The sequence below is a fragment of the Acidovorax sp. genome, assembly GCF_046294525.1.
In the GTDB taxonomy this organism is placed as follows: Bacteria; Pseudomonadota; Gammaproteobacteria; order Burkholderiales; family Burkholderiaceae_C; genus Acidovorax.
In genome coordinates, this window is the sequence record NZ_JBKBKQ010000017.1 from 54,587 (window position 1) to 106,783 (window position 52,197).

A 52,197-nucleotide genomic window follows, 5' to 3' on the forward strand; every position below is an offset into this window, starting at 1 on the left:
GCATTGGCTCTGGGTCGGGGAAAGTGCAATGCCAAGCCCGGTCAAAAAGGCCAGCTCATCGGCCACACCCAGCCGCGCCGCATTGCCGCCAGCAGTGTGGCCAAGCGCATTGCGGAAGAGCTGAACACGCCGCTGGGTGATGTGGTGGGCTACAAGGTGCGGTTTCAGGACCGCTTGAGCCGCGATGCCTCCGTCAAGCTCATGACCGACGGCATTTTGCTGGCCGAAACGCAGACCGACCCGCTGCTCAAGGCCTACGACACCATCATCATCGACGAGGCGCACGAGCGCAGCCTCAACATCGATTTTCTGCTGGGCTACATCCGCCAGATCCTGCCGCGCCGTCCGGACCTCAAAGTCATCGTCACGTCGGCCACCATCGATGCGGACCGATTTGCCAAACATTTCGAATCCGCCAAAGGCCCCGCGCCCATCATTTACGTGTCGGGCCGCACCTTTCCGGTGGAGCAGCGATACCGCCCGTTTGAAGAGACGCGCGACTACGGGCTGAACGAGGCCATTGCCGACGGCGTTGACGAGCTGTGGGCCGGTAACGCGGCGGGCGACATCCTGGTTTTTTTGCCCGGCGAGCGCGAGATCCGCGAGGCCGCTGACCACCTGCGCAATCACCTGTCGCACCAGCCGGTGATGCGCAACGCCGAGGTGCTGCCGCTGTTTGCCCGGCTGAGCCAGGCCGAGCAGGACCGCATCTTTGACGGCCACACGGGCCGCCGCATCGTGCTAGCGACCAACGTGGCCGAAACCTCGCTCACGGTGCCGGGCATTCGTTACGTCATTGACGCAGGTACGGCGCGCGTCAAGCGCTACAGCTTCCGCAGCAAGGTCGAGCAGCTTCTGGTCGAGCCCGTCAGCCAGGCCGCCGCCAACCAGCGCTCCGGCCGCTGCGGCCGCGTGGCCAACGGCATCAGCATCCGACTGTATGACGAGGCAGACTTCAACAGCCGCCCGCGCTTTACCGACCCCGAAATTTTGCGCAGTTCGCTAGCAGGCGTCATCCTGCGCATGAAGTCGCTGCACCTGGGCGATGTGGCGCAGTTCCCGTTCATCGAGGCGCCTTCGGGCCGTGCCATTGCCGACGGCTACCAGCTGCTGGCCGAGCTGGGCGCCGTGGACGATGCCAACGAGCTGACCCCCATGGGCGTGGAGCTGTCGCGCCTGCCGCTGGACCCGCGCGTGGGCCGCATGATCACCGAGGCGCGTGACCGCAAGGCGCTGGACGAGGTGCTCATCATCGCCAGCGCCCTGAGCGTGCAGGATGTGCGCGACCGCCCGCTGGAGGCGCAGCAGCAGGCCGACCAGGCCCACGCCAAGTTCGACGATGACAAGAGCGAGTTCAGCGGGTACCTGAAGCTGTGGAAGTGGATCAACGAGGCCCGGGGCGGCGCCCCCAGCCTTCCGTCGGCCCGTGCGCAGAAGGCCATGGCGGCGCAAAAGTCGCCTTCGCAGGCCTACCTGCCGGTGGATCGGCGCGGCGGGGCGCCAGCCCCTTCGCCAACGGTGCCAGCGGTACCTGCCGCCACCCACAAGCTCAGCAACCGCCAGTACGAGCAGCTGCTGCGCCAGAACTTCATCAGCATCCGCCGCCTGCGCGAGTGGCGCGACATCCACACCCAGCTGCTCACGGTGGTGACCGAGCACAAATGGCAGATCAACACCCAGCCCGCCAGCTACGAGCAACTGCACCTGTCCATGCTGGCCGGGCTGCTGGGCAACGTAGGCTGCAAGAGCGACGAGGAAGACTGGTACCTGGGCGCGCGCGGCATCAAGTTCTACAAGCATCCGGGCGCGCATCTGAACAAGAAACCCGGCCGCTGGATCATCGCGTCGGAACTGGTCGAGACCACGCGCTTGTTTGGCCGTGGCATCGCTGCGATTGAGCCGCAGTGGCTGGAGCAGATCGGCGGCCATTTGCTCAAAAAACAGCTGCTGGACCCGCACTGGGAGAAGAAGTCCGCCGAGGTGGTGGCGCTGGAGCGCGCCACGCTGTACGGCATCGTGGTCTACAACAACCGCCGCGTGAACTTTGGCAAGGTGGACCCGCACGCTGCGCGCGAGGTGTTCATCCGCGAAGCCCTGGTGGGTGGCAACTGGGAGACGCGCCTGCCGTTTCTGGCGGCCAACCAGAAGATGATCGCCAAGGTGGAAGAGCTGGAGCACAAGTCCCGCCGCCAGGACGTGCTGGTGGACGATGAGCTGATTTACGCCTTCTACGACCAGCAGCTGCCGCCCGAAGTGTGCAGCGGCCACAGCTTTGAGGCGTGGTACCGGGACGAATCCAAGAAGCAGCCCGATCTGCTCAAACTCACCCGCGAGGAGCTGATGCGCCATGAGGCTGCAGGCATCACCACCAACGCCTTTCCCAAGACCGTGCGCCTCGGCGGCGTGGACTGTGCTGCCAGCTACCTGCACGAGCCCGGCGATGCGCGCGACGGCATCACCGTGACCATCCCGCTCTTTGTGCTCAACCAGGTGAGCGAAGAGCGCTGCGAATGGCTGGTGCCCGGCATGCTCAAGGACAAGATCCAGGCCCTGCTCAAAAGCCTGCCGCAGCGCCCGCGCAGCCGCTTTGTGCCGCTGCCCGAATCGGCTGCGCGCCTGGCCGAGCTGCTGGGCGCGCCCGAGCGCTTTGGTACCGGCAGCCTGACCGATGTGCTGCTCAAGCAAGTGCGCGATGAGACATCGCTGGACGTGAAGCGCGCCGACTTCAAGCTCGACATGCTCAGCCCGCACCTGTTCATGAACTTCCGCGTGGTGGACGAACATGGCCGCCAGCTGGGCCATGGCCGCAACCTGGGCGCGCTTAAGGCCGAGTGGGGCGCCAAGGCGCGGGGCGCCTTCCAGGCGCTGGCGGGGCTCAAGTTGGGTGGTGGCGAGGCTGAGAAAGAAAAATCTGAGCCATATATGCTTCCAGCGCTTGATGGTAAAGCGCCAGCAGCTATCAAAACAGGAGTAAGGGGCCATGCACCCGCCTCGGCGAAACCTTCAAACACCACGCCATCCGCCCCCGCGGGCCAGCGCTACACGGCCTGGACGTTCGGCGAGTTGCCCGAACTCATGGAGATCAAGAAGGCCGGCCAGACGCTGATCGGCTTTCCCGCGCTCATCGACGGTGGCGACGCCGTCACCATCGAAGTTTTCGACGAGCCCGAGGTGGCCGCCGCCAAGCACCGCGCCGGCCTGCGCCGCCTGTTTGCGCTGCAAATCAAGGATGCGCTGAAGTATCTGGAAAAGAACATTCCCGATCTTCAGAAAATGGCCGTGGCCTACATGCCCCTGGGCACGCAGGAAGAGCTGCGCACCCAGATCATCGACGTGGCGCTGGACCGCGCCTTTCTGCTCGACCCGCTGCCCACCGACGAAGTCGCCTTCAAGCGCCGTGTGGAGGAGGGCAGGGGCCGCCTCACGCTGATTGCCAACGAGGTCGCTCGCCTGGCCGCCACCATTCTTACCGAATACGCAGCTGCCGCCCGCAAGATCAAGGACACCAAAAACGCGCCCGAGGCCACGGCCGACGCGTTGCAGCAACTGCAACGCCTGGTGCCCAAGAACTTCATTGCCGTGGCGCCGTGGGCGCAACTGGCGCACTACGCCCGCTACCTCAAAGCCATCACCTTGCGGCTGGACAAATACCGGGCAGACCCCGCGCGCGACGCCGCCAAGCTGGGCGAGCTGCGCCCGCAAGAGCAACGCTACTGGCGCTTGGTGGCCGAGCGCAAGGGTGCCGTGGATGCGCGCATGCAAGAGCTTCGCTGGCTGCTGGAGGAACTGCGTGTGAGCTTTTTCGCGCAAGAGTTGCGCACGCCCCAGCCGGTGAGCGTGAAGCGGCTGGACAAGCTGTGGGCGCAGGTCAATAGCTAAGCATTTACGAAGCGGAAAAGCACATGAGCGAGTTTTTAGAAATCGGCGGAAAGAGCTACCCGGTGGCGCACTCGCCGAAAGGGGTGACCCTGCTGACGGGCGGTGAGCTGTTTCTTGCGGACGTCCGGGACGAAGAATTTCCGCAAGAAATCCACTGGGTGGACGGCAACCTGCACCTGTACCACTGCGCGTTCCGAAAACTGCCATCGCCGCTGCAAGTGAAGGGCGACCTGGTGGTCTGCGATTGCCCTGGTCTGGAGCTGCCGGCCGACCTGGAAGTCACCGGGAATCTTTCGCTTTCCGACAGCAGAATGCGGAGCGAAAACCTGCCCGCCGGACTGGCCGTGGGCGAGTCTTTGTACATGGCGAACTGCGGGTTCCGCAAGCTGCCCAGCGATCTGAAAGTCGGCCGGAGCATCATTGCAGACGAAAGCGGTTTGCAGGAGCTTCCCCATGGGCTCTCGCTTCCCGGGTCGTTGATTGTCAGCGGCACCGCTATTGCTCGGTTGCCTGAACGGCTGCGCATTGGCAGCGCGTTAGTGCTGAAGGACTGCCCCATCTCGGAACTGCCCGACGATCTGTGCGTTGGGGACAGTCTGGACTTGAGCGGCACTGCGGTCAGTCGGCTGCCGGATGAGCTCACGCTCCAGGCAGACCTTTTCCTCGAAGGCTCGCAGGTTGAGCAATTGCCCGACAGGCTCTCGGTGAACTACTTGAGCATCACCAAAACACGTATTCGTGAGATACCTCCTACCACCCGCGTGACTGTAAGCTTGTTTGCGAATTTCACCCAGGTACGCAGCCTGCCGGATTCGCTGTCGCAGCTCACAGAACTTGCCTTGGTGGGCAGCGCGGTGGAGCGCCTGCCAGAGAACTTACAGATTGACGGAGACCTGTTCTTGGCGGACAGCGCCCTGCGGGTCCTTCCGCGCAAGCTTTCCGTGCGCGGCACCATTTACCTTGGCGGGACGAGCGTACCGAAGGACGGTGTGCCCCAGGATAGCCGGACCGGCGCGGACCTCACGGTGGACTGGGATTGGCGCCCTTGAGACCTTTGGCAGGTACGCGTGGTGCAGGCGATCCTTGGCACAAGCGGCCTTCACCTCTCGTCTCGCAAGCGTTGGGACCTCGCAAAAGAGTGGTAGTCGGCTTTCTGCGCCGCTGCAAAGCTGTGCGCTTTTGCATCGCAGATGTGGGTCAGGCATGCATCCCACAGAGCTTTTGGGACGTTCCGACCAACGAACCCAGAGCTGCTTGCGAGCACGTTTCAATCCCGAGTCCAGATCTTGACCGAAACGTACATCGCATAGCCCAAAGCGACCACCATCCACACTACAAAAAACAGATTGGCCCAGTACTGGCCTGAATGTTCTGCCAAGGTGTAGATCTGATTGGCGCAGCCTTTTCCGACACAGGGGATTTCACCCAGCACCACAGCGCGCACGGCTGCAAACAGCAAGTACGCGGCTATGCCACTGATAAGCAGGAAACCCACCGGTCCGACAGGTGGTTTGGTGAATTCATCGTTTTCATCGCGCAGGCCCTGGTTCAACAGTTTCTGACCATAGCGATACCACACGTATCCAACGAGGAGCATGAGCGCGTAATAAAGGAGAGTCAGCATGGTGAGGACTTTGGCCGTGCACGCAAATGCGCGGTGCGGCGATGGTAGCCGAGGCATTGTCGGGCAACGGACTTTGCGGCGGCGCGGCGCGCGGCGGGTCTAAAAGATTCTGTGCAAGGTGTGTGGTGAGAACGCTCGGGCGGACGCGTATCGCCGCCCATCTCCTACAGCGGCGAAGCGCCGCGTGGTCAACGCTACGGTTTTCATCAGGAGTTTGACTTATGCGCAAGATGATTTTGATGGCCGTTGCGGGATACCTTTGGAAAAAGTACCAGGCCAAGAGGGCTGCTGGCAGTAGCACTCTGTCCCGTCAGCGGTAAACAGTCGAGCGCCCACTCATTCTTCTATCACCTCGCCAAGGTCGCTGCAATCTGCCTAGACGCCGGCCTGCGCCAGTTCGCGCCGAGCCTTGACCTGCGGCAACACGGTACGCGGTAACAACAGTGCCTTGCCGAGTCGGTTCTACCTTTCGACGATGCGCAGGCCGCCGGGGTCGTCTTCTGCTATCAAGATGCGGAGATAGCCGTCACCTGGGTGACCGCGCACCGGGCCTTTCCCCTTGCTTGCGTTGCAGGCGGGCTCTAGGCTGGAGGGCACAAGGAGACTCTCTGCCCCATGCGCCCTCACTACAAGTTCTGGCCCCAGCGCCTGCCCAAGTCCATCACCTTGCCCGCCACCTCGCTGTGGGACAACCTGGCCATCAGCGCGCGCCGCTACCCGGACAAGGCGGCACTCGTCTTTTTTGGCAGCACGCTGAGCTACCGGCAACTGATGGAGGGCGCCGAGCGCCTGGCCGCGCGGTTGGTGCAGTTGGGGGTGCAGCGGGGCGACCGGGTGGTGCTGTGCATGCAAAACTGCCCGCAGCTGGTGATGGCGCACTTTGCCTTCCTGCGGGCCAATGCCGTGGTGGTGCCGGTCAACCCCATGAACCGGGCTGAGGAACTGAAGCACTACATCACCGACCCCGACACCAAGGTGGCGATCACCACGGGTGACCTGGCGCCCGAGCTGGCCAAGGCCAGCAATGCGCTGCCCGCTGCCCAGCGGCTGGCGCACCTGATCGTGACGCAGTTCTCCGACGCGTTTGACGTGCAGGTGGAGGGTGCGGATGCGCCGCCCGACGCGTGGCGCGACTGGCTGGGCACGCGGCACGCGCTGCCTGCGCTGGAGGGCGGCGAGGCGCACGACTGGACCAGTGCGGTCGCCTGCACCGATGCGCCGCCTGCGCTGCAGGTGGGGCCGGGCGACCTGGCGCTGCTGCCCTACACCAGCGGCACGACCGGGCTGCCCAAGGGCTGCATGCACTTGCACAAAAGCATCATGCACAACGCGGCGGCGGGGGCGTTGTGGGGCAGCGGGTCGGTGGACAACGTGACGCTGGCGGTGGTGCCCATGTTCCACATCACCGGCATGGTGAGTGTGATGCACACGGCCATCTATTGCGCGGCCACGCTGGTGATCATGCCGCGCTGGGACCGCGACCTGGCCGGGCGCCTCATCTCGCGCTACGGCGTCACCACCTGGACCAACATCCCCACCATGGTCATCGACCTGCTGGGCAGCCCCCACTTTGCAAGCTACGACCTGTCGAGCCTGGCGTACATCGGCGGGGGCGGCGCGGCCATGCCGCAGGCGGTGGCGCAGCGGTTGCTGGAGCAGTACGGCCTGCGCTACTCCGAAGGCTATGGCCTGACCGAGACGGCCGCACCGTCGCATTCCAACCCCCCGGACCACCCCAAACAGCAGTGCCTGGGCATCCCGTTCATGAGCACCGACGCGCGCGTGGTGGACCCGGACACACTGCAGGAGGTGCCGGTGGGAGAGCAGGGCGAAATCATCATCCACGGGCCCGAGGTGTTTGAGGGCTACTGGAAGCGGCCGGACGCTACGGAGGCGGCGTTCATCGAATTCGAGGGCAAGCGCTTCTTCCGCTCTGGCGACCTGGGACGCATGGATGAGGACGGCTATTTCTTTCTGACCGACCGGCTCAAGCGCATGATCAATGCGAGCGGGTTCAAGGTGTGGCCGGCCGAGGTGGAGGCGCTGATGTTCCGCCACCCCGCCATCCAGGAGGCCTGCATCATTGCCGCCAAGGACAGCTACCGGGGCGAGACGGTGAAGGCCGTGGTGGTGCTGCGTGCCACGCACAAGGACAACACGAGCGAGCAGGACATCATCGACTGGTGCCGCGAGAACATGGCGGTGTACAAGGTGCCGCGCATCGTGCAGTTAGTGGACGCGCTGCCCAAGAGCGGCAGCGGCAAGGTGATGTGGCGGGCGCTGCAGGAGGCCGAGGGCCAGGGTAGCTAGGGATCCTCTGCACGAATCACCGCGCCGTGTGCATCTGCGAGCTAAGGCTATTGCTGCGTTTTGCGCCTTGCCGCCCATCCCGACCCGCAGCGCACACTTCCCGCTCGATTCGTGCAGAAGATCCCCAGAAGAACCTGGGCGGCTGAGCAGGGCGGTCAGAGCCGCTCAGGCGCTGACGAGCTCTCCCAGGTCCCGCTCCAGCAGCGCCGGGTCGCCCAGCTGCAGCTCGATGAGGCGGCGCAGGTGGGTGACGCTGTCCAGGTCGATGCCGCGGCAAAGCAGGCCGGTGTGCAGGCCTTCCACGTGGGCCACTTCGGTGGACATGGCGATGTGGTTGCCGGTGTCCGCAAGCGGGATGGTGATCTGGCAGAGCATGCCGGTCTCCAGCTCGGCCTGGGCGGGCGCCATGATGAGGGCGCCCTTGAGCGAGAGGTCGATCACATGCACGCTGAACGCGTCGGTGGCCGTGGTCAGCAGGGCCGGGGCGTCGAACCCTACGCGGACGAAGTGGCGGCGTTCGTGGGGCATCGCTGTCTCCTTGGGGGAAGCGGGGGTCCGCAGATGCTACTCCAACGGGCGGGGGGCCGCGTGCTCCGAATCCCTTTGGTGGTTTTTGCAAGCATTCGTTACCATGGGCTTTCCGTCACCTGAGGGGGTCTGTGTTGAATCCTGGCGCGTACCGGTGGGGTGCCTTGGGCTCTGGCAGCCTGCGCTGCTCGGCTTGCCGTTCCCTTGTGCTGGCCGTTCTCTGCGCTGGTGCGATGGCGCAAGCGGCCCCGCGCGAGCTGCGGGTGGGCGTGTACTCCAACGAACCCAAGATCTTTGTGGACGCCCAAGGCAAGCCGTCCGGAATTTTTGTGGACCTGCTGCAACTGGTGGCAGAGCGCGAGCAGTGGACCCTCAAATATGTGCCCTGCCAATGGCAGGACTGCCTGGACGCCGTGCGCGCCGGGCACCTGGACTTGATGCCAGACGTGGCCCGCAACCCCGAGCGGGAAGGGCTGTACGACTTCCACACCCTGCCGGTAATGCACAGCTGGTCGCAGGTCTACCGTGCACCGGGCGCCGACATCCATTCGCTGTTTGACCTGCAGGGCAAGCGGGTGGCGGTGCTGCGCGGTTCGGTGCAAAGAGCCACCTTCCAGCAGATGGTGGACAGCTTCGGCATCCAGACCTCGCTGGTGAGCGCGCCCAGCCTCGTGGAAGCCTTTGCGATGGTGCAGCGCGGCGACGCCGACGCGGCAATTGCCAACCACCTGTTTGGCAACTTCCAGTCCGCGCGCTATGGGGTGGCGGACACGGGCATTGTGTTCCAGCCTGCCACGCTCTACTTTGTGACGGGCCTGGGGCGCAACCCAGAGGTGCTGGCCGCCATCGACCGCTCGGTCAAGGACTGGCGCAGCGGCGCAGACCCGGCCTATGCGCGCGTGCTGCGGCACTGGGGCGGGCAGGAACCAGAGGGGCGCATGGCACCCATGGTGTGGTGGGTGCTGGGCGGACTGGCGGCCTTCAGCCTGCTCGCGCTGTTGATGGTGGTGCTGTTGCGGCGACAGGTGCAGGAGCGCACACGCCACCTTCAGGCCAGCGAACACAAGCTGGCCACCATCCTCGACAGCGTGGGTGCGTTCATCTACATCAAGGGCCGCGACTACCGCTACCAATATGCCAACCGCCAGGCGCTGACACTGCTCGGTCGCACCGGGCACGAGGTGGTGGGGCAGGAGGATGCAGCCTTTTTTGATGCTGCCACGGCCGCGCAGCTGCGCGCTAACGACCGCCGTGTGATCGAGGACGGCGAAACCCTGGAGGCCGAGGAGGTGAACACGCCGCAAGGCGGCGGCGAGACCCGGGCCTATCTGTCCGTCAAAATCCCGCTGCGCCACGCCGATGGCCGGATCCACGCGCTGTGCGGCATCTCCACGGACATCACCGAGCGGCGGCGCTCTGAAGAGTCCCTCCAGATCGCCGCCACGGTGTTCGAGTCCTTCGAGGGCATGATCGTGACCGGACCCGACCAGCGCATCCTGAAGGCCAACCAGGCGTTCGCACGGCTGACGGGGTATTCGGTGGACGAGCTGGTGGGCAAGACCGCCCGGCATCTCTTTTCTGACCGGCACGACGAAGCGTTCTACTCCGCGCTGCAAAGCACGCTGCGCACGCAGGGCGTGTGGCAGGGGGAGGCATGGAACCGGCGCAAGGATGGTCAGGAGTACCCCGCATGGGTCACCATCACCGCGGTGCGCTCGCCAGACGGTGACATCACCCACTACGTGGGCACGCAGACCGACATCTCCAGCCGCAAGGCGGCCGAAGAGGAAATTCGCCTGCTGGCGTTCTACGACCCGCTGACCGGCTTGCCAAACCGCCGGCTGATGACCGACCGGCTGCAGCACAGCCTGGCTACCACCGCGCGGTCCGGCGCAGGCGGGGCGCTGCTGTTTGTGGATTTGGACAACTTCAAGGACCTGAACGACACACAGGGCCATGAGGTCGGCGACCAGTTGCTGCGCCAGGTGGCTGCCCGCCTGAGCGGCTGCGTGCGTACGGGCGACACGGTGGCGCGGCTGGGCGGGGACGAATTTGTGCTGCTGCTGGAGGGCCTTAGCCCCCACGCTCACGAGGCGGCCGCGCAGGCCGAAGGCGTGGGCCGCACCGTGTTGCAGGCGCTGGGCCAAAGCTACCTGCTGGACGGCCACGCGCACCATAGCTCGTGCAGCATTGGCGTGGCGCTGTATGCCGACGCGTTGGGCTCGGTGGACGAGCTGCTCAAGCGCGGCGACCTGGCCATGTACCAGGCCAAGGGCGCGGGTCGCAACACGCTGCGGTTTTTTGACCCGCGCACACAGGCGGCCGTGGCGGCCCGCACGGCGCTGGAGGCCGGCCTGCGCGATGCGCTGCACAGCGGCCAGTTCCTGCTGCACTACCAGGTACAGATCAGCCAGCACCAGGGCATCGTGGGGGCCGAGGCGCTGGTGCGCTGGCAGCACCCGCAGCGCGGCCTGGTGTCGCCGGCCGAATTCATCCCGGTGGCCGAGGCCTCGGGCCTTATCGTGCCGCTGGGCGCATGGATCTTGCGCACCGCCTGCCAGCAACTGGTGGAATGGGCGCAGGACCCGCTGACCGCGCACTGGACGCTGGCCGTTAACGTGAGCGCGCGGCAGTTCCGCCACCCGCACTTTGTGGACGAGGTGCTGGGCCTGCTGGAGGAAACCGGCGCCAATCCGCGCCGCCTGAAGCTGGAGCTGACCGAAACCCTGCTGCTGGACGACGTGGAAGACACCATCGAGCGCATGACCACGCTGCGCGCGCTGGGCCTGGGCTTTTCGCTGGACGACTTTGGCACCGGCTATTCGTCGCTGGCCTACCTCAAGCGCCTGCCGCTTACCCAGCTCAAGATCGACCAGGGCTTTGTGCGTGAACTGCTCACCGATGCCAACGACGCCACCATCGCGCGCACCATCGTCACGCTGGCGCAAAGCCTGGACCTGGGCGTGATCGCCGAAGGGGTGGAAACCGAAGCCCAGCGCGACATGCTGGCCAGCCTGGGCTGCCACTTCTGGCAGGGCTACCTGTTTGGCCGCCCTGGCCCGGCCAGCGCACTGCGGCAAGCGGCCGAGGTCGCCGCGCAAAACTGACCGCTCCGAATCGGCCGACCACTCATGTTTTTATAGCTGCCAGCGCTTTATGGCTAAGCGCTAGAGCCCGATTTTTATCAAAAATCTAGAAGCGCCACTGCGTGAGAGTGGCCGCCGGGCACAAGCTGCGCACGCCCTGCGCCGCCGGCAGCGATGGCCTACACTTTGCGGCTTCGTCGCCCCCCTGCGGCCACCCGCTCCGTTCATGATCATCACCAGCCTGCTCGACACCGACCTGTACAAGTTCACCATGATGCAGGTGGTGCTGCACCAGTTTCCGGGGGCGCAGGTGGAATACAAGTTCAAGTGCCGCAACCCCGGCGTGCAGCTGGCCCCGTTTGCCAACGAGATTCGCGACGAGATCCGGTCGCTGTGCAGCCTTCATTTCCAGGACGCCGAACTGGCCTACCTGCGGTCCCTGCGCTTCATCAAGAGCGACTTTGTGGACTTTCTGGGGCTGTTCAAGCTCAACGAGAAATACATCACCGTCACGCCCCAGCCCGATGGCGAGCTGGACATCGCCATTCGCGGGCCCTGGCTGCACACCATCCTGTTCGAGATTCCGGTGCTGGCCATCGTGAATGAGGTCTACTTCCGCAACACGCAGAAGGTGCCCGACTTTCCCGAAGGCCGCCGCCGGCTGGACACCAAGATCGCGCAGCTGCAGGGCGAGGGGCTGGCCGACCTCAAGATTGCCGACTACGGCACGCGCCGCCGTTTCAGCCGCGCCTGGCATGAAGAAGTCCTGCGCGTGCTGGTGGCGCGCCTGGGCACCGGCGACCGGCGCCCGGGTTCGCCCGCTGGGCCGGGCCAGTTTGCCGGCACCAGCAACGTGCTGTATGCGATGAAGCTGGGCGTGACCCCGCTGGGCACCATGGCGCATGAGTATCTGCAGGCCTGCCAGGCGCTGGGCCCGCGCCTGCGCGACAGCCAGGTGTTCGGCTTTGAAATGTGGGCCAAGGAATACCGCGGCGACCTGGGCATTGCGCTGTCGGACGTGTACGGCATGAGCGCCTTTTTGCGGGATTTCGACCTGTACTTCTGCAAGCTGTTTGACGGCGCACGCCACGACAGCGGGGACCCCTTCGCCTGGGGCGAGCGCCTGCTGGACCACTACCGCAAGAACCGCGTGGACCCGCTGACCAAGACGCTCATCTTCAGCGACGCGCTTACCGTGCCGCGCACCATCGAGCTGTACCAGCAGTTCCGCGGGCGCTGCCAGCTGGCCTTTGGCATTGGCACCAACCTGACCAACGACCTGGGCAGCCCGCCCGCGCATGAGCCGCTGCAGGTGGTCATCAAGATGACGCGCTGCAACGACCAGCCCGTGGCCAAGCTGTCGGACACGCCCGGCAAAGGCATGTGCGATGACGAGAAATACCTGGCTTACCTGCGCCAGGTGTTCGACATCCCCAGCACGGCGTAACGCTCACTGCGCCCCTGTGCGCCACCCGGCGCGCTGCCGCAGGCGGGCCGCCGTGCCACCGGGCAACCGCGCTTTCAACAGCTCCCGCATCCACACCCTGCTATCCACACCCTTGCCATGACCCAGCCCCGCATTCTTGTTGCCCGCGCCATCTTCCCGGACATCGTGGACCGCCTGCGCCAGCACTTTGAGGTGCAGGACAACCCCGACGACGTGGTCTGGACGCCCGGCGAGCTGGCCGCGCGCTTGGCCAACAAACATGGCGTGCTGACCACCGGCAGCCAGCGCATCGACGCAGCCCTGCTGGCGGCTGCGCCCCAGCTGCGCATTGCAGCCAACATGGCCGTGGGCTACAACAACTTTGACGTGGACGCCATGGCGGCCGCAGGCGTGCAGGGCACCAACACACCCGACGTGCTGACCGAAACCACGGCCGACTTCGGCTTCGCCTTGCTGATGGCCACGGCCCGCCGCATGGCCGAGAGCGAGCATTTCCTGCGTGCCGGAAAGTGGACGAAGTGGAGCTACGACATGTTTGCCGGCAGCGACGTGCACGGCAGCACACTGGGCATCATCGGCATGGGTCGCATCGGCCAGGGCATTGCCCGGCGCGGCGCGCACGGCTTTGGCATGAAGGTGGTCTATCACAACCGGTCGCGCCTGCCCGCCGCACTGGAGGCCGAGTGCAAGGCCAGCTATGTCGGCAAGGAAGAGCTGCTGCGCACGGCCGACCACGTGGTGCTGGTGGTGCCCTACACCGCCGAATCGCACCACACCATCGGCGCGGCCGAGCTGGCGCTGATGAAGCCCACGGCCACGCTGGTCAACATTGCGCGCGGCGGCATTGTGGATGATGCCGCGCTGGCCGCCGCTCTGCGCGCAGGGCGCATTGCGGCGGCGGGACTGGACGTGTTTGAAGGTGAACCCAGCGTGCACCCCGACCTGCTGGCCGTGCCCAACGTGGTGCTCACTCCGCACATTGCCAGCGCCACTGTGCCCACGCGCCGCGCCATGGCCAACCTGGCGGCCGACAACCTCATTGCATTTTTTGATGGGCGCGGGCCGCTCACGCCCGTCAACACGCCGCTGCCGGCCGCCGCCGCAGCGCGTGCGTTGGCGCACTGACGGCTGGCTGTGAGGAAAATTTTTAATCAAATTGGCTGCTAGCGCTTATCCAGTAAGCGCTAGCAGCTATCAAAAATATAGTATCTGACCTTGACTTCTGAGACCCTTGTATTGCTGGCGGCGCTTGCCCTGGTAGTGGTATTGCTCGTCCTGGTGTTGCTGCGCCGCCCGCGCGTGGACCTGCCTGCCGAGTGGCTGGCGCGCCTGCAGGCGCTGGAGGCCACGGCGCAGGCCACACGCTTGGCGGTCGCCCGCAACGACGGCGCCATGGACGCCCTGGCCCAGCAACTGTCGGGCTTTACGCAGGCCACGCAGCACCAACTGGAGGCGCTGCGCAGCGCGGTGGACGAGCGCCTGGCGCAGGCCGTGGGCGAATCGCGCACGGGCCGGGCGGAGCTGTTGGCCGCGTTTGGCGCGTTCGAGGGCCGGCTGGAGCAGCGGCTGGCCCAGGGCCAAGCCGAGGCGGCGCTGGCGCGCAAGGAGCTGTCAGACACACTGGCCGGTTTTCGCACGGAACTCACCGCCACCACCGGTGCGCTGGCGGGCGAAAGCGTCAAGTCGCGCGAAGCCATGGCCGAGAGCGCGGCGCTGTTTGAAAAGCGCATCCAGGAGCGCTTTGAGGCGCTGCAGGCTGCCACGCGCGGCACGCTGGATTCGCTCAAGGGCGACATCCACACGCAGCTGGGCGCCATGTCCTCTGCGCTCAAGGACCAGCTCGAAGCCAACGGCAGCCAAATCAGGAACCAGTTTGCCGTGCTGCAAGACGCCGTGTCGCAGCAGCTGGCCGGCATGGTGCAGGGCAGCCAGCACAACGCCGAGCAGCTGCGCACCGCGCTCAACGAGCGCCTGGGCGCCATCCAGGCCGACAACGCCACCAAGCTGGAGGAAATGCGCCGCACGGTGGACGAAAAACTGCACGCCACGTTGGAGCAGCGCCTGGGCGAATCCTTCAAGCTGGTCAGTGACCGGCTGGAGCAGGTGCACAAGGGCCTGGGCGAGATGCAGACCCTGGCCGGCAGCGTGGGTGACTTGAAGCGCGTGATGACCAACGTGAAGACGCGCGGCACCTGGGGGGAGATGCAGCTGGGCGCCATCATCGACAACGTGCTCACGCCCGAGCAGTTTGCGCGCAACGTCAAGACCGTTCCGGGCAGCGACGAGCTGGTGGAGTTTGCCATCCGCCTGCCGGGCAGGAGCGACGAGCACCCGGTGTGGCTGCCCATCGATTCCAAGTACCCGGTGGAGCAGTACCAGCGCCTGCTGGACGCGCAGGACGCGGCGGACAAGGCGGCCGTGTTGTCAGCGGGCAATGCGTTCGAGGCGTCCATCCGGCTGGAGGCGAAAAAGATCTTCGCCAAGTACGTGTCGCCCCCGTACACCACCGACTTTGCCGTGCTCTACCTGCCCACTGAAGGTTTGTTTGCCGAAGTGATGCGCCGCCCCGGTTTGGTGGAAGCCGTGCAGAACGAGTGCCGCGTGATGATCACCGGCCCGGCCAACCTGGCTGCCATGCTGAACAGCCTGCAGATGGGCTTCAAGACCCTGGCCATTGAAAAGCGCTCGTCCGAGGTGTGGAGCCTGCTTGGCGTGGTGAAAACCGAGTTCGCCAAGTTTGGCGACGTGGTGGAGGCGACCAAAAAGTCCATCGACGCCGCCGCCCGCAAGTTTGACGAGGTGGGCGTGCGCACGCGCGCCATCCAGCGCCGCCTGCGCGATGTACAAGAGCTGCCCGCACCAGGCACTGCGGCCAACCCAGCCCTGCCGGGCGTGGACGACGCTGCGCTGCCAGGCCCGGACACCGAGGGCGACCTGCCGTGAACTGGGCGCTGGCCCGCTTGATTCTGGGGCAGGTCTGCATCCACGCGTGCATGGCCGGCATGCGCATGGCCGCGCCGCTGCTGGCGCTGCGCGAGGGCTACAGCGCAGCGGCCGTCGGCGTGCTGCTGGCGCTGTTTGCGCTGACACAGGTGTTTTTGGCACTGCCTGCAGGCCGCTACGCCGACCGCCACGGGCTGAAGCGGCCGGTGGGTTATGCGGTGGCGGTGGCGGCAGCGGGCGCGGGGTTGGCGCTCGTGTTTCCGGTGTTTGCCGTGCTGTGCCTGGCGGCGCTGCTGACGGGTGGCGCCACAGGCGCGGCCACCATTGCGCTGCAGCGCCATGTGGGCCGCGCCGCGCACGACGCCACGCAGCTCAAGCAGGTGTTCAGCTGGCTGGCCATCGGGCCGGCGGTGTCCAACTTCATCGGTCCGTTCTGCGCGGGCCTCATGATCGACCACGCCGGGGCCTTGTCGGGCGCTGCGGCGGGCAGCACCGAGGGCTACCGCGCGGCCTTTGCGCTCATGGCCATCCTGCCGCTGCTGACCTGGTTCTGGGTGCGCGACACGGTGGAGCTGCCGCCGGTGATCGCCGCAGCCGGCGGTCCGCCCCAGCGCGCATGGGACCTGATGAACGAGCCGCCGTTCCGCCGCCTGCTCATCGTGAACTGGCTGCTGTCGTCATGCTGGGACGTGCACACCTTCGTCGTGCCGCTGCTGGGACACGAGCGGGGACTGTCGGCCTCGGTCATCGGCTCCATCCTGGGCGCATTTGCCGTCGCCGCGGCCGTCATCCGCGTGCTGATGCCCCTGGTGGCCGAGATGCTGCGCGAGCGCGTGGTGGTAGCTGGCGCCATGGTGGTGACGGCCGTGCTGTTTGGCGTGTACCCGTTTCTCGGCAGCGCGCTGGCCATGGGCGTGTGCTCGGTGCTGCTGGGGTTTGCATTGGGCTCCGTACAGCCCATGGTGATGAGCCTGCTGCACCAGATCACGCCATCACACCGCCACGGCGAGGCGCTGGGCCTGCGGCTCATGGCCATCAACGCGTCCAGCGTGCTCATGCCCATGCTGTTCGGCACGGCTGGAGCGGTCATCGGCGTGGGCGGCCTGTTCTGGGTGGTGGGCGCCACAGTGGGGGCGGGCGCCCGCATGGCCTGGCGCATGGGGCCGGTGTCGCCCGGGGCAGGGGGCCACCCGCACTGATGCAGTCCCTGACGCCGCAGGCAACGGCCCCGTCGTGCCGGATGCTCATTGTGGTGAACAGGGGTAAGCAAATGCTTCAAAAAGGAGTAGATTGGCGCCATTCACAGAGGGGGCAGTCCATGCGCAGCGTTACATCGTGGTTAAGGCCCGTTCGTCGCCTGGCGCTGGTGCCGGTGCTGGGCCTGCTTGCCGCCGCACCGGTGCTTGCCGACGACACACTGGTGCAGCAGGCGCAGGCCCTGGTGCAGCGGGGCGATGCACTGGCGGCTTTTCAGCTGCTGGACGCGCAGGAGGCCGAGCGCGCTGGCGACCCTGCCTTTGACACCGCCATGGGACATGCCGCGTTTGCCGCGGCGCAATACAGCCGAGCGGTCATGGCTTGGGAGCGGGTGGTGGCGACCCAGCCCGACAACCTGGCCGCCCAGGTAGAACTAGCCCGCGCACTGCATGCCGTGGGCGACCGGCGCGGCGTGCAGGCACTGGCCGAGCAGGTGCGCATGCGCGCTATCCCGGTGGATGCGGCGCTCAGCATCGACCAGTTTCTGGTGTCGTACGACCGCATGGGGCATGAAGGCCTTTCGACCTGGAAGGGCCACATCGACTTCACTCTGGCGCGGGATTCCAACGTCAACGTGGGACCGGGGCCGGACGCGCCTGCGCTGTCGCCCCCCGGCACGCCGCCGTGGGCGCTGGCGCCCGGTTCTGCCGAGCAGCGCGCCACCTATGCGGCACTGCTGGGCAATGTCCGTGGGCGGCATGTGCTGGACGCGCGCTGGTCGCTCATCGGCGCTGCCACGGCCGAGGTACGCGGGCATTCCGGCGCGGGCAGGCCCTACGACAGCCAGCAACTGGACGTGAATGCCGGCGTGTCGTACCGCATCGAGCGGCACGAGTGGATGCTGAGCGCGCAGGGCGCCACCTACCGCCAGGACGGCGACACGCTGCGCAACATCGGCGGGCTGCTGGGCGAGTGGATCTACCGGCTCGATGGCTTCCGGCAGTGGGACACCTTCTTGCAGGTGCAAAGCCTGCGCTACCCCGCTCAGGGCCTGCGCAACGCGCGCCGCACGGTGGGGGGCACCTCATACGTGCATGTCATGCGCAATGGCAGCCTATTCTATGCGGGGCTGTACGCGGGGCAGGAATCGCCGAGCGCGAGCGGCGTGGACAACCTGGGCTACGACCTGGCGGGTTTGCGCGGTGGCGTGCAGTGGGCCATCAGCCCGCAGTGGGCGGCGTTCACGCACCTCAATGTGGAAGAGCGCCGCTATGGCGCCACCGATCCATTCTTCGGTGTCACCCGGCGCGACCGCCAGACGCATTGGGTGCTGGGCGTGTCGTGGCTGCCCGCGCCGGGCTGGCGCATCACCCCCCAGTGGGCGCTGACGCACAACGACTCCACGCTTCCCATCACCGACTACGACCGCCGCGTTTTTTCCGTCACGCTGCGGCGCGAGTTCTGAACCAGGCATGACCCCGAGGGAGCGCGCGATGCAGCAGTCCAACTTTCCTTCTTCCCGGCTCGCCGTCTGGATGGCGATGGTGGCCGCCTGGCCGGTGCAGGGCTTTGCGGCCGCGGGTGCCGTGCAGTTCGCCACCGGAGAGGTGCAGCTGCGCCGCGGCTCTGAGGTGTCCGCCGTCGTCCAGGGCGTGGCCGTGGAGAGCGGCGATGTGATCCTGACCGGCTCGGCAGGGCGTGCGCAGATCCGCTTTTCGGACGGCGGCCTGGTGGCGCTGTACCCGGACTCGCAGTTCACCGTCACCCGCTATGCCGATACCGGCAACCCCGCGGAGGAGAACTTTGTCGTCAACCTGCTGCGCGGCGGCATGCGCGCGGTGACAGGCCTCATCGGCAAGCGCAACCCGCAGAACTACAAAGTCATCACGCCCACAGCCGTGGTGGGCATCCGCGGCTCCGCGTTCCTCATCGCATTCAATGCCCAAGGCGAGTTGCTGGTCTCTGGCGAGCAGGATGAGGTCGAGGTATGCACCCAAGCCGGCTGCGTGGGCGTAAAGGCCGGCGAATCGGTGCGCGTGGTGGCCACCGACCAGCTGCCGCTGTACACCCACACCCGCGCTGTGCTCCCCTTGCCGCTGCCGCCCGTGCCCTTCATGGTGGGCGAGCAGCTGACGGCAGGATCGCGCGGAGGGGCTGACTTGACGCCCGTGCCTCCGCCGCCTGCACCCGAGCCCGCCCCAGTGCTAACACCGCCCGCGCCGACGACCCCGACGGTGCCGCCGCCCGCGCCCGGCCCGGTGCCCACCCCCGACCCGCGCGACCCTTTTGTGCCGCCGCCGCCAGCCACCGGGGCGCCGACGCAGCCCCCCGCCACGCGCCCGCCAGCTCCGACGACACCGCCCACCACGGCGCCACCCACCACCGCACCGCCGACGACAACGCCGCCGCCGCCCACGACAAGACCGCCGATCTTTGTGCTGCCCCCTATCGTGCGGCCCATCATCGTGCTGCCGCCGATTGCGATCCCCCCGCCGCCACCGGTCATTCGGTAGAAGGGCGAAGGATGGGCGTGAGGGCGCGGCGCCCGCCCATCGGGGCTCGGGCTTTGCTTACAACTGGTAGAACGACTTGATCAGCTCCCAGGCTTCCTGGGAATCGTCGGTGTAGTGGAACAGCTTGAGGTCCTGGGCGGAGATCGTGCCTTCTTCCACAAGCACCTCGAAGTTGATCAGGCGCTTCCAGTAGTCGGTGCCAAACAGCACGATGGGCACGGGCTTGGCCTTGCCGGTCTGTACCAGCGTGAGCACTTCAAACAGCTCGTCCAGCGTGCCGAAGCCGCCCGGAAAGGCCACCAGTGCCTTTGCGCGCATCATGAAGTGCATCTTGCGCAGCGCAAAGTAGTGGAACTTGAACGACAGCGATGGTGAGATGAAGCGGTTGCCGCTTTGTTCGTGGGGCAGGGCGATGTTCAACCCCACGTTCAGTGCGCCGGCCTCGTGCGCGCCCCGGTTGGCGGCTTCCATGATGCCGGGCCCGCCGCCTGTGCAGACGTAGATGCGGTCGCCAGGCCGCTGGCGCTCGCTGTATTCGGCAACGAGTTTGGCGAACTGGCGGGCCAGGTCGTAGTAGCGCGCATTCCGCACCGCCAGACGCGCCCGCGAAAGCCGCACTTCATCGCCACTGGCTTCGGCGTCTGCCAGCTGTGCTGCTGCCTCGTCGGGCGCAACAAAGCGGGCGCTGCCGTAGACGACAACCGTGTTCTCGATGCCTTGCTCGGCCTGGCCCAGGTCGGGTTTGAGCATCTCGAGTTGAAAGCGGATGCCCCGCGTCTCGCGGCGGAAGAGGAATTCCGGGTCGGCGAACGCCAGGCGGTAGGCATCGGCATGCAGCGGGTTGCCGCTGGCCGAGTGGTTTTGCAGCTCGGCCCAGGCATCGGCCAGGCGGCGTTCGTTCAGTTGGGTGTTGGCATCCATGGGCGAAAATATAGGTAAAAAGTGCCTCTGGCGCTTATCTAGCTTGCGCGAGATGCTATGAAATATGAACTTGTTGCAATGCCCAGCATGGTGAGCGACAGCGAGCCTGCAAGGTGCAGGCCCACGGTACCCAACGCGAGGCCATAGCGCTGCGCCATCAGCATGTCGACCACCTCGGCCGAAAAGCTGGAGAACGTGGTGAGCGCGCCGAGAAACCCGGTGATCAGCGCCAGCCGCCAGACCGGATCGAGTTGCGGCATGGCATGAAAGAACGCCACACACAGCCCCACCAGATAGCCGCCCATCAGGTTGGCGGCCAGGGTGCCCCAGGGCAGCAGCCCCCCGGGGCTCAGCCACAGGCCCAGGCGCCAGCGCAACAGCGCGCCAGCACTGGCTCCAAGGCAAATGGCAAGTACATGCAACATGGCGGCATTGTCTCTCAGGCCCCGGGCCTGCCGGGCCGGGCGATGGCGCAGATGCGGCTCAGCGGGCGGCCATCTGCGTGGGCAGCCAGGTGACGATGCCCGGGAACAAATAGATCAGTGCCACGGCCGCGCACATCAGAAAGAACATGGGCATCGTGACCTTGGCGATCCAGGGCAACTGGCGCCCCGTCATGCCCTGCAGCACGAAGAGGTTGAAACCCACGGGCGGCGTGATCTGCGCCATCTCGACCACCAGCACGATGAAGATGCCGAACCAGATCGGGTCAATACCCGCAGCCTGCACCGTGGGCATGAGCACGCCCATGGTGAGCACCACCATCGATATGCCATCGAGGAAGCAGCCGAGAATGATGAAGAACACTGCCAGCGCCGCAATCAGCTGCGCCTGGTTGAGGCCCAGCGAGGCAATCCATTCGGCCAGGTGCCGCGGCAGGCCGATGTAACCCATCGAGAGCGTGAGGAAGGCGGCGCCTGCCAGGATCAGCGCAATCATGCAGTACAGCCGCGTGGCACCCATCAGCGAGGCCTTGAATGTTGCCCAGTTCATCGAGCCCTGCACCGCAGACAGCACCAGCGAGCCCACCACGCCCACGGCGGCGGCCTCGGTGGCCGTGGCGAAGCCGGAGTAGATGGAGCCCAGCACTGCTGCAATCAGCAGGACCACCGGGATCAGGCTGCGCGACTCCGACAGCTTCTGCATGAAGGTCATGCGCACATCGGCGGCAGGCACCTGATCGGGGTTGCGCAACGCCCACAGCATGATGTAACCCGAGAACAGGCAACCCAGCAGTAGACCGGGCAGTACCCCGGCAATGAAAAGCTGGGAGATGGAAACTTCGGCCGATACGCCGTACACGATCATGATGATGGACGGCGGAATCAGCAGGCCCAGCGTGCTGGCGCCGCCGAGCGTGCCCACGATCATGTTGTCGGGATAGCCGCGCCGTCGCAGTTCGGGCAGCGTCATCTTGCCGATGGTGGCGCAGGTGGCCGCGCTGGAGCCGGACACCGCGGCAAAGATCGTGCAGCCCACCACGTTGGTGTGCAGCAGGCGGCCCGGGAGGGCTTGCACCCAGGGCGCCAGCCCCTTGAACATGTCTTGCGACAGCCGCGTGCGAAACAGGATCTCGCCCATCCAGATGAAAAGGGGCAGGGCGGTGAGCGTCCAGCTGGATGCCGAACCCCAGATGGTTACGGCCATCGCATCGCCCGCCGGGCGCGACGAAAACAGCTGCATGCCGATCCAGGCCACGCCCGACAGCGTGAGCCCGATCCAGACCCCGCTGCCCAGGATCAGGAACAGCGAAAGCACCAGCAGGCCGGTAATGGCAAGGTCACTCATGATCAGGGAGCCGCGGGGCGTTGAATGTGGGGGGCGTTGCGGTGGTACTGCGAGGGCGGTGCGCGCTATGGCTATTCATTGCGCAGCTGCTCGTCGGGGTTCTGGCGCGCGCGACGGCCCAGCAGCTCCATCACGAGCTCGTCCACAAAGGCCAGCGCCAGCACCACGGTGCCCAGGGCCATGGCGATCTGCGGAATCCACAGCGGTGTGGCATCGCTGCCGGTGGAGATGTCGTGGAACTCGTGCGACTGCCAGGCGAGCTTGCAGCTGTAGTAGGCAAACAGCACGGCCAGCAGGGTGGCAATGCCCAGAGCCCACAGCTCGAAACCGCGTCTCCAGCGCCCCCTGAGCGCGTTGAGCAGAAGCGTCACACGGATATGCTCGCCGCGCTTCAAGGTATGGGCCAGCGCCAGGAACCCGGCGGCGGCCATCAGGTAGCCTGCATACGCGTCGGTGCCCGGCACATGAAAGTGCAGCTGGCGGCTGATGATGGACAACAGCACCATGCCCAAGAGGCACACCATGAAAAGTGCTGCCACAGCGGCCGCACCGTCATACACAAAATCGAGCAATCGACGCATGGGGCAGGCGGGCTTTTTACTTGCGGTAGGCGTCGATCAGTGCCTTGCCCTCGGGGCCGGCCTTGTCGAGCCATTCCTTGAGCATGGTGTCGCCTACCTTGGCCATGTCGGCCTTCAGCTGCGCAGGCGGCGCCTCGACCGCCATGCCATTGGCCTTGAGCTTGGCCACGGTGTCGGTGTTGACCTTGGCGCTGTTGGCCCAGCCGCGTGCTTCGGCGTCGGCTCCGGCCTTCAGCAGCGCGTCCTGGCTCGCCTTGTCGAGCGCGTCAAACGCCTTCTTGTTCACCAGCACGGCGTTCTTGGGCAGCCAGGCCTGGGTGTCGTAGTAGAACTTGAGGTGCTCGTACAGCTTGCTGTCCACACCGGTGGCGCCCGAGGTCATGGTCGATTCGACCACGCCCGTGGCCAGGGCCTGCGAGAACTCTGCGGCCTGCACCGTGACGGGCTGGGCGCCCACCAGCTCGGCAATGCGGGCGGTGGCAGGGCTGTAGGCGCGCCACTTGATCCCCTTGAGGTCGGCCGCAGAGGCCAGCGGCTTCTTGGTGTAGATGCCTTGGGGAGGCCACGCCACGGCATACAGCAGCACCATGCCTTGCTCGGCCAGCTTCTTTTCAAGGAAAGGCTTTTGCGCGGCGTAGAGCTTCTTGGAGGCGTCGTAGCTGTCGGCCAGGAAGGGCAGGCCATCCACGCCGAAGAGTTGCCATTCGTTCTGGAAGTTGGCCAGCAGGATCTCGCCCATCTGCGCCTGCCCGCCCTGCACGGCGCGCTTGATTTCAGGGGCCTTGAACAGAGCGGCGTTGGCGTGTACCGTGATCTTGAGCTTGCCGCCGGTGGCCTTGTCCACGTCGTTGGCCAGCTGCACCATGTTCTCGGTGTGGAAGTTGGTGGCGGGGTAGGCGGCGGCCAGGTCCCACTTGGTCTGCGCAAAGGCCGAGGTGGCGGACAAGCCGGCGGCCAGGGCCAGACTGACTGCGGTGACGGGGAAGATTCGACGCTTCATGGATATTGCTCCGCAAAGATGGATGTAACAAATCACTGTATCGGAAGCCGGTCAAATTGCGATAGGTGTTTTGCCTAAACGCTGACAAATTGCCAACAAATTGCCATCGACTTGCCTACAATGCCCCATGCATATCCCGTGCCAATAGCGCAACCGACAGGCCGCATCCGCCATGAAACCTGAAGCCAAGCCGATCGCCGGAACCAAGGCCAAACACAAGCCCGACTCCGGGCCCATCGTGTCGTCGGCCCACCTGGTGTCGGCGCAGAGCGCGGAGATGAGCGAATTTGAATTCGGCCTCATCGTCGCGGGCAACGCGTTCCACCGCTGGGTGGTGCACTGCATGGCGGCGGCAGGGCTCAAGGATCTGACGCCGCTCGATGTGCTGGTGCTGCACCATGTGACACATCGCGCGCGCGACAAACGCCTGGCGGACATCTGCTTCATCATGAATGTGGAAGACACGCACCTGGTGAACTACGCGCTCAAGAAGCTGCAGAACCTGGGCGTCGTGGCCTCGCAAAAGAACGGCAAGGAAGTGACCTACGCCGCCACCGACACCGGCCGCGCCTACGTCCAGCGCTACCGCGAGATCCGCGAGAGCTGCCTCATCGACGCGCTGAACGCCGACGATGCGTTGAACCGCGATATCGGAGAGCTGGCCCGTTTGCTGCGTGTGCTCTCGGGCATGTACGACCAGGCAGCGCGCTCGGCGGCGTCGCTGTGAACCGGCGGTCCTTTCGGTCTTTTGGCAGATGAAATTTGAATAAAAAGCCGCTGCAGCGCTTATATTTAAAGCGCTAACAGCTATCAATAGAGTAGCAAAAACATGTCCACCCAAACCCATTCCATGTCCCGCTGGCAGTTCTGGATCGACCGGGGCGGCACCTTTACCGATGTGGTGGGCAAACGCCCGGATGGCACCCTGGTCACGCACAAGCTGCTGTCGGAGAACCCCGAGCAGTACAAGGACGCGGCGGTGGCTGGCATTCGCCACTTGCTGGGCCTCAAGCCCGGCGAGCCGGTCACGCCGGATCTGGTCGAGTGCGTGAAGATGGGCACGACCGTCGCCACCAACGCGCTGCTCGAGCGCAAGGGCGAGCCCACGTTGCTCATTTCCACCAAGGGCTTCAAGGACGCGCTGCGCATTGCGTACCAGAATCGCCCGCGCCTGTTCGACCGCCACATCGTGCTGCCTGAGCTGCTGTACGAGCGCGTGATCGAAGCGCAGGAACGCATCGGCGCGCAAGGCGAAGTGATCGAGCCGCTGGATGAAGCGCACCTGAAGGAACGCCTGTGGGCGGCCTACGACGCGGGCCTGCGCAGCGCGGCCATCGTGTTCATGCATGGCTATCGCTACACCGCGCACGAAGAAGCCGCCGCCCGCATCGCACGCGAAATGGGCTTCACGCAGGTGAGCGCATCGCACGCCACCAGCCCCATGATGAAGCTGGTGAGCCGGGGCGACACCACCGTGGTGGATGCGTACCTGTCGCCCATCCTTCGCCGCTATGTGGACCAGGTGGCGAGCGAAATGCCGGGCGTGAAGCTGTTCTTCATGCAGTCGTCGGGCGGCCTCACGGACGCGCAGGTGTTCCAGGGCAAGGACGCGATCTTGAGCGGCCCCGCAGGCGGCATCGTCGGCATGGCCCGCACCGCCGGTTTGGCAGGTCACGACAAGGTCATCGGCTTTGACATGGGCGGCACCAGCACCGACGTGAGCCACTATGCGGGCGAGTTCGAGCGCGAGTTTGAGACGCAGGTGGCGGGCGTGCGCATGCGCGCGCCCATGATGAGCATCCACACCGTGGCGGCCGGTGGCGGCTCCATTCTCGGCTTTGACGGTGCGCGCTTTCGCGTAGGCCCCGAGAGCGCGGGCGCCAACCCCGGCCCCGCCAGCTACCGCCGCGGCGGCCCGCTGGCCGTGACGGATGCGAACGTGATGGTGGGCAAGATCCAGCCCGCGCACTTTCCCAAGGTGTTTGGCCATGCGGCCAATGAGGCGCTGGACGGCGACGCGGTGGCGCAGAAGTTTGGCGAACTTGCCACGCAGACGGGCCGCAGCGGGGAGGACGTGGCCCACGGCTTTATCCAGATCGCCGTGCAGCAGATGGCCAACGCGATCAAGAAAATCAGCGTGGCTCGCGGGTATGACGTGACGCGCTACACCCTGCAGTGTTTTGGCGGCGCGGGCGGCCAGCACGCGTGTTTGGTGGCCGATGCTTTAGGCATGACGCGCGTGTTTGTTCACCCGCTGGCCGGTGTGCTCAGTGCCTACGGCATGGGCCTGGCGGACCAGAACGTGATCCGCGAACAGGCCGTGGAAACCAAGCTGGTGCCTGATGCGCTGGCTGGTATCGAAGCCACTCTGGAGCAATTGGCCACCACCGCACGCACCGAGCTGGAGCGCCAGCAGGTGGGCGCGGGCACAGCCGTGGTGCACCGCCGCGTGCATGTGCGCTACGAGGGCAGCGACTCGGCGCTGATCGTTCCGTTTGGTTCGCAGGCCGAAATCACCGCCGCGTTCGAGAACGCTTACCGCCAGCGTTTTGCTTTCCTCATGCAGGGCAAGGGGCTGGTGGTGGAAGCCGTGTCGGTCGAAGCGGTGGTGCCCGGCGATGCACCCGTGGAGCCGCGCCACGCACTGCAGCCCGTCCGCGAGGTACCGCGCCGCAGCACCGTGCGCATGTACACCGGCGGCATCGACGGCGTGGCGGCATGGCACGACGCCGCCCTGGTGGTGCGCGAGGATCTGCGCCCCGGCGATGTGATCCCCGGCCCGGCCATCATTGCCGAGAAGAACGCTACAACAATAGTCGAGCCCGGCTGGGAGGCGCAGCTGACCGAGCTGGACCACCTGCTGCTTAACCGCCGCGTGGCGCGCGCCGTGCAGCATGCCGTGGGCACCACGGTGGACCCGGTGTTGCTGGAGGTGTTCAACAACCTGTTCATGAACATCGCCGAGCAGATGGGTCTGCAGCTGCAGAACACAGCGTATTCGGTGAACATCAAGGAGCGGTTGGACTTCAGCTGCGCGCTGTTCGACGCCGAGGGCAACCTGATTGCCAACGCGCCCCACATGCCCGTGCACCTGGGCTCGATGGGCGAGAGCATCAAGACCGTGATCCGCGAGAACAGCGGCAAGATGCAGCCCGGCGACGTGTTTGTGCTCAACGACCCTTACCACGGTGGCACGCATTTGCCCGACATCACCGTCATCACGCCGGTCTACATTGCCGATGAAGCGACACCCACGTTCTATGTGGGCAGCCGGGGCCACCATGCCGACGTGGGCGGCACCACGCCGGGTTCCATGCCACCGTTCTCCACGCGCATCGAGGAAGAGGGCGTGCAGATCAACAACGTGAAGCTGGTGGAGCGCGGCGTGCTGCGTGAGGCCGAGATGATTGCGCTGCTCTCAAGCGGCGAATACCCCAGCCGCAACCCGCAGCAGAACATGGCCGACCTGCGCGCGCAGATCGCAGCGAACGAGAAGGGCCAGCAGGAGCTGCGCCGCATGGTGGCCGAGTTTGGGCTGGACGTGGTGCAGGCCTACATGCGCCACGTGCAGGACAACGCGGAAGAGTCCGTGCGCCGTGTTATCACGCGGCTGAAGGACGGCGCGTTCACCCTGCCGCTGGACAACGGCGCACAGATCAGCGTGGCCGTGAAGGTGGATGCAGCGAGCCGCAGCGCCACCATCGACTTCACCGGCACCAGCCCGCAGCAGACCAACAATTTCAACGCGCCCACGGCGGTGTGCATGGCGGCGGTGCTGTATGTGTTCCGCACGCTGGTGGATGACGACATTCCGCTGAACGCCGGGTGCCTCAAGCCGCTGAACGTGATCATCCCGCCCGGCAGCATGCTCAACCCCAACCCTCCGGCGTCGGTGGTGGCGGGCAACGTGGAGACCTCCACCTGCATCACCAACGCGCTGTACGGCGCGCTGGGCCTGATGGCGGCGGGACAGTGCACCATGAACAACTTCACCTTTGGCAGCACGCGCTACCAGTACTACGAGACCATCTCGGGTGGCAGCGGCGCGGGCGGGGTGTGGGATGCCAATGGGCAACTGGCGGGCGGGTTTGACGGCACCAGCGTCGTGCAATGCCACATGACCAACTCGCGCCTCACGGACCCCGAGGTGCTGGAGTTCCGCTTCCCCGTGCGGTTGGAAGGCTACGAGATCCGCAAGGGCTCGGGCGGCGCCGGGCAGTGGAAGGGCGGTGATGGCGGCATCCGCCGTGTGCGCTTCCTGGAGCCGATGACGGCCAGCATCCTGTCGAACGGCCGCCACCATGGCGCGTTTGGCATGGCGGGTGGTCAGCCGGGTGCTGTGGGCATCAACAAGGTGGTGCGCAGCGATGGCCGGGTGGAGCTGCTGGACCACATCGGCCAGGCCGAAATGCAGCCGGGTGATGTGTTTGAAATCCACACGCCGGGGGGCGGTGGTTTCGGCGCTACGGGTTAAAAATGCAAGCCGAAATGGCTGTTAGCGCTTCCTGGGTAAGCGCTAACAGCTATCAAAACAGGAGTTGTTGACTCGACCGGGTCACGCACCACCCGGTGCCTGGGGCGTTTCACGTGCGGCGTCGGGTGGCGTCGTGAAGGCCGTTCCGGGAGCGGGGGGCTCTGCTTTGGGCTGGCTCAGGCTGGGTGGCACATCCTGGCCCATCTGCCGCGCACGGAACAGCGCCGCGCGCATCAGGAAGATCGACATGATCGGCACCGTGATGGCCACGAACACGGCGATCAGCAAGGCATGCAGCGCAATGCTGCGGTCTGCTACGGTGAAGTAAAGCACCGTGCCATGCATGATGAGCCAACAGCCTAGCGTGGCAATGATCGCGGGCGCATGCACACGCTCGAAAAAAGTGGGCAGGCGCAGCAGGCCGCTGGAGCCCAGCAGTGCGAGGCTGGCGCCCCCCAGCACCAGCACGGCCACGATGATCTCCAGCCACAGGGGCAGCACAGCGGCGACATCGGTTTCGGTCATTCGATCACCTCGCCGCGTAGCAGAAACTTGGCCATGGCCATGGCACCCACAAAGCTGAACAGGGCCAGCAGCAGGGCGGCCTCGAAGTAGTTCTTGCTGCTGTAGAGCAGGCCCAGCACCAGCATCATGAGCATGCCGCTCAGGTACATGCAGTCCAGCGCCAGAACCCGGTCTTGCGCGGAGGGGCCGCGCAGCAGGCGGATCAGTGCGCAGCCCATGGCCAAGGCCAGCATGAAGAGGGCGATGGGCAGCGCCCAGTCGAGCACGGGGGTCATTCAAAAATCTCCATCAGCGGGCGCTCGTAGCGCTCCTTGACGTGGGCGGCGATGGCTGCAGGGTCGTCGACCTCCAGCACATGCAGCAGCAGCATGCTGCGGTCCAGCGCCAACTCGGCCCAGGCGGTGCCGGGCGTAATGCACACCACCATGGCCAGCACGGCCAGGCCGTTGGGGTCCCGCAGGTCCAGCGGAATGTGAACAAAACCGGGCGGGTGGTGCCGACGGCCCGGCGCCAGCAGCAACCGCGCCACGGTGAGGTTCGACAACACGGTGTCTTTGGCCACCGTGAAGCCCAATTTCACCACCGCACCCGGCTTGCGAATGCGCACCGGCAAGGGGCGAAGTCCGGCGGTGACCAGAGGGATGGCCAAACCCAGCAGCGCACCCAGCACGATGTGCCCGGGGCTCAGCGTGCGGTTGAGCACCAGCCACAGGCCCAGAAGTGCCAGGGACAGCAGGGGGGCCGGCACCGCCCGCTGCAGCGGGCGCCGCCGCCGAGGGGCGCTGGGCAAGGTTTGGCTGCCTTGCTCCGCAGTGGAAGGGTTGTGGCCCATGGAATCGCTGAGGGGCTTGTTCATGGCGTGGGCCCCTTGGGTGCTGTTGCCGGGTCGCGCGGCGGAGTGGGGACGGGCGCAGCCGACATGATGGCGCGCACATAGGTGGCGGGTGCGTGCAGCGCATCGGCGGTAGCCTGGGTGTAGCGCATCACCGCACCAGCCTGCCACACCAAGGCAGCGCAGCCCACCAGCAGCAGCGCAATGGGAAAGCCCTCCAGCACCAGCAGCCGGGGTGATGCCCGCCCCTGGACTGACCAGAAGTGGCGGATGCCCGAACGCGTGAGTGCGATGAGCGCCAGCAGGCCGGACACGACCAGCAGCGCTACCAACGACCAGCCTGCGGCGCCCAGCGGGTACCCATGGGACGCACCCAGGCCCAGCGGATTGAGCAACGCGTGGACCATGGCGAACTTGCCCACGAAACCGGGCAGCGGTGGCAGGCCTGCAATCACCAGCGTGCACGCCATGAAGGCCAGGCCCAGGAAGGCCGCAGCGGCCGGAATCACCTGGCCGATCAGGGCCTGCTCCTTGTCGTCCAGGTTCATGCCTTCGGTGGGCACCAGATCGGCCGAGAGGAATGGCGCGTCATCGGTCTGCTCATAGGGCGCTAGGTTGGCGCCGTCGTTGCGCCAGCGATCGATCAGGTCACTCAGCAGGAACAGTGCGCTCACGGCCAGCGTGGAGCCCAGCATGTAGTACAGCAGGCCGGCGGTGAGCAGGTTGTGCCCAAAGCCCACGGCCGCCAACAGCGTGCCCGACGAAAGAATGGCGCTGAACCCCGCCAGATGCCCCAGCCGCTGTGACCCCAGCATGCCCACAGCACCAAACGCCATGGTCAACATGCCGCCGCCGATCAGCCACTGGCTGCCGAACAAGGCCGACTCACCGGCCTCGGCACCGAACAGCAGGGTCCACAACCGCAGCACGCTGTACATGCCCACTTTGGTCATCAGTGCAAACAGGGCACCGACGGGGGCCGTGGCTGCGCTGTAGGCGGGAACCAGCCAGAAGTTGAGCGGCCATACGGCAGCCTTGATGAGGAAGGCCACGGCCAGGATGGCGGCGGCCGCGTGCAGCAGCCCGCGGTCTGCCGGGGCGATCTCGGCCATGCTTTGGGCCAGATCGGCCATGTTCAGCGTGCCGGTGATGCCATACAGCATCGACACACCGATCAGGAACAGCGACGAGGCTGCCAGATTGATGGCGATGTAGTGCAGCCCCGCTGAAACGCGCTGCCGCCCCGATCCGTGCAGCAGCAGCCCGTAGGAGGCGGCCAGCATGATCTCGAAGAACACGAACAGGTTGAACAGGTCGGCCGTGAGAAAGGCGCCTGCCAGACCCATCAGCTGGAATTGGAACAGCGGGTGAAAGTGCACTCCTGCCCGGTGCCAGCGCGCAGCGGAAAACAGCACCGTGGCCAGCGCAATGGTGCTGGTGAGCACCAGCATCATGGCCGACAGCCGGTCGATGGCGAGCACGATGCCGTACGGAGCGGGCCAGTTGCCAGGCAAGTAAACCCCCAGGCTGGTCTGGACGCTGGGGTCCTTGGCCTGCACCAGCAGCAGCACGGCCACCACGAGGCCAAGGAACGTGGCCGCGATGTTGAGCGCTGCCTTAGTGCGCTGGCGTTCTTCGCGCAGCAGCAGCATGAGTCCGGCGGTCACCATCGGCAAAGCGATGGGCGCAAGGATCAGGTGCGGCATGAGCAGCGCCGTGACGGACGCGGTGAAGCTCGTCTCCATCATGGCATCTCCTGCGCATCTTTGGCACGGACGCCGTCCACGTGGTCGGTACCCGACATGCCGCGCGAAGCCAGCAGCACCACGAGGAAAAGCGCAGTCATCGCAAAGCCGATCACGATGGCCGTGAGGGTGAGCGCCTGGGGCATGGGGTCGGCATAGTGCATCAGGTCTTGCGGCACACCATCGCGCAGCACGGGTTCCTTGTCGATGGCCAGCCCCAGGCGGCCCATGCTGAAGATGAAGAGATTGACCGCATAAGACAGCAGCGACAGCCCCATGATGATCTGGTAGGTGCGGGGGCGCAGCAGCAGCCACACGCCCGAGCCCGTGAGCACGCCAATGGCGAGGGCGAGTATCAGTTCCATGCGCCTTCTCCCCGTGCAGCGTTGGTGGCAGGCGCAACGGCCTCCTGCGCGGCCTGGGCCTCTTCGGCGGCGCGCGTGTTGTTGTAGCGGTGGCTGCGCACCGATTGGTGGGCTATGCCGGTGAGGATGAGAAGGGTTGAGCCCACCACCAGGGTGAACACGCCGATGTCAAAGAACAGCGCGCTGGCGACGTGGACCTCGCCAAGCCACGGCACTGTGAAGTGTGCGGTGTGGCTGGTGAGGAACGGGAAGCCCCAGACCAGTGCGCCCAGCCCAGTTGCCAGCGCCGTGAGCAGGCCTATGCCGATCCAGCGGCGCGGGTACAGCGGCAGGTGGGCCTCAACCCACGAGGTGCCTGACACGATGTATTGCAGCAGCAGCGCCACAGAGAACACCAGCCCCGCCACAAAGCCGCCACCAGGCTCGTTGTGGCCACGCATGAAGATGTACATGGACACCAGCGTGGCAAACGGCAGCAGCAGTCGCACCAGCACGGCAGGCACCATGAGGTAGCCAATGGCCGTGTCGGCCGTCTGGCGCGGGTTGGCCAGGTCGGTGTCAACGTCGGCGGGCAGGGCGCGCTGCTGGGGTGGCAGGTCCATCACTTCGCGCGCAGGGCGGAAGCGGCGCAGCAGCGCATACACGGTGAGCGCCACGATGCCCAACACCACGATCTCTCCAAAGGTGTCAAAACCGCGGAAGTCCACCAGCATCACGTTGACCACGTTGGTGCCGCCGCCGCCCGTGAGCGCGTTTTCCAGGAAGAAGGTGGACGTGCTGTCTGGGAAGGGGCGGCTCATCATGGCAAATGAAAGCAAGGCCATGCCCCCGCCGGTCACCAGAGCCAGGGTCATATCGCGGTAGCGGCGCAACTGGGTGCGACGCGCTTCGGCCAGGGTGGGCAGGCGCAGGCTTTCATCCCGCCGGGGCAGCCAGCGCAAGCCGAGCAGGATCAGGATGGTGGTGACGATCTCCACCACGATCTGGGTGAGGGCGAGGTCAGGCGCAGAGAACCACAGGAAGGTGATGCACACGCACAGGCCTGAGCCGCCGAGCAGCGTGAGGGCGGCGAGCCGGTGGTATTTGGCCTGCCAGGCAGCCGCCATGGCGCACAGGGCGCCAAGCAGCCACAACAGGGCAAATGCAGGCGACAGCGGCAATTGCGTGCGGTCGCCGATCGGCAGGCCCCGCGACCACAGCGGCAGCACGCCAGCCAGCAACGCAGCGCTGACCAGCCACAGCATCTGCCACTGCAGACGGTTCGTGCCCAGCCAGAAGCGCCCTTTGCGCCCCGCTTGCGAGACCAGTGCCAGCAGCCCTTCAAACAAACGCTGGCCGTTGATGTATTGCATGAGCGGGGGAGCATCCAGGGCCCCTCGGGCGCGCTGCCAGCGAAGCAGGCCGTACAGCGCAATGCCCCCGCCCAGCGCCACCAGGCTCATGACGAACGGTGTGTTCAGGCCGTGCCACACGGACAGGCTGTACGTGGGCAGCTCGCCACCCACCACAGGCTGCGCTGCAGCGGCCAGATACGCGCCCACGGACCAAGCGGGCAAGGTGCCCACCACCAAGCAAGCCAGCACGAGCAGCTCCACCGGCACGCGCATCCAGTGCGGTGGCTCGTGCGGTGGGCGCGGCAGGTCGGTGGCGGGTGGGCCAAAGAACACATCCACCGTGAAGCGCAGCGAATACGCCACGCTGAACATGCCGGCCACCGTGGCGGACACGGGCAGCAGCCATTCCAGCAGCGGCGTGGTGTTCACGTACACGGTTTCGGCAAAGAACATTTCCTTGGACAGGAAACCGTTGAGCAGTGGCACGCCCGCCATGGCCGCGCTGGCCACCATGGCCAGCGTGGCGGTGATCGGCATCATCTTGCGCAGGCCTGAGAGCCGCCGGATGTCGCGCGTACCGCTCTCATGGTCCACGATCCCTACAGCCATGAACAGCGAGGCCTTGAACGTGGCATGGTTCATGATGTGGAACACTGCGGCCACGGCGGCAAGCGGGCTGTTCAGGCCCAGCAGCAAGGTGATGAGCCCCAGGTGCGAAATGGTGGAGTACGCAAGCAGCCCCTTGAGGTCGTTCTGGAACATGGCCGCATAGCCGCCCACCAGCAGCGTAGCCAGGCCCGCGCCGCCCACCAGCCAGAACCACTCTTCCGTGCCCGACAGCGCAGGCCACAACCGGGCCATAAGGAACACGCCTGCCTTCACCATGGTGGCCGAATGCAGGTAGGCCGACACCGGCGTTGGCGCGGCCATGGCGTTGGGCAGCCAGAAGTGGAAGGGGAACTGCGCGCTTTTTGTGAGCGCGCCCAGCAGTATCAACACCAGTGCCGTAAGGTACAGCGGGTGGTTCTGGATGAGCTGCCCCGCCACCAGCACATGGTCCAGGTCGTAGCTGCCCACGATGTGGCCCAGCACCAGCATGCCCGCCAGCATGGCCAGGCCGCCCGTGCCTGTGACGGTGAGCGCTATGCGTGCGCCGCGCCGGGCGTCCTTGCGGTGATGCCAGTAGCCGATGAGCAGAAACGAGAACAGGCTCGTCAGCTCCCAGAAGAACGCGATCTGGATGAGGTTGCCAGACAGCACCACGCCTGTCATGGCCCCCATGAAGGCGAGGAAAAACGAGAAGAAACGTGGGACCGGGTCGGCCGGCGACATGTAGTAGCGCGCATACAGCACCACCAGGCTGCCCACGCCCAGCACCAGCATGCAGAACATCCACGCAAAGCCGTCCATGCGAATGATCAGGTTCAGCCCCAGCGCGGGAATCCACGCAATCTCTTGCCGCAATACGCCCCCGTTCGCAATCTCCGGAAAGTAAAGCGCTGCCTGCACGGTGCAGAAAAGCGCGATGAGCCCACCCAGCGTGGACTCGGTATTGCGGGCGTTGGACGGCAGAACCGCTGCCAGCAGGCTGCCGATGAAGGGGAGAAGAATGAGGGTGATCAGGGGCATGCGCCGAAGATTCTATGCGGTGATTTCAAAGGCCTTTCATCGCAACGGACCTTGTTCGCAAGGGGGCGGCAGGCCGCGCACGCAAAAAAAGCCCGCCAAAGCGGGCTTGCACACTGCATGGCGTGCTTACTTTTTTGTAGCGCTGTCGGTTGCCGTCGACGTGGCGGCAGGTGCCGCAGCGGGTGCTTGCGCGACGGGCTTGGCGGGAGCGGTGGCCTTGTCTGCCTTGTCGCTCTTGGTTTTCTTCTCGGCGTTCTTTTCGGCCTTCTCGCCACCCGTCGCCGTCTTGCCGTCCGATTTGGCGGTGGCCGCAGCGTTGAATTTCTTGCCATTCACGGTCAGGCCTTCGCTGGAGAACTTCGCAGCGGTCTTTTCGCCCACCCCGCTCACGCGGGCAATGAAGTCGTTCCAATCCTTGAAGTTACCGTTCTTGCGCTCATCAAGGATCTTGCTGGAGAGGCCGGGGCCAATGCCTTTGATGCCGTCGAGTTCAGCTTCGGTGGCCTTGTTCACGTCCACTGCAGCAAAGGCCGCTGCGGCGTACAGCATGGTGATGATCAGCAGGATTTTCTTGAACATGATGGGACTCCCTCAATGTGTGGATGATGAATGAATCAACGGGCGAACTGGCCCTGTGTGCGCGGCGCACCCTGCGCCGCGCGGCCATCTTATCCAGTGCTGGAAACGCGCTGTTGCCAGTTGTTTCAGAGCTCTTCCACGCGCCGCGCGGGGTAGCTGTCCCAGGTCTGGCAGCCGGGGCATTGCCAGAAATGCTGTCGTGCCTCAAACCCGCAGGCCGCGCAGCGGTAGCGTGTCAGCGGCTTGACGGCATGGTCCAAAGCGCGCTGGATCTGTGGGTGAAATTCCTCATGCTCCAGTTTCTCGGTCGCCAGCCACTTGGCAGCGGCCACCAGCGAGCGTTCCCTGTCGAGGTGCTGAACGTAGCGCTGCCGCGCCGTGTCGGCCGTAGCCTCGTTCGCCAGTTCCATGGCCACCAGGCTTTCCAGCACGTCGAGCGACGGGGCCTGCTCGTAGTGCGCCTGCAGCAGTGCCTGCACCTGCGGCACCTGCCCGGTGGCCGTGGCAGCCTCCACCATCAGCGGTGCTGCCAGGGGCAGGGCGGCGGGGTTGCGGTCGCCGAGCGTTCGCAGGGTGGCCAGCACATCGGCCGGACGCCCCATCAGCCGTTGCAAGCGGGCCATCTCGACACGAGCGCGCGCAGCGTCGGGCGCTGCGGCCACCGCTTGTTGCAGCAGGGCCAGGGCGCCCGGCAGGTCGCCCTGGCCGCTGAGGGTCAGCGCCTGTTCGCACAAGTAGTGCGCCTGGCGGGTGCTGAAGTCGCCCTGATCCGCAGCATGCATCTTTTGGGCGATGGCAGCGGCATGCGGCCAGTCGCGCGAGCGCTCGTAGATCGCCAGCAGCGCCAGCCGGGCCTGGGCTTCGAAGGGCGTGCCTTCCAGGCGATGCAGTGCGTCTTCTGCACGGTCCAGCAGGCCGGCCTTGAGGAAGTCGAGCGCCAGGGCATGCTGCGCGCGTTCGCGGTCGGCGCGAGAAAGGTCACCGCGCGACAGCAGGTGTTCGTGCACGCGCACGGCGCGGTCGTATTCGCCGCGGCGACGGAACAGGTTGCCCAGGGCGAAGTGCAGCTCCGAGGTATCGGGATCGTTTTGCACCGCCTCGATGAAGGCGTCGATGGCCTGGTCCTGCTGCTCGTTGAGCAAAAAGTTCAAGCCCTTGAAGTAGGCCTTGGGGGCACGGCGGTTTTCGGCGCGCAACTGGCGCAGGTCGAAGCGCGACGCCAGCCAGCCCAGCACAAAGGCCACCGGCAGGCCCAGCAGAACCCAGCTGAGGTCAAATTCCATGAACGGAGGGCAGTTCAGACACGGGAGAAGCGGCCGGGGTGGTGCCAGGGCCGGCGGCGGTGGTTGTTGTTGCCGTCGCAGAGGTGGGCGCTGCGACCACCGCTTTCTGAGCGCGCCGCGCGGCATTGCGGTGGCGCCACCAGCGCGGCACCATGCCCAGCACACCCACGGCCAGCCCGGCTGCAAAGGCGGTTAGCACCACCAGCACCAGCGGCGCGCGCCACTGCGTGCCAAAGAAAAAATGCACCGTGGCGTCTTGCTGGTTGTTCAGCGCAAAGGCAAACAGCGTAAAAAAAATGGCTGCCTTGAGCAGCCACAGGAGGTATTTCATCGGTCTCCCCAGTGGTGGGGCGATTCTAGGCGGTGTCTCCACCTGGGTTCACGTGGCGGTTGGCATGCCACATTTCACGTAAAAAATGGCTCCAGCGCTTGTCCATCAAGCGCTGGCAGCTATCATTTTTGAGTCGGTGTGGCGCCGCGTGTGCCCGAGATTTCTTCCATCTCAGCCGTGCGTTTGTCTACCGCTTCGCGCAGTGCCTTGCCGGGCTTGAAGTGTGGCACGCGTTTTTCCGGAATCGCCACAGCCTCACCGCTGCGCGGGTTGCGGCCCATGCGGGGTGGGCGGTGGTTGACCGAAAAGCTGCCAAAGCCGCGGATCTCGATACGGTGCCCGCGCACCAGGGCGTCTCCTACCGCGTCCAGGATGGTCTTCACGGCGTATTCAGCATCGCGGTGAGTGAGCTGGCCAAATCGTGCGGCCAGTTCCTCAACAAGGTCTGAGCGGGTCATGGAATCTTGGGACATAGGCGGGTTGCCCGGGAAGGGCAAGGTTGTCTCTCTTCTTCTAGAAAAAAGAGCGGGCGCACAAGGCGCCCGCTGTCTGGCCGGGTAAGGAATCGCTCCCTACCGGGTCAGCGCTTTACTTTTCCGAGTTGTCCAGCTTGGCACGCAGCAGGGCGCCCAGGCTGGTCGTGCCGGCGCTTTCGCGAGCAGATTGCTGGGACAGCGAAGACATGGCTTCTTGTTGGTCGGCCATGTCCTTGGCCTTGATCGACAGCTGGATGTTGCGGGTCTTGCGATCCACGTTCACCACCACGGCCGTGACTTCGTCGCCTTCCTTGAGCACGTTGCGGGCATCTTCCACGCGGTCACGGGAGATTTCCGAAGCGCGCAGGTAGCCCACGATGTCTTCGCCGAGGTCGATTTCAGCTCCGCGGGCGTCCACGGTCTTGACCTTGCCGGTCACCGTCTGGCCCTTGTCGTTCACGGTTACGAAGGTCGTGAATGGGTCGCCGTCGAGCTGCTTGATGCCCAGCGAGATGCGTTCGCGGTCCACGTCCACGGCCAGCACGATCGCTTCCACTTCCTGGCCCTTCTTGTAGTTGCGAACAGCGGCTTCGCCGGGTTCGTTCCACGACAGGTCAGACAGATGCACCAGGCCGTCGATACCGGCAGCCAAGCCCACGAACACGCCGAAGTCGGTGATGGACTTGATGGGGCCCTTCACGCGGTCGCCGCGCTTCGTGTCCTGTGCGAATTCTTGCCATGGGTTGGCCTTGCACTGCTTCATGCCCAGGCTGATGCGGCGCTTGTCTTCGTCGATTTCCAGGACCATGACTTCGACTTCGTCGCCCAGCGAAACCAGCTTGGCGGGAGCGATGTTCTTGTTGGTCCAGTCCATTTCGGAGACGTGCACCAGGCCTTCGATGCCGGGTTCGAGTTCCACGAATGCGCCGTAGTCGGCGATGTTCGTGATCTTGCCGAACAGGCGCGTGCCTTGGGGGTAACGGCGGTTCACGCCCATCCAGGGGTCGTCACCCATTTGCTTCAGACCCAGCGAGACACGGTTCTTCTCGGTGTCGAACTTCAGGATCTTGGCGGTGATTTCCTGGCCAGCAGTCACCACTTCGGAGGGGTGACGCACGCGGCGCCATGCCATGTCGGTGATGTGCAGCAGGCCGTCGATGCCGCCCAGGTCCACGAACGCACCGTATTCGGTGATGTTCTTGACCACGCCTTGAACGATGGAACCTTCCTTCAGGGTTTCCATCAGCTTGGCGCGCTCTTCGCCCATGGAGGCTTCCACCACAGCGCGGCGGCTCAGCACCACGTTGTTGCGCTTGCGGTCCAGCTTGATGACCTTGAATTCCATGGTCTTGTTTTCGTACGGCGTCAGATCCTTGATCGGACGGGTATCGATCAGCGAACCGGGCAGGAATGCGCGGATGCCGTTGACCAGGACAGTCAGGCCGCCCTTGACCTTGCCGGACGTGGTGCCGGTGACGAATTCGCCGGATTCCAGGGCCTTTTCCAGGCTCATCCACGAAGCCAGACGCTTGGCGGTGTCGCGCGACAGGATGGTGTCGCCGTAGCCGTTTTCGATGGAGCCAATGGCCACCGACACGAAGTCACCCACTTGGACTTCGACTTCGCCCTTGTCGTTCTTGAACTCTTCCAGCGGCACGTAGGCTTCGGACTTGAGGCCAGCGTTCACGACCACGAAGTTGTGCTCAACGCGCACGACCTCAGCGGTGATGACTTCGCCTGGGCGCATTTCCGTGCGCTGCAGAGATTCTTCAAAAAGGGCGGCAAAAGATTCGGACATGTGTTTCCTTGCCACAAACAGGATTCCGGCAGCACCATTGCTACCGTTTTTATAGCTGCTTGCGGTGGTTTTTTGCGGCTGGGCCGCGGGTTAGATTAACGATCCACACTGCCGGTGCGCTGGCGCGCGAGGGGGGGCGTGTGGGCCTGTGGCAGGGCCTTGCAGCCTTGCCTGGAGCCCGAAGGCTCCACGGGGTCAGCCCTGTGCAGCAACTGCTGCGAAAGGCTGGCGCTCTTGCCACCAGGCAAGCACCTTTTCAACGGCTTGTTCAATCGTCAAATCGGAGTTGTCCAGGACCAGAGCGTCCTGCGCGGGCTTGAGCGGTGCCACCGGGCGGGAGCTGTCCCGCAGGTCGCGCGCTTCGAGGTCCGCACGAAGGTCGTCGATATTAGCCGAAAAACCCTTTGAAATCAACTGTTTATAACGGCGTTCCGCGCGGCAGGCGGCGCTGGCCGTCAGGTAGACCTTCAAAGGCGCGTCCGGAAAGATCACTGTGCCCATGTCGCGCCCGTCGGCCACCAGGCCCGGCACGCGCTGGAAACTGTGCTGCAGCGCCACCAGGGCCTGCCGGACGGCGGGCAGGGCTGAGACACGCGAGGCATTCATGCCGGCCTCCTCGGTACGGATGGCGTCGGTCACGTCGTCGCTGGCAAGCCACACCCGGCCGCCCTCGAAGCGCACGGGAAGGGTCTCTGCCATCTGGGCAATCCGGGCCTCGTGCCCAGCATCAATCTGCAGTCCGGTGCGGATGGCCGCCAGCGCGGTGATGCGGTACATGGCGCCAGAATCCAGGAAGCGGTAGCCCAGTCGCTGCGCCACGGCGGCCGCCACCGTGCCCTTGCCAGAGGCCGTGGGACCGTCGATGCAGATCACCGGGACCTCGTCGATAGCTGCTTGCGCCACAGAAAACAGTGTCTCGAAATAGTCCGGAAAGGTCTTGGCGACGCACTTGGGGTCTTCAATGCGCACAGGCACCCCCGCCGGGTTGAAGGCCGCCAGTGAAAAGCACATGGCCACGCGGTGGTCGTCATAGGTGTGGATGCTGGCGGCGCGCCAGTCCTCCACCCTGGCGTGCGGCGTCACGCGGATGAAGTCCGCGCCTTCCTCGACGGTGGCGCCGAGCTTGCGCAACTCGGTGGCCATGGCGGCAATGCGGTCGGTCTCCTTCACGCGCCAGCTGGCGATGTTGCGCAGGGTGGTCGTCCCCTGGGCGTACAGCGCCATCACGGCCAGCGTCATGGCCGCATCCGGAATGTGGTTGCAATCCAGATCGATCGCGGTGAGGGGCCAAGCGCCGCGCTCGATCTGCAGCCAGTTGGGGCCGCCGGTGACCACGGCGCCCATCGCGCGCGCACCCTCTACAAAGCGGATGTCGCCCTGGATCGAATCCAGGCCTACGCCCTGGATTTTGATGCCATTTTGGCCTCCAGCGCTTGCTGCGATTGCGCCAAGTGCTATGAAATAGCTAGCGGATGAGGCGTCTGCCTCAACATGGATGCTGCCAGGCGACTCATAGTGGCTGCCGGCCGGTATGGTGAAGCGCTGCCATTGATCGTGCTGCACAGTGATGCCAAAGCGGGTCAGCAGCTCTAGCGTGATGGCGATGTAGGGCTTGGAAATCAGCTCACCCACCACCTCGATCACCACGTCCTGTGAGGCCGCCGCCAGCGGTAGTGCCATGAGCAGCGCGGTGAGGAACTGGCTGGAGACATCGCCGCGCACGCGGATAGGCGCGACCAGCGCAAGGGCCGGGACGCCCTGGCCATGGGCAATGCGCAAGGGCGGGTAGCCCTCGTTGCCGAGGTAGTCGATCTGGCAGCCCAACTGGCGCAGCGCATCCACTAGGTCGCCAATCGGCCGTTCGTGCATCCGCGGCACGCCGGCGAGTTCAAATTCGCCACCCAGCAAAGCGAGCGCCGCCGTGAGTGGCCGCATGGCCGTGCCCGCATTGCCCATGAAGAGCTTCGCCGGCGAGCGGGGTGTGCGCCCGCCAAGCCCTGTGATGTGCACCGTGCCGCCGCCCACTTCGTCCACGGTGCAGCCGATCTGCCGCAGGCCATCGAGCATCACCCGGGTATCGTCCGACGCGAGCAGGTCATGCACGGTGGTCGTGCCTGCGCTCAACGCCGCCAGCAGCAGCACACGGTTGGAAATGCTTTTGGAGCCCGGCAGATGGACTTCGCCGGCAGCGGCTTGCAACGGGGGCAGGTCTAGGAATGCGGTGCTGTACATCGGTCAAATTCGTCCATTGCAGCTCAAAGAGCAAAGAGCGTTCGCGCGGCCAAGGGCTGTGCAACTGGCGCGTTCACACCAGTGCACCCGTGGAACTGGCTCCGCCAGGCCACCGGGTGCGTCCCCCTCAAGGGGGAAGGCGCCGAAGGCGATTCAGGGGGCTATTTTCTTTTTGCACCCATGCGCCAATGCGCACGCGTTTCGCTCGCCAGAGTCACCATGTCTTCCAGGGCCTGCGCGTCGCCGTCCTGCATCGCCTTTTCAAGATTGCGCAAGGCCTGCTGGAACAGCTTGGACTGGGCGATCAGCTCTTCGCGGTTGGACAGCAGGATGTCGCGCCACACCTTGGGGTCGCTGGCCGCGATGCGCGTGAAGTCGCGGAACCCCGGTCCGGCCAGGGACAGGAAGTCGTCACCCGAGGACTGACCGGTGATGCTGTTCATCATGGCGAACGCCAGCAGGTGCGGCAAGTGGCTGACAGCCGCAAAGGCGGCGTCGTGCGACTCGGGCGACATGCTGGAGACGCGGCTGCCCAGAGCCGCCCAGATCTCTTCCGCCTTTTGCAACTGCGCGGTGTAGGTACGCTCGGTGGGCGTCAGGATCACTTGGCGCCCGCTGTAGAGATCGGCCTCGGCGTGCTCCACACCAGAGACTTCGCGACCCGTGATGGGGTGGGCGGGCACAAACGAGCCCACTTGGTCGCGCAGCGCCCGGCGGGCGGCCTGCACCACGTCGGCCTTGGTGGAGCCCACGTCCATGATGAGCATCTGTGGCGTGACCAGGTGCTTGATGGCCTTGAGCGTGGCTTCAGTGGCAGCCACCGGCACAGCTACCAGCACGATGTCGGCCCCCGCCACAGCGAGCAGGGCGGACGGCGCCTCCACGTCGATCACCCCCAGCTGGCGGGCGCGGTCGGTAGTGGAGGGCGATTTGCTGTAGCCCACCACGCGCTTGACGAGGCCTGCCTTCTTCATGGCCAGCGCAAATGAGCCGCCCATGAGCCCGCAGCCGATCAGTCCCAATTGTTCAAACATGGCGCTGCTCCTCAGGACGACACGGGGTAGGTGCCCAGGACCTTGTAGAACGCGCACAGCCCGCGCAGTTCTTCCAGCGCCCGCGCCACATGGGGCTGGGCGGGGTGGCCGTCGAGGTCTATGTAGAAGTAATACTCCCACTGGCCCGTGCGAGCAGGGCGCGACTCAAAGCGCGTCATGGACACGCCGTGGTTCTTGAGTGGCACGAGCAGGTCGTGCACAGCGCCGGGCCGGTTGGGCACCGACACCACGAGGCTTGTACAGTCCTTGCCCGACGGGGGAGGCGTCTGCAGCGTGTGCGGCAGGCAGATGATGGCGAAACGCGTGCGGTTGTAGGCGTCGTCCTGGATCGCGTGGGCCACGATGTGCAGGCCGAACTGGGTGGCCGCGCGCTCGCTGGACAGGGCGGCCCAGGCCGGGTTGGTGGTGGCCAGGCGGGCGCCTTCGGCGTTGCTGGATACCGGGCGGCGCTCTGCATGGGGCAGGTGCTTGGACAGCCACGCCTGGCACTGCGCCAGCGCCTGCGGGTGCGCCAACACCACCTCGATGCCGTCGAGCGAATTGCTGGTGCGCAGCAGGTTGTGACGTACCAGCAGGCTCACTTCGCCGACCACGTGAGTCGGTGTGTGCAGAAAGAGGTCGAGTGAGCGCGTGACCACGCCTTCCGTCGAGTTCTCCACGCCCACCACGCCGTACTGCGCGCTGCCTGCGGCGGTGGCGTGGAAGACTTCGTCGAAGTTGGCGCAGTACATCAGATCAGCGGCGCCGCCAAAAAATTCGATGGCGGCCTGCTCGCAGAACGTGCCCTCGGGGCCCAGCACGGCCACGCGCTGCGGCGACTCAAGCGCCAGGCAGGCCGACATGATCTCGCGCCAAATGGCGGCGACATGTGCGCCCTTGAGCGGGCCGGGGTTGGCGTGGGTGATCTTGTCGATGACCTGGGCCACGCGGTCGGGGCGGAAGAACGGGGTGCCCTCGCGTTTCTTGACCTCGCCCACCTGTTCGGCCACCAGCGCCCGCTGGTTCAGCAGGGTAAGTAGTTGCTGGTCAATGCTGTCGATCTGCACGCGCAGGCTGGCGAGGTCGGGTGAGGCTTGCGGGTTGTTCATGGGACGATGGGTTGCGGGCAGGCGTTGGGGTCAACAATGGTGCGAGGGCCGGGGTGGTCTGGGTACCGGCTCCACGGCGCATCAGGCCTGCTTTTGTTCAAATTCTCGCATGTAGTCCACCAGCGCCTGCACGCCTTCGATCGGCATGGCGTTGTAGACGCTGGCACGCATACCCCCCACGGACTTGTGGCCCTTGAGTTGCAGCAGGCCGCGCTCCTTGGCGCCGGCCAGGAACGCTTCGTTGCGGCTTTCGTCGCGCAGGAAGAACGGGATGTTCATGCGCGAGCGGCAGGTGACGGACACCTTGTTCACATACAGCTGCGACTGGTCGATGGTGCTGTAGAGCAGGGCAGCCTTGGCGATGTTGCGCTGTTCCATCGCGGCCACGCCGGTCAGGGCGCCTTCTCGCTGGCGCTTGAGCCACTGGAAGGTCAGCCCGGCTACATAGATGCCCCAGGTCGGCGGCGTGTTGTACATAGAGTGGTTGTCGGCCACCGTCTTGTAGTCAAAGGCGCTGGGGCAGGCGGGCAGGGCGTGGCCCAGCAGATCTTCCCGCACCACTACCAGTGTCAGCCCAGCCGGCCCCAGGTTCTTCTGTGCACCGCCAAACGCCAGCCCCACACGGGACCAGTCCACTGGGCGCGAGGCGACGTGGGAAGAGAAATCAATGACCAGTGGCGCGTCGCTGCCCAACGCCTTCAGGTCGGGCAACTGGTGGAACTCGATACCGTTGATGGTTTCGTTGCTGCAGATGTGCAGGTAGCTGGCACCCCGGCTCACGGTCCAGGTGGCCGGGTCAGGCAGGGTGGTGAAGCTGGTTTCCTCGCCAGAGGCCACTACGTTGACCTCGGAGGCGTACTTGCGCGCTTCCTTCTGCGACTTCTGGCTCCAGCTGCCGGTGACGACGAAGTCCACAACGCCTGCCCGCGAAAGGTTCAGCGGCACGATGGCGTTCTCCGCCAGGCCGCCGCCCTGCATGAAGAGGATCTTGAAGTGCGAAGGCACGGCAAGCAGTTCGCGCAGATCGGCCTCGGCCTGTTCGTAGATGGACAAGAACTCCTTGCCCCGGTGGCTCATTTCCATCACGCCCATGCCGCTGCCATGCCAGTCCAGCATCTCGGCCGCAGCCTGCTCCAGCACTTCGGTGGGGATGGCGGCCGGGCCGGCCGAGAAGTTGTATGGGCGTGTCATGAAATTTGAGTAAAAAAGGCTGCTAGCGCTTATCCAGCAAGCGCTAGAAGCTCTGTATTTGATAGCATGGGCGGAGCTGCTTGCAATGCCGCCCGCGCCTTCGGTGTGTCAGGCGTCTGGCGATTCTGTCGGGTCGTTCGGCGTCGGCGCTGCACCGCTGACGGTGTCATCGCCCTCGGCATCGGCGCCCGTCACGTTGGCATCGTTCTCCACAATGCGCTGCAAGCCACTCAGCTTGGACCCCTCGTCCAGTGCAATCAGGGTCACGCCCTGCGTGGCGCGTCCCAGTTCGCGGATTTCGCTCACGCGGGTACGTACCAGTACGCCCTTGTCGGTGATCAGCATGATTTCGTCATCGGCATGCACCAGGGTGGCGGCCACGACCTTGCCGTTGCGCTCGCTTTGCTGGATGGCGATCATGCCCTTGGTACCGCGGCCGTGGCGCGTGTATTCGGTGATGGGCGTGCGCTTGCCGTAGCCGTTTTCGGTGGCCGTAAGCACGCTTTGCTGCTCGTCTTCCGCCACCAGCATGGCGATGACGGATTGGCCGTCCGGCAGGTCCATGCCACGCACGCCACGGGTGTTGCGGCCCAGTGCACGTACGTCGTTTTCGTCAAAGCGCACGGCCTTCCCGCCGTCGCTGAACAGCATCACGTCGTGCTTGCCATCAGTCAGTGCAGCGCCGATCAGGTAGTCGCCCTCATCCAGGTTGGCAGCAATGATGCCGCCCTTGCGGGGGTTGCTGAACTCGTCGAGCGCCGTCTTCTTGACGGTGCCCATGCTGGTTGCCATGAACACATAGCGGTCGGCCGGGAAGGTGCGCATGTCGCCCGTGAGTGGCAGCACTACGTTGATCTTCTCGCCTTCCTGCAGAGGGAACATGTTGACGATGGGACGGCCCCGCGATCCGCGCGAGCCTGCCGGTACTTCCCACACCTTGAGCCAGTACAGCCGGCCCCGGTTGGAAAAGCACAGGATGTAATCGTGGGTGTTGGCGATGAAAAGCTGGTCGATCCAGTCGTCTTCCTTGGTCGCCGTGGCCTGCTTGCCGCGGCCGCCGCGTTTTTGCGCCCGGTATTCCGACAGGGGCTGGCTCTTGATATAGCCCGTGTGGGACAGGGTCACCACCATGTCGGTGGGGGTGATCAGGTCTTCGGTGGAGAGGTCCTGGGCGCTGTATTCGACGATGGAGCGGCGCGTGCCCAGCTTGTGCTGGCCAAACTCCTGCTTGATGGAGGTGAGCTCTTCCCCAATGATGGTGGAAACACGCTCGGGCTTGGCGAGGATGTCCAGCAGGTCTTCAATGACTGCCATGACTTCCTTGTACTCGGCGACGATCTTGTCCTGCTCCAGGCCCGTAAGGCGTTGCAGGCGCATCTGCAGGATTTCCTGGGCCTGGGTGTCCGACAGGCGGTACAGGCCGTCCTGCCCCATGCCGAACTCGCGCTCCAGCCCTTCGGGGCGGTAGTCGTCGGCGCTGACTACGCCGCCGTCCTCGCGCGTGCGGGTGAGCATCTCGCGCACCAGCTTGCTGTCCCAAGACCGGCTCATCAACTCGGCCTTGGCCACGGGCGGCGTGGGCGCGTTGCGGATGATGGCGATGAAATCGTCGATGTTGGCCAGCGCCACGGCCAGGCCTTCGAGCACATGGCCGCGATCGCGCGCCTTGCGCAGCTCGAACACCGTGCGGCGGGTTACCACCTCGCGGCGGTGTTGTAGGAAGACGCTGATCAGGTCCTTGAGGTTGCACAGGCGGGGTTGGCCGTCGATCAGCGCCACCATGTTCATGCCGAACGTGTCCTGCAACTGCGTCTGCTTGTACAGGTTGTTGAGCACCACCTCGGGCACTTCGCCGCGCTTGAGCTCGATCACCAGGCGCATGCCGGACTTGTCCGACTCGTCCTGTATGTGGCTGATGCCTTCGATCTTCTTTTCGTGCACCAGCTCGGCCATTCGCTCCTGCAGCGTCTTCTTGTTGACCTGGTAGGGCAGCTCGTCCACGATGATCGCTTGGCGCTGGCCGCGGTCGATGTCCTCAAAGTGGCACTTGGCGCGCATCACCACCTTGCCACGGCCTGTTCGGTAGCCGTCCTTCACGCCATTGATGCCGTAGATGATGCCAGCGGTGGGGAAGTCAGGCGCCGGGATGATCTCCATCAATTCGTCGATGGAGGTGTCCGGGTTGCGCAGCATGTGCAGGCATGCGTCCACTACTTCATTGAGGTTGTGGGGAGGAATATTGGTGGCCATGCCCACCGCAATCCCTGACGAGCCATTCACCAGCAAATTGGGGAGCTTGCTGGGCAATACCAGCGGCTCCTTTTCGCTGCCGTCGTAATTGGGTCCGAAATCGACGGTTTCCTTGTCAATATCGCCCAGCATTTCATGGGCGATTTTGGCCAGGCGGATTTCCGTATAACGCATGGCCGCCGCATTGTCACCATCCACAGACCCGAAATTGCCCTGGCCATCCACCAGCATGTGGCGCAGCGAGAAATCCTGCGCCATGCGAACAATGGTGTCGTACACCGCTGAGTCGCCGTGGGGATGGTATTTGCCGATCACGTCGCCGACGATACGGGCCGACTTTTTGTAGGGCCGATTCCAGTCGTTGTTGAGCTCGTGCATGGCAAACAGCACGCGCCGGTGCACGGGCTTCAATCCGTCTCGCGCGTCGGGCAATGCCCGGCCCACGATCACGCTCATTGCGTAGTCGAGATAACTGCGACGCATCTCCTCTTCAAGGCTGATGGGCAGGGTTTCTTTGGCAAACTGGGTCATTGGAGACGGCGGTGGCGGCAGGAGGCGATCATTTTAGAGCTAAGACCGTGTAGCGACCGCGCAACATATCGAAGCAATTCAGGTTTTGTCCTACGGGCCCCACACGGGTGCCCCCGCTTTTGCGCTGTTACGTATGGCACAATCGTTTGAACGTTTCGGGTGGTGGTCACCCCAGGCGTCCTGATTCGCAGCGCGGCTGCGGCTTTTTCCCCAAGAGGAGAACCATGAAGAAACTGAACAAAGTGGCGATGTTGTTTGCCTCTGCAGCGCTCGCAACCGCCGCTGGCGCACAAACCGTTGACAACTGGAGAAACGCTTCGGGCGTGGTCTGGAAGAACGGCACCAACGAATACTGCTGGCGCAATGCCAACTGGACGCCTGCAACGGCTGCTCCTGGTTGCGACGGTGCCATCGTTGCCGCTGCTCCAGCTCCCGCCGCTGCCCCAGCACCTGCCGCTGCTCCAGCACCTGCCGCTGCTCCAGCAAAGCCTCCTGCTCCTCCGGCAGTAGCCACCAAGGTGACTTATGCTGCAGACGCTTTCTTCGACTTCGACAAGTCTGTACTGAAGCCCGAAGGCAAGGCAAAGCTGGACGATCTGGTTTCCAAAGTCAAGGACATTAACCTGGAAGTGATCATTGCTGTGGGTCACACCGACTCCATCGGTTCGGACGCTTACAACCAGAAGCTGTCGGTGCGCCGTTCGGAAGCCGTGAAGGCTTACCTCGTGTCCAAGGGCATTGAAAAGAACCGCGTCTACACCGAAGGCAAGGGCGAAAAGCAACCCGTGGCCGACAACAAGACTGCTGAAGGCCGCGCCAAGAATCGCCGCGTGGAAATCGAAGTCGTGGGTACCCGCGCTTCCAAGTAATCCGTTCCACGGTTACCTTGAAAAAAGCCCCGGAAACGGGGCTTTTTTACGTCTGGAGTATTCACATAGTCGGTGCTACCACCAGGAATTTGCTGGCTCACGCCACCTGCTTGTCGGCCATGCGCGTGCCAAACATACTTCAAGGACAATGAACCACATGACTGACGCAATTAATGCAGATCCTGCCGAACTGGCAAAATTCTCGGAACTGGCGCATCGCTGGTGGGACCCTGACAGCGAATTCCGGCCTTTGCACCAAATCAACCCCCTGCGGTTGGATTGGATTAATGGGCTGGCAGCACTCCCGGGCAAAAAGGTGCTGGACGTGGGGTGTGGGGGCGGAATATTGGCCGACTCCATGGCCCGCAAGGGAGCAGATGTATTGGGTATTGATCTGGCCGGCAAGGCATTGCGCGTGGCACAGCTGCATGCGCTGGAGGCGCAAACTCCCAACGTGCAATACCGCGAGATCAGTGTGGAGGCTCTCGCCGCCGAGCATCCTGCTTCGTTCGACGTCGTGACCTGCATGGAAATGCTGGAACACGTTCCGGATCCCGCATCTGTGGTGCGAGCCTGTTCCCAGTTGGTAAAACCGGGCGGATGGGTATTTTTCTCCACCATCAACCGCAACGCCAAGGCTTTCATGCTCGCAATTGTGGGTGCCGAGTATGTGCTGAACATGCTCCCGCGGGGCACGCACGAGTACGCAAAGATGATCCGTCCGAGCGAGTTGGCGGCCAGCTGTCGCTCTGCAGGGCTGGACGTCCTGCACACGCGGGGCCTGGAGTACAACCCGGTGACCCGCCGATACTGGCTCAGCGGTGACACCAGCGTGAACTACCTTTTTGCGACCCAGCGTGCCATGTGATGGGGGCAAGTTACATGTTCGGCAATATCCGCGCCGTCCTGTTCGACCTGGATGGAACCTTGATCGACAGCGCCCCAGACCTTGGCGCCGCTGCAGATAAGATGCGCACCGACCGGGGCCTGCCGTCGTTTCCCTTGGAGCGGTATCGGCCCATGGCGGGCGCGGGTGCTCGCGGCATGCTCGGCGAAGCATTTGGCATGACGCCGGATCACCCTGATTTTTCGGTTCTGCGCGAAGAGTTCTTTTTGAACTACGAGTCGCAGATGACGCTCCGCACGCGTGTATTCGACGGCGTGGCAGATCTTGTCAACGCGCTGGTCGACCGCAATCTGGCTTGGGGTGTGGTGACCAACAAGGCGGAGCGCTTTACAGTCCCATTGACCCGTGCCATCCCACTTTTCCAATCAGCCGCTACGGTGGTGAGCGGAGATACCACGCCCCATTCCAAACCGCACCCGGCACCCTTGCTGGAGGCTGCCTTGCGCCTTCAGGTGCTACCCGGCGAGTGCATCTACGTGGGAGACGATGAGCGGGACATCATTGCTGGCCTCGCTGCCGGTATGGGTACGGTCGCGGCGACTTATGGATACCTTGGTGCTAGATCTGACGCAGCAAGCTGGGGTGCCCACGCCGCAATAAAAAATCCGCTGGAGCTCTTGCAATTGCTGGCAGCACCTTAAAATAGAAGACTTGGGGCTGTCCTGGTTTCGACGTGGGTTCGGAATCGGTGTGGTGCATGTCGAGCTTGAGTCACGCTCGTAAATCTCGATTTAACAAACTAACTGCAAACGACGAACGTTTCGCACTCGCTGCTTAATTGCCAGTGAGCCTTGCAACAGTTGGCCTATGGGCTGGGCAAGGGGGTTCTGAGCAATCAGCGCCTCCCGGCTGCAAGGATAATTACATGGGCTGGCCTTGATCCGGGTACCTTGGACCAAGGCGAGAAAATAGGGTGCTGGCGGCCTGTGTAGCGTGCGACTGCGCGACACAGGCAGCGAGATTCAAAACAGACCGCTAAACATGTAGATCTGCCCGATAAAGGCTTGCGGACGCGGGTTCAATTCCCGCCAGCTCCACCACCATAGTGTCAAAAGGGCGTTCGCTGGAATACGGCGAACGCCCTTTTTATTTTCACGAGCGCGCAGGCGAGCTAAATCTGCGGCTGCCTCCCCTTGGGCCCTGGCTTTACATCGACAACAGCGCTGCGGCAACTGTTACCGCAATGATTTGTACGCCGAGGAATAGCACCACAATGGGCATCTCTGGACTCCAGTTGGTGAAGAAGGTGGCAGAAAACACAAAGTTATTTTTCGCAGCTTCTCGTGACAGTAGGAAGTCCAAGGCTTTTGTTGTAGGACGTTTCTGATGGGTAGACACCGGTGGTGAAGGGCGCGCGTGGATGCCTATTTGTACCTTCGTGTATCAAAGGTTGAGCAAGCTGCGGGACGGTCGGACAATGCGCGCTCCATTCGCCGGGAGGCTGCCATGCCAATGGAGTATTTGCTGGGCTTGCATCGGGACGAGCTCCCTCTGCTGGAGTCGGACATCCGCAACATCGACAAATTGCGGATTCTGCGTGCCGCAGGCATGGTCGAAGTCCGATTGCCGCCTCCGGATGCCCAGCAGCAACAAGCTCAAGTGCTATATATCACCGGGCTGGGCTGCGCCACGCTGCGAGCGCGTGGTGCGCGGCGTGCGACAGCCAAGCCGCCGGTGCACTGGGATCTCGAGGCGTCGCTCGACTAAAGCCTAGCCTCTCTTACGCATTGCGTGTAAGTGCGCCTTGCCGCGTCTCTGCTCAATGGGGGCGCCTCCATTTTCTTGGCCTTTTCGCTTTCGTCCTACAGGTTGATGCGCCGCAGCAGAAGCGAGGTTTTTCCAGTAGAAAAATACCATCGACTCATGTGGATTACTGGCAGGACCAGTTGAGGAAAGGCACATATGAGCACTTGGTACAAACTGGATTTGGGTCACGATGATCAGGCCTTTGAGCCCACCCTGCGGATTCAGCAGATGTTCATGTCCAAATTTCTGATGTGTGCCCCTGGATCCGGGCGCGCACTCTTTTCTTGCTATGACAAGGACAAGGACCGGCTGTGGCTGTACTTCTCGCCCGCGGCTGCTGATATCGCTGTGCGGGTATATGCCGAACCGTGCGATCCCCCAACCGCTCTGGACTGCATTGGCCTGCTGGCTGGTGAAGGTGACGCCCTCGGAATTTCGACGCCTGAACTGGCCAAGGCGGCGTAGCCATGTACTCGCGTACCTGGTTGCCAGCTTCGCTTTGGCGTAACGAGCCTGCCCTACGGGTTCTGCAGATGGGGCAGGAGCCTGTTGGCACCCTTGCGCATCAACGCCAGCAGGCGGATCCCGACGTGCTCTCTCATGAAATCTCGGACGTCGGCTGCTTAGGCGTTCAAGAGAGGGATATGCAACTGCAGTATGGCGACTGTGGTGGGAACCCGCGGCAAGCGTGGGGATGAAACGAGCCATCACTCACTAGCACGCAAGTCCTGTCCCAAGCACGACATGATCCTGACACTGCACATTCATCATGACGGATCGCACCGCTACGTAGCACGTGTGCGGAACGGCGAATCCGTCATTGGCGCTTCTACATGCCATGAGCGGATCGACGAAGCCATCAGCTTTTACGGGCGTGACGGTGCCTTGCTCTTCCCCGGCGTCACGGCGTTCGCTATCTGGTATGGGGGCTGGAGTGTGGGGCAGGTGAGCTTGCCGGCGATGCGAGCCGAGGCATCAGACCTCGCGGTAAGGCTGTTGGCACTCTCTGCCGTTTTGCGCTAAGGAAGCTCTTCACGAATCGGTTCTGGCAGTGCCGTAGTGATGCCCGAACTAAGACAGCCCTTGCTTTCGAGAATTGATCGCCCCCAGCAGGCGCTGTGCGCGGGCAATTGCCCGGCG

The 52,197-nt window shown here is 64.6% G+C and carries 42 protein-coding genes and 1 other RNA gene (1 of these 43 running past the window's edge); 19 read left to right on the forward strand and 24 right to left on the reverse strand.

Annotation, left to right across the window (positions count from 1 at the left end; all coding sequences use genetic code 11):
* Together hrpA and ACK4HJ_RS15710 are read left to right on the forward strand one after the other, a co-directional pair.
* Positions 1–3,879, forward strand: the 3' portion of a protein-coding gene (hrpA, locus tag ACK4HJ_RS15705) for an ATP-dependent RNA helicase HrpA (RefSeq protein ID WP_409833374.1). Its footprint begins 81 nt before the window's first position; the window shows 3,879 of its 3,960 coding nt (coding positions 82–3,960); its start codon lies off the left edge, out of view; its stop codon occupies positions 3,877–3,879.
* Between the two features lie 23 nt (positions 3,880–3,902).
* Entirely contained in the window at positions 3,903–4,928 is a 1,026-nt protein-coding gene (locus tag ACK4HJ_RS15710; protein ID WP_409833297.1) for a hypothetical protein, read from the forward strand.
* 218 nt (positions 4,929–5,146) lie between these two features.
* Here the strand turns inward: ACK4HJ_RS15710 and ACK4HJ_RS15715 are convergent, their stop codons facing one another.
* Positions 5,147–5,503, reverse strand: coding sequence for a hypothetical protein (locus ACK4HJ_RS15715; protein ID WP_409833298.1), 357 nt, complete (start codon positions 5,501–5,503; stop codon positions 5,147–5,149).
* A 615-nt stretch (positions 5,504–6,118) separates the two neighbouring features.
* Between ACK4HJ_RS15715 and ACK4HJ_RS15720 the strand changes: the two genes are divergently transcribed.
* Positions 6,119–7,813, forward strand: coding sequence for a long-chain fatty acid--CoA ligase (locus tag ACK4HJ_RS15720; RefSeq protein ID WP_409833300.1), 1,695 nt, complete (start codon positions 6,119–6,121; stop codon positions 7,811–7,813).
* A gap of 165 nt (positions 7,814–7,978) precedes the next feature.
* Here the strand turns inward: ACK4HJ_RS15720 and ACK4HJ_RS15725 are convergent, their stop codons facing one another.
* Entirely contained in the window at positions 7,979–8,341 is a 363-nt protein-coding gene (locus tag ACK4HJ_RS15725; RefSeq protein WP_409833302.1) for a PilZ domain-containing protein, read from the reverse strand.
* A gap of 233 nt (positions 8,342–8,574) precedes the next feature.
* On the opposite strand from ACK4HJ_RS15725, the gene ACK4HJ_RS15730 reads away from it, so the two are divergent.
* The 7 genes from ACK4HJ_RS15730 (at position 8,575) to ACK4HJ_RS15760 (ending at position 19,527) form a co-directional block, all read left to right on the forward strand.
* Complete coding sequence (locus ACK4HJ_RS15730; RefSeq protein WP_409833304.1) at positions 8,575–11,448, forward strand: EAL domain-containing protein; 2,874 nt, start codon at positions 8,575–8,577, stop codon at positions 11,446–11,448.
* Between the two features lie 205 nt (positions 11,449–11,653).
* Positions 11,654–12,874 (forward strand): nicotinate phosphoribosyltransferase, encoded by a 1,221-nt coding sequence (gene pncB, locus ACK4HJ_RS15735; RefSeq protein ID WP_409833306.1) that lies wholly within the window; start codon positions 11,654–11,656, stop codon positions 12,872–12,874.
* 117 nt (positions 12,875–12,991) lie between these two features.
* Positions 12,992–13,999 carry a 2-hydroxyacid dehydrogenase gene (locus ACK4HJ_RS15740; protein WP_409833308.1) on the forward strand — a complete coding sequence of 336 codons (1,008 nt, stop codon included), beginning with the start codon at positions 12,992–12,994 and terminating at the stop codon, positions 13,997–13,999.
* Positions 14,000–14,089: 90 nt separating this feature from the next.
* Positions 14,090–15,817, forward strand: a complete 1,728-nt coding sequence (gene rmuC / locus ACK4HJ_RS15745) for a DNA recombination protein RmuC (protein ID WP_409833309.1) — start codon at positions 14,090–14,092, stop codon at positions 15,815–15,817.
* Positions 15,814–17,016 carry an MFS transporter gene (locus tag ACK4HJ_RS15750; protein ID WP_409833310.1) on the forward strand — a complete coding sequence of 401 codons (1,203 nt, stop codon included), beginning with the start codon at positions 15,814–15,816 and terminating at the stop codon, positions 17,014–17,016. Before rmuC ends, ACK4HJ_RS15750 begins: the two co-directional genes overlap by 4 nt.
* A gap of 119 nt (positions 17,017–17,135) precedes the next feature.
* Entirely contained in the window at positions 17,136–18,479 is a 1,344-nt protein-coding gene (locus ACK4HJ_RS15755) for a hypothetical protein (protein ID WP_409833311.1), read from the forward strand.
* 28 nt (positions 18,480–18,507) lie between these two features.
* Positions 18,508–19,527: a FecR domain-containing protein gene (locus tag ACK4HJ_RS15760; protein WP_409833313.1), complete on the forward strand. Its 1,020-nt coding sequence runs from the start codon at positions 18,508–18,510 to the stop codon at positions 19,525–19,527.
* Positions 19,528–19,584: 57 nt separating this feature from the next.
* On the opposite strand, the gene ACK4HJ_RS15765 is transcribed toward ACK4HJ_RS15760, so the two are convergent.
* The 5 genes from ACK4HJ_RS15765 to ACK4HJ_RS15785 all read right to left on the reverse strand — a co-directional run bounded on the left by ACK4HJ_RS15765 (position 19,585) and on the right by ACK4HJ_RS15785 (position 23,817).
* Positions 19,585–20,448, reverse strand: a complete 864-nt coding sequence (locus tag ACK4HJ_RS15765; RefSeq protein WP_409833314.1) for a TIGR00730 family Rossman fold protein — start codon at positions 20,446–20,448, stop codon at positions 19,585–19,587.
* Between the two features lie 38 nt (positions 20,449–20,486).
* Positions 20,487–20,873 (reverse strand): fluoride efflux transporter CrcB, encoded by a 387-nt coding sequence (gene crcB / locus ACK4HJ_RS15770; RefSeq protein ID WP_409833316.1) that lies wholly within the window; start codon positions 20,871–20,873, stop codon positions 20,487–20,489.
* A 58-nt stretch (positions 20,874–20,931) separates the two neighbouring features.
* Positions 20,932–22,236: a TRAP transporter large permease gene (locus tag ACK4HJ_RS15775; RefSeq protein WP_409833318.1), complete on the reverse strand. Its 1,305-nt coding sequence runs from the start codon at positions 22,234–22,236 to the stop codon at positions 20,932–20,934.
* Between the two features lie 71 nt (positions 22,237–22,307).
* Positions 22,308–22,817, reverse strand: a complete 510-nt coding sequence (locus ACK4HJ_RS15780) for a TRAP transporter small permease (protein WP_409833321.1) — start codon at positions 22,815–22,817, stop codon at positions 22,308–22,310.
* 16 nt (positions 22,818–22,833) lie between these two features.
* Complete coding sequence (locus tag ACK4HJ_RS15785) at positions 22,834–23,817, reverse strand: TRAP transporter substrate-binding protein (protein WP_409833323.1); 984 nt, start codon at positions 23,815–23,817, stop codon at positions 22,834–22,836.
* A 172-nt stretch (positions 23,818–23,989) separates the two neighbouring features.
* On the opposite strand from ACK4HJ_RS15785, the gene ACK4HJ_RS15790 reads away from it, so the two are divergent.
* Entirely contained in the window at positions 23,990–24,544 is a 555-nt protein-coding gene (locus ACK4HJ_RS15790) for a winged helix DNA-binding protein (protein ID WP_409833324.1), read from the forward strand.
* A 102-nt stretch (positions 24,545–24,646) separates the two neighbouring features.
* The gene (locus ACK4HJ_RS15795; protein ID WP_409833326.1) at positions 24,647–28,291 is read left to right on the forward strand and encodes a hydantoinase B/oxoprolinase family protein; all 3,645 of its coding nucleotides are present in this window, start codon (positions 24,647–24,649) and stop codon (positions 28,289–28,291) included.
* Positions 28,292–28,372: 81 nt separating this feature from the next.
* On the opposite strand, the gene mnhG is transcribed toward ACK4HJ_RS15795, so the two are convergent.
* From mnhG to gyrA, 16 genes are all read right to left on the reverse strand, one after another.
* Positions 28,373–28,816 carry a monovalent cation/H(+) antiporter subunit G gene (gene mnhG, locus ACK4HJ_RS15800; protein WP_409833328.1) on the reverse strand — a complete coding sequence of 148 codons (444 nt, stop codon included), beginning with the start codon at positions 28,814–28,816 and terminating at the stop codon, positions 28,373–28,375.
* Positions 28,813–29,091, reverse strand: coding sequence for a K+/H+ antiporter subunit F (locus ACK4HJ_RS15805; protein ID WP_409833330.1), 279 nt, complete (start codon positions 29,089–29,091; stop codon positions 28,813–28,815). The genes mnhG and ACK4HJ_RS15805 overlap by 4 nt, the downstream gene beginning before the upstream one ends.
* Positions 29,088–29,672 carry a Na+/H+ antiporter subunit E gene (locus ACK4HJ_RS15810; protein WP_409833332.1) on the reverse strand — a complete coding sequence of 195 codons (585 nt, stop codon included), beginning with the start codon at positions 29,670–29,672 and terminating at the stop codon, positions 29,088–29,090. Before ACK4HJ_RS15810 ends, ACK4HJ_RS15805 begins: the two co-directional genes overlap by 4 nt.
* On the reverse strand, positions 29,669–31,393 hold the full coding sequence (locus ACK4HJ_RS15815; protein ID WP_409833376.1) for a monovalent cation/H+ antiporter subunit D: 1,725 nt from the start codon (positions 31,391–31,393) through the stop codon (positions 29,669–29,671). Before ACK4HJ_RS15815 ends, ACK4HJ_RS15810 begins: the two co-directional genes overlap by 4 nt.
* Positions 31,393–31,758, reverse strand: coding sequence for a Na+/H+ antiporter subunit C (locus ACK4HJ_RS15820; protein ID WP_409833334.1), 366 nt, complete (start codon positions 31,756–31,758; stop codon positions 31,393–31,395). The genes ACK4HJ_RS15815 and ACK4HJ_RS15820 overlap by 1 nt, the downstream gene beginning before the upstream one ends.
* Positions 31,749–34,721, reverse strand: a complete 2,973-nt coding sequence (locus tag ACK4HJ_RS15825; RefSeq protein ID WP_409833336.1) for a monovalent cation/H+ antiporter subunit A — start codon at positions 34,719–34,721, stop codon at positions 31,749–31,751. The genes ACK4HJ_RS15820 and ACK4HJ_RS15825 overlap by 10 nt, the downstream gene beginning before the upstream one ends.
* A gap of 126 nt (positions 34,722–34,847) precedes the next feature.
* A complete protein-coding gene (locus ACK4HJ_RS15830) occupies positions 34,848–35,300 on the reverse strand; it encodes a ComEA family DNA-binding protein (protein WP_409833337.1) in 453 nt (150 codons plus the stop codon).
* Positions 35,301–35,425: 125 nt separating this feature from the next.
* Positions 35,426–36,583, reverse strand: a complete 1,158-nt coding sequence (gene lapB, locus ACK4HJ_RS15835; RefSeq protein ID WP_409833339.1) for a lipopolysaccharide assembly protein LapB — start codon at positions 36,581–36,583, stop codon at positions 35,426–35,428.
* Positions 36,573–36,914, reverse strand: coding sequence for a lipopolysaccharide assembly LapA domain-containing protein (locus ACK4HJ_RS15840; protein WP_409833341.1), 342 nt, complete (start codon positions 36,912–36,914; stop codon positions 36,573–36,575). The genes lapB and ACK4HJ_RS15840 overlap by 11 nt, the downstream gene beginning before the upstream one ends.
* 122 nt (positions 36,915–37,036) lie before the next feature.
* Complete coding sequence (locus ACK4HJ_RS15845) at positions 37,037–37,372, reverse strand: integration host factor subunit beta (protein WP_409833343.1); 336 nt, start codon at positions 37,370–37,372, stop codon at positions 37,037–37,039.
* Positions 37,373–37,502: 130 nt separating this feature from the next.
* Entirely contained in the window at positions 37,503–39,188 is a 1,686-nt protein-coding gene (gene rpsA / locus ACK4HJ_RS15850) for a 30S ribosomal protein S1 (RefSeq protein ID WP_094290936.1), read from the reverse strand.
* Between the two features lie 195 nt (positions 39,189–39,383).
* Positions 39,384–41,420: a bifunctional 3-phosphoshikimate 1-carboxyvinyltransferase/cytidylate kinase gene (locus tag ACK4HJ_RS15855; protein ID WP_409833345.1), complete on the reverse strand. Its 2,037-nt coding sequence runs from the start codon at positions 41,418–41,420 to the stop codon at positions 39,384–39,386.
* A gap of 161 nt (positions 41,421–41,581) precedes the next feature.
* Complete coding sequence (locus ACK4HJ_RS15860; protein ID WP_409833347.1) at positions 41,582–42,454, reverse strand: prephenate dehydrogenase; 873 nt, start codon at positions 42,452–42,454, stop codon at positions 41,582–41,584.
* Between the two features lie 11 nt (positions 42,455–42,465).
* Positions 42,466–43,563: a prephenate dehydratase gene (gene pheA, locus ACK4HJ_RS15865; protein WP_409833349.1), complete on the reverse strand. Its 1,098-nt coding sequence runs from the start codon at positions 43,561–43,563 to the stop codon at positions 42,466–42,468.
* An 81-nt stretch (positions 43,564–43,644) separates the two neighbouring features.
* Complete coding sequence (serC, locus tag ACK4HJ_RS15870; protein WP_409833351.1) at positions 43,645–44,754, reverse strand: 3-phosphoserine/phosphohydroxythreonine transaminase; 1,110 nt, start codon at positions 44,752–44,754, stop codon at positions 43,645–43,647.
* Positions 44,755–44,862: 108 nt separating this feature from the next.
* Complete coding sequence (gyrA, locus tag ACK4HJ_RS15875; RefSeq protein ID WP_409833353.1) at positions 44,863–47,535, reverse strand: DNA gyrase subunit A; 2,673 nt, start codon at positions 47,533–47,535, stop codon at positions 44,863–44,865.
* A 224-nt stretch (positions 47,536–47,759) separates the two neighbouring features.
* Between gyrA and ompA the strand changes: the two genes are divergently transcribed.
* The 4 genes from ompA (at position 47,760) to ssrA (ending at position 50,351) form a co-directional block, all read left to right on the forward strand.
* Positions 47,760–48,404: an outer membrane protein OmpA gene (gene ompA, locus ACK4HJ_RS15880; RefSeq protein WP_409833355.1), complete on the forward strand. Its 645-nt coding sequence runs from the start codon at positions 47,760–47,762 to the stop codon at positions 48,402–48,404.
* A gap of 157 nt (positions 48,405–48,561) precedes the next feature.
* Positions 48,562–49,272, forward strand: a complete 711-nt coding sequence (gene ubiG, locus ACK4HJ_RS15885) for a bifunctional 2-polyprenyl-6-hydroxyphenol methylase/3-demethylubiquinol 3-O-methyltransferase UbiG (RefSeq protein ID WP_409833357.1) — start codon at positions 48,562–48,564, stop codon at positions 49,270–49,272.
* Positions 49,273–49,286: 14 nt separating this feature from the next.
* On the forward strand, positions 49,287–49,952 hold the full coding sequence (locus ACK4HJ_RS15890; RefSeq protein ID WP_409833359.1) for an HAD-IA family hydrolase: 666 nt from the start codon (positions 49,287–49,289) through the stop codon (positions 49,950–49,952).
* A gap of 12 nt (positions 49,953–49,964) precedes the next feature.
* Positions 49,965–50,351, forward strand: a transfer-messenger RNA (tmRNA) gene (gene ssrA / locus ACK4HJ_RS15895).
* Positions 50,352–50,457: 106 nt separating this feature from the next.
* On the opposite strand, the gene ACK4HJ_RS15900 is transcribed toward ssrA, so the two are convergent.
* Positions 50,458–50,613 carry a hypothetical protein gene (locus ACK4HJ_RS15900; RefSeq protein ID WP_409833361.1) on the reverse strand — a complete coding sequence of 52 codons (156 nt, stop codon included), beginning with the start codon at positions 50,611–50,613 and terminating at the stop codon, positions 50,458–50,460.
* A 144-nt stretch (positions 50,614–50,757) separates the two neighbouring features.
* Here ACK4HJ_RS15900 and ACK4HJ_RS15905 point away from each other — a divergent pair, with 144 nt between their 5' ends.
* The 3 genes from ACK4HJ_RS15905 (at position 50,758) to ACK4HJ_RS15915 (ending at position 52,080) form a co-directional block, all read left to right on the forward strand.
* The gene (locus ACK4HJ_RS15905) at positions 50,758–51,018 is read left to right on the forward strand and encodes a hypothetical protein (protein WP_409833363.1); all 261 of its coding nucleotides are present in this window, start codon (positions 50,758–50,760) and stop codon (positions 51,016–51,018) included.
* Positions 51,019–51,213: 195 nt separating this feature from the next.
* Positions 51,214–51,522 carry a hypothetical protein gene (locus ACK4HJ_RS15910; protein WP_409833364.1) on the forward strand — a complete coding sequence of 103 codons (309 nt, stop codon included), beginning with the start codon at positions 51,214–51,216 and terminating at the stop codon, positions 51,520–51,522.
* A gap of 279 nt (positions 51,523–51,801) precedes the next feature.
* On the forward strand, positions 51,802–52,080 hold the full coding sequence (locus tag ACK4HJ_RS15915) for a hypothetical protein (protein ID WP_409833366.1): 279 nt from the start codon (positions 51,802–51,804) through the stop codon (positions 52,078–52,080).
* Positions 52,081–52,197: the final 117 nt, after the last annotated feature.

Coding starts and splice junctions, on each gene's coding strand:
- lapB (WP_409833339.1), bottom strand. CDS start 36,583: ATGGAATTTGACCTCAGCTGGGTTCTGCTGGGCCTGCCGGTGGCCTTT.
- ACK4HJ_RS15905 (WP_409833363.1), top strand. CDS start 50,758: ATGCCAATGGAGTATTTGCTGGGCTTGCATCGGGACGAGCTCCCTCTG.
- ACK4HJ_RS15715 (WP_409833298.1), bottom strand. CDS start 5,503: ATGCTGACTCTCCTTTATTACGCGCTCATGCTCCTCGTTGGATACGTG.
- ACK4HJ_RS15710 (WP_409833297.1), top strand. CDS start 3,903: ATGAGCGAGTTTTTAGAAATCGGCGGAAAGAGCTACCCGGTGGCGCAC.
- ACK4HJ_RS15780 (WP_409833321.1), bottom strand. CDS start 22,817: ATGCGTCGATTGCTCGATTTTGTGTATGACGGTGCGGCCGCTGTGGCA.
- ACK4HJ_RS15860 (WP_409833347.1), bottom strand. CDS start 42,454: ATGTTTGAACAATTGGGACTGATCGGCTGCGGGCTCATGGGCGGCTCA.
- ACK4HJ_RS15755 (WP_409833311.1), top strand. CDS start 17,136: ATGCGCAGCGTTACATCGTGGTTAAGGCCCGTTCGTCGCCTGGCGCTG.
- ACK4HJ_RS15775 (WP_409833318.1), bottom strand. CDS start 22,236: ATGAGTGACCTTGCCATTACCGGCCTGCTGGTGCTTTCGCTGTTCCTG.
- ACK4HJ_RS15840 (WP_409833341.1), bottom strand. CDS start 36,914: ATGAAATACCTCCTGTGGCTGCTCAAGGCAGCCATTTTTTTTACGCTG.
- ACK4HJ_RS15795 (WP_409833326.1), top strand. CDS start 24,647: ATGTCCACCCAAACCCATTCCATGTCCCGCTGGCAGTTCTGGATCGAC.
- ACK4HJ_RS15740 (WP_409833308.1), top strand. CDS start 12,992: ATGACCCAGCCCCGCATTCTTGTTGCCCGCGCCATCTTCCCGGACATC.
- ACK4HJ_RS15810 (WP_409833332.1), bottom strand. CDS start 29,672: ATGAACAAGCCCCTCAGCGATTCCATGGGCCACAACCCTTCCACTGCG.
- serC (WP_409833351.1), bottom strand. CDS start 44,754: ATGACACGCCCATACAACTTCTCGGCCGGCCCGGCCGCCATCCCCACC.
- ACK4HJ_RS15845 (WP_409833343.1), bottom strand. CDS start 37,372: ATGACCCGCTCAGACCTTGTTGAGGAACTGGCCGCACGATTTGGCCAG.
- pheA (WP_409833349.1), bottom strand. CDS start 43,563: ATGAACAACCCGCAAGCCTCACCCGACCTCGCCAGCCTGCGCGTGCAG.
- ubiG (WP_409833357.1), top strand. CDS start 48,562: ATGACTGACGCAATTAATGCAGATCCTGCCGAACTGGCAAAATTCTCG.
- ACK4HJ_RS15730 (WP_409833304.1), top strand. CDS start 8,575: ATGGCGCAAGCGGCCCCGCGCGAGCTGCGGGTGGGCGTGTACTCCAAC.
- ACK4HJ_RS15765 (WP_409833314.1), bottom strand. CDS start 20,448: ATGGATGCCAACACCCAACTGAACGAACGCCGCCTGGCCGATGCCTGG.
- ACK4HJ_RS15820 (WP_409833334.1), bottom strand. CDS start 31,758: ATGGAACTGATACTCGCCCTCGCCATTGGCGTGCTCACGGGCTCGGGC.
- ACK4HJ_RS15725 (WP_409833302.1), bottom strand. CDS start 8,341: ATGCCCCACGAACGCCGCCACTTCGTCCGCGTAGGGTTCGACGCCCCG.
- rpsA (WP_094290936.1), bottom strand. CDS start 39,188: ATGTCCGAATCTTTTGCCGCCCTTTTTGAAGAATCTCTGCAGCGCACG.
- ACK4HJ_RS15890 (WP_409833359.1), top strand. CDS start 49,287: ATGTTCGGCAATATCCGCGCCGTCCTGTTCGACCTGGATGGAACCTTG.
- ACK4HJ_RS15825 (WP_409833336.1), bottom strand. CDS start 34,721: ATGCCCCTGATCACCCTCATTCTTCTCCCCTTCATCGGCAGCCTGCTG.
- ACK4HJ_RS15760 (WP_409833313.1), top strand. CDS start 18,508: ATGCAGCAGTCCAACTTTCCTTCTTCCCGGCTCGCCGTCTGGATGGCG.
- gyrA (WP_409833353.1), bottom strand. CDS start 47,535: ATGACCCAGTTTGCCAAAGAAACCCTGCCCATCAGCCTTGAAGAGGAG.
- ACK4HJ_RS15910 (WP_409833364.1), top strand. CDS start 51,214: ATGAGCACTTGGTACAAACTGGATTTGGGTCACGATGATCAGGCCTTT.
- mnhG (WP_409833328.1), bottom strand. CDS start 28,816: ATGACCGAAACCGATGTCGCCGCTGTGCTGCCCCTGTGGCTGGAGATC.
- ACK4HJ_RS15720 (WP_409833300.1), top strand. CDS start 6,119: ATGCGCCCTCACTACAAGTTCTGGCCCCAGCGCCTGCCCAAGTCCATC.
- pncB (WP_409833306.1), top strand. CDS start 11,654: ATGATCATCACCAGCCTGCTCGACACCGACCTGTACAAGTTCACCATG.
- ompA (WP_409833355.1), top strand. CDS start 47,760: ATGAAGAAACTGAACAAAGTGGCGATGTTGTTTGCCTCTGCAGCGCTC.
- ACK4HJ_RS15785 (WP_409833323.1), bottom strand. CDS start 23,817: ATGAAGCGTCGAATCTTCCCCGTCACCGCAGTCAGTCTGGCCCTGGCC.
- ACK4HJ_RS15855 (WP_409833345.1), bottom strand. CDS start 41,420: ATGTACAGCACCGCATTCCTAGACCTGCCCCCGTTGCAAGCCGCTGCC.
- ACK4HJ_RS15830 (WP_409833337.1), bottom strand. CDS start 35,300: ATGTTCAAGAAAATCCTGCTGATCATCACCATGCTGTACGCCGCAGCG.
- ACK4HJ_RS15805 (WP_409833330.1), bottom strand. CDS start 29,091: ATGACCCCCGTGCTCGACTGGGCGCTGCCCATCGCCCTCTTCATGCTG.
- crcB (WP_409833316.1), bottom strand. CDS start 20,873: ATGTTGCATGTACTTGCCATTTGCCTTGGAGCCAGTGCTGGCGCGCTG.
- ACK4HJ_RS15815 (WP_409833376.1), bottom strand. CDS start 31,393: ATGGAGACGAGCTTCACCGCGTCCGTCACGGCGCTGCTCATGCCGCAC.
- ACK4HJ_RS15915 (WP_409833366.1), top strand. CDS start 51,802: ATGATCCTGACACTGCACATTCATCATGACGGATCGCACCGCTACGTA.
- ACK4HJ_RS15790 (WP_409833324.1), top strand. CDS start 23,990: ATGAAACCTGAAGCCAAGCCGATCGCCGGAACCAAGGCCAAACACAAG.